Origin of the sequence: Brachybacterium rhamnosum, assembly GCF_039526185.1 — a bacterium.
Lineage (GTDB): Bacteria > Actinomycetota > Actinomycetes > Actinomycetales > Dermabacteraceae > Brachybacterium > Brachybacterium rhamnosum.
Window position 1 is genome coordinate 1,633,175 of sequence record NZ_BAAAIS010000002.1, and the last position, 53,572, is coordinate 1,686,746.

General features: G+C 72.9%; 60 protein-coding genes (2 of these 60 cut by a window edge). 27 read left to right on the forward strand and 33 right to left on the reverse strand.

Going from position 1 to position 53,572, the window contains the following annotated elements; translation table 11 throughout:
- A protein-coding gene (locus ABD080_RS09380; protein ID WP_343904463.1) for a hypothetical protein crosses the window boundary here: on the forward strand, nt 1-40 show its final stretch. The gene continues 320 nt to the left of window position 1, outside the view; only the last 40 of its 360 coding nucleotides appear in the window; its start codon lies off the left edge, out of view; its stop codon occupies nt 38-40.
- A gap of 36 nt (nt 41-76) precedes the next feature.
- Here the strand turns inward: ABD080_RS09380 and trhA are convergent, their stop codons facing one another.
- Nucleotides 77-1,054, reverse strand: a complete 978-nt coding sequence (trhA, locus tag ABD080_RS09385; RefSeq protein WP_370297260.1) for a PAQR family membrane homeostasis protein TrhA — start codon at nt 1,052-1,054, stop codon at nt 77-79.
- 174 nt (nt 1,055-1,228) lie between these two features.
- Between trhA and ABD080_RS09390 the strand changes: the two genes are divergently transcribed.
- Together ABD080_RS09390 and phoH2 are read left to right on the forward strand one after the other, a co-directional pair.
- A complete protein-coding gene (locus tag ABD080_RS09390) occupies nt 1,229-1,987 on the forward strand; it encodes an isoprenyl transferase (RefSeq protein ID WP_137770180.1) in 759 nt (252 codons plus the stop codon).
- 203 nt (nt 1,988-2,190) lie between these two features.
- Entirely contained in the window at nt 2,191-3,645 is a 1,455-nt protein-coding gene (phoH2, locus tag ABD080_RS09395; RefSeq protein ID WP_205750688.1) for an RNA 5'-3' helicase PhoH2, read from the forward strand.
- A gap of 38 nt (nt 3,646-3,683) precedes the next feature.
- On the opposite strand, the gene ABD080_RS09400 is transcribed toward phoH2, so the two are convergent.
- From ABD080_RS09400 to ABD080_RS09410, 3 genes are all read right to left on the reverse strand, one after another.
- The gene (locus ABD080_RS09400; protein ID WP_343904464.1) at nt 3,684-4,973 is read right to left on the reverse strand and encodes a hypothetical protein; all 1,290 of its coding nucleotides are present in this window, start codon (nt 4,971-4,973) and stop codon (nt 3,684-3,686) included.
- A gap of 50 nt (nt 4,974-5,023) precedes the next feature.
- Nucleotides 5,024-6,439, reverse strand: a complete 1,416-nt coding sequence (locus tag ABD080_RS09405; protein ID WP_343904465.1) for a class II fumarate hydratase — start codon at nt 6,437-6,439, stop codon at nt 5,024-5,026.
- A 63-nt stretch (nt 6,440-6,502) separates the two neighbouring features.
- Nucleotides 6,503-7,414 (reverse strand): carbohydrate kinase family protein, encoded by a 912-nt coding sequence (locus tag ABD080_RS09410; RefSeq protein WP_137770183.1) that lies wholly within the window; start codon nt 7,412-7,414, stop codon nt 6,503-6,505.
- 56 nt (nt 7,415-7,470) lie between these two features.
- Between ABD080_RS09410 and ABD080_RS09415 the strand changes: the two genes are divergently transcribed.
- Nucleotides 7,471-8,112, forward strand: coding sequence for a DUF4245 domain-containing protein (locus tag ABD080_RS09415; protein WP_343904466.1), 642 nt, complete (start codon nt 7,471-7,473; stop codon nt 8,110-8,112).
- 24 nt (nt 8,113-8,136) lie between these two features.
- Here the strand turns inward: ABD080_RS09415 and ABD080_RS09420 are convergent, their stop codons facing one another.
- Together ABD080_RS09420 and xseA are read right to left on the reverse strand one after the other, a co-directional pair.
- Nucleotides 8,137-8,418 (reverse strand): exodeoxyribonuclease VII small subunit, encoded by a 282-nt coding sequence (locus tag ABD080_RS09420; RefSeq protein WP_343904467.1) that lies wholly within the window; start codon nt 8,416-8,418, stop codon nt 8,137-8,139.
- Nucleotides 8,415-9,719: an exodeoxyribonuclease VII large subunit gene (gene xseA / locus ABD080_RS09425; protein ID WP_343904468.1), complete on the reverse strand. Its 1,305-nt coding sequence runs from the start codon at nt 9,717-9,719 to the stop codon at nt 8,415-8,417. Before xseA ends, ABD080_RS09420 begins: the two co-directional genes overlap by 4 nt.
- 177 nt (nt 9,720-9,896) lie before the next feature.
- Here xseA and ABD080_RS09430 point away from each other — a divergent pair, with 177 nt between their 5' ends.
- Nucleotides 9,897-10,901, forward strand: coding sequence for a 4-hydroxy-3-methylbut-2-enyl diphosphate reductase (locus ABD080_RS09430; protein WP_343904469.1), 1,005 nt, complete (start codon nt 9,897-9,899; stop codon nt 10,899-10,901).
- A gap of 70 nt (nt 10,902-10,971) precedes the next feature.
- Here ABD080_RS09430 and ABD080_RS09435 read toward each other — a convergent pair whose 3' ends face one another.
- Nucleotides 10,972-12,183: a DNA recombination protein RmuC gene (locus tag ABD080_RS09435; RefSeq protein ID WP_343904470.1), complete on the reverse strand. Its 1,212-nt coding sequence runs from the start codon at nt 12,181-12,183 to the stop codon at nt 10,972-10,974.
- A gap of 61 nt (nt 12,184-12,244) precedes the next feature.
- The gene (locus ABD080_RS09440) at nt 12,245-12,607 is read right to left on the reverse strand and encodes a winged helix-turn-helix transcriptional regulator (RefSeq protein ID WP_137770188.1); all 363 of its coding nucleotides are present in this window, start codon (nt 12,605-12,607) and stop codon (nt 12,245-12,247) included.
- 178 nt (nt 12,608-12,785) lie between these two features.
- Here ABD080_RS09440 and ABD080_RS09445 point away from each other — a divergent pair, with 178 nt between their 5' ends.
- The 7 genes from ABD080_RS09445 (at nt 12,786) to ABD080_RS09475 (ending at nt 18,497) form a co-directional block, all read left to right on the forward strand.
- On the forward strand, nt 12,786-13,436 hold the full coding sequence (locus tag ABD080_RS09445) for an NAD(P)-dependent oxidoreductase (RefSeq protein WP_343904471.1): 651 nt from the start codon (nt 12,786-12,788) through the stop codon (nt 13,434-13,436).
- Between the two features lie 90 nt (nt 13,437-13,526).
- Complete coding sequence (ychF, locus tag ABD080_RS09450; protein WP_343904472.1) at nt 13,527-14,612, forward strand: redox-regulated ATPase YchF; 1,086 nt, start codon at nt 13,527-13,529, stop codon at nt 14,610-14,612.
- Between the two features lie 49 nt (nt 14,613-14,661).
- A complete protein-coding gene (locus ABD080_RS09455) occupies nt 14,662-15,102 on the forward strand; it encodes a hypothetical protein (RefSeq protein WP_137770191.1) in 441 nt (146 codons plus the stop codon).
- 280 nt (nt 15,103-15,382) lie between these two features.
- The gene (locus ABD080_RS09460; protein ID WP_137770192.1) at nt 15,383-15,775 is read left to right on the forward strand and encodes a VOC family protein; all 393 of its coding nucleotides are present in this window, start codon (nt 15,383-15,385) and stop codon (nt 15,773-15,775) included.
- Nucleotides 15,776-16,384: 609 nt separating this feature from the next.
- The gene (locus ABD080_RS09465) at nt 16,385-17,176 is read left to right on the forward strand and encodes an alpha/beta hydrolase (RefSeq protein WP_343904473.1); all 792 of its coding nucleotides are present in this window, start codon (nt 16,385-16,387) and stop codon (nt 17,174-17,176) included.
- Nucleotides 17,177-17,353: 177 nt separating this feature from the next.
- The gene (locus tag ABD080_RS09470; protein WP_343904474.1) at nt 17,354-17,620 is read left to right on the forward strand and encodes a hypothetical protein; all 267 of its coding nucleotides are present in this window, start codon (nt 17,354-17,356) and stop codon (nt 17,618-17,620) included.
- Between the two features lie 4 nt (nt 17,621-17,624).
- Complete coding sequence (locus ABD080_RS09475; RefSeq protein WP_343904475.1) at nt 17,625-18,497, forward strand: carbohydrate kinase family protein; 873 nt, start codon at nt 17,625-17,627, stop codon at nt 18,495-18,497.
- A 508-nt stretch (nt 18,498-19,005) separates the two neighbouring features.
- Here ABD080_RS09475 and ABD080_RS09485 read toward each other — a convergent pair.
- Together ABD080_RS09485 and ABD080_RS09490 are read right to left on the reverse strand one after the other, a co-directional pair.
- The gene (locus ABD080_RS09485; protein ID WP_137770196.1) at nt 19,006-19,914 is read right to left on the reverse strand and encodes an alpha/beta hydrolase; all 909 of its coding nucleotides are present in this window, start codon (nt 19,912-19,914) and stop codon (nt 19,006-19,008) included.
- Nucleotides 19,915-20,042: 128 nt separating this feature from the next.
- Entirely contained in the window at nt 20,043-20,882 is an 840-nt protein-coding gene (locus tag ABD080_RS09490; protein ID WP_343904476.1) for an alpha/beta fold hydrolase, read from the reverse strand.
- An 82-nt stretch (nt 20,883-20,964) separates the two neighbouring features.
- Between ABD080_RS09490 and ABD080_RS09495 the strand changes: the two genes are divergently transcribed.
- Together ABD080_RS09495 and ABD080_RS09500 are read left to right on the forward strand one after the other, a co-directional pair.
- On the forward strand, nt 20,965-21,603 hold the full coding sequence (locus ABD080_RS09495; protein ID WP_343904477.1) for a winged helix-turn-helix transcriptional regulator: 639 nt from the start codon (nt 20,965-20,967) through the stop codon (nt 21,601-21,603).
- Between the two features lie 174 nt (nt 21,604-21,777).
- On the forward strand, nt 21,778-22,299 hold the full coding sequence (locus ABD080_RS09500) for a P-loop nucleotide/nucleoside kinase family protein (protein WP_137770198.1): 522 nt from the start codon (nt 21,778-21,780) through the stop codon (nt 22,297-22,299).
- A gap of 12 nt (nt 22,300-22,311) precedes the next feature.
- Here the strand turns inward: ABD080_RS09500 and ABD080_RS09505 are convergent, their stop codons facing one another.
- Nucleotides 22,312-22,611 (reverse strand): lipocalin-like domain-containing protein, encoded by a 300-nt coding sequence (locus ABD080_RS09505; RefSeq protein WP_343904674.1) that lies wholly within the window; start codon nt 22,609-22,611, stop codon nt 22,312-22,314.
- 55 nt (nt 22,612-22,666) lie between these two features.
- Here ABD080_RS09505 and ABD080_RS09510 point away from each other — a divergent pair, with 55 nt between their 5' ends.
- The gene (locus ABD080_RS09510) at nt 22,667-23,086 is read left to right on the forward strand and encodes a hypothetical protein (RefSeq protein ID WP_137770199.1); all 420 of its coding nucleotides are present in this window, start codon (nt 22,667-22,669) and stop codon (nt 23,084-23,086) included.
- A gap of 75 nt (nt 23,087-23,161) precedes the next feature.
- Here ABD080_RS09510 and ABD080_RS09515 read toward each other — a convergent pair whose 3' ends face one another.
- The 4 genes from ABD080_RS09515 to ABD080_RS09530 all read right to left on the reverse strand — a co-directional run bounded on the left by ABD080_RS09515 (nt 23,162) and on the right by ABD080_RS09530 (nt 26,641).
- On the reverse strand, nt 23,162-23,929 hold the full coding sequence (locus ABD080_RS09515; RefSeq protein ID WP_137770200.1) for an SCO1664 family protein: 768 nt from the start codon (nt 23,927-23,929) through the stop codon (nt 23,162-23,164).
- A complete protein-coding gene (locus ABD080_RS09520) occupies nt 23,929-24,477 on the reverse strand; it encodes a DUF3090 domain-containing protein (protein ID WP_137770201.1) in 549 nt (182 codons plus the stop codon). Before ABD080_RS09520 ends, ABD080_RS09515 begins: the two co-directional genes overlap by 1 nt.
- A 9-nt stretch (nt 24,478-24,486) precedes the next feature.
- Nucleotides 24,487-25,194 (reverse strand): MSMEG_4193 family putative phosphomutase, encoded by a 708-nt coding sequence (locus ABD080_RS09525; RefSeq protein WP_205750689.1) that lies wholly within the window; start codon nt 25,192-25,194, stop codon nt 24,487-24,489.
- Nucleotides 25,195-25,519: 325 nt separating this feature from the next.
- On the reverse strand, nt 25,520-26,641 hold the full coding sequence (locus ABD080_RS09530) for a GNAT family N-acetyltransferase (protein ID WP_343904478.1): 1,122 nt from the start codon (nt 26,639-26,641) through the stop codon (nt 25,520-25,522).
- 105 nt (nt 26,642-26,746) lie between these two features.
- On the opposite strand from ABD080_RS09530, the gene ABD080_RS09535 reads away from it, so the two are divergent.
- Both ABD080_RS09535 and ABD080_RS09540 read left to right on the forward strand, forming a co-directional pair.
- On the forward strand, nt 26,747-27,595 hold the full coding sequence (locus ABD080_RS09535; protein ID WP_343904479.1) for a helix-turn-helix transcriptional regulator: 849 nt from the start codon (nt 26,747-26,749) through the stop codon (nt 27,593-27,595).
- Between the two features lie 53 nt (nt 27,596-27,648).
- Nucleotides 27,649-28,626 carry an NAD-dependent epimerase/dehydratase family protein gene (locus tag ABD080_RS09540; protein ID WP_343904480.1) on the forward strand — a complete coding sequence of 326 codons (978 nt, stop codon included), beginning with the start codon at nt 27,649-27,651 and terminating at the stop codon, nt 28,624-28,626.
- Between the two features lie 20 nt (nt 28,627-28,646).
- On the opposite strand, the gene ABD080_RS09545 is transcribed toward ABD080_RS09540, so the two are convergent.
- The 7 genes from ABD080_RS09545 to ABD080_RS09575 form a co-directional block, all read right to left on the reverse strand.
- Nucleotides 28,647-29,282 carry an aspartate/glutamate racemase family protein gene (locus tag ABD080_RS09545; protein WP_343904481.1) on the reverse strand — a complete coding sequence of 212 codons (636 nt, stop codon included), beginning with the start codon at nt 29,280-29,282 and terminating at the stop codon, nt 28,647-28,649.
- A gap of 52 nt (nt 29,283-29,334) precedes the next feature.
- Nucleotides 29,335-29,709, reverse strand: coding sequence for a VOC family protein (locus ABD080_RS09550; protein ID WP_343904482.1), 375 nt, complete (start codon nt 29,707-29,709; stop codon nt 29,335-29,337).
- A gap of 178 nt (nt 29,710-29,887) precedes the next feature.
- Nucleotides 29,888-30,211, reverse strand: a complete 324-nt coding sequence (locus ABD080_RS09555) for a carboxymuconolactone decarboxylase family protein (RefSeq protein ID WP_343904483.1) — start codon at nt 30,209-30,211, stop codon at nt 29,888-29,890.
- A gap of 41 nt (nt 30,212-30,252) precedes the next feature.
- Nucleotides 30,253-30,678 carry a cupin domain-containing protein gene (locus ABD080_RS09560; protein ID WP_343904484.1) on the reverse strand — a complete coding sequence of 142 codons (426 nt, stop codon included), beginning with the start codon at nt 30,676-30,678 and terminating at the stop codon, nt 30,253-30,255.
- A 120-nt stretch (nt 30,679-30,798) separates the two neighbouring features.
- Complete coding sequence (locus tag ABD080_RS09565; RefSeq protein ID WP_343904485.1) at nt 30,799-31,758, reverse strand: arsenic resistance protein; 960 nt, start codon at nt 31,756-31,758, stop codon at nt 30,799-30,801.
- Nucleotides 31,759-31,898: 140 nt separating this feature from the next.
- Complete coding sequence (locus ABD080_RS09570; protein ID WP_343904486.1) at nt 31,899-32,144, reverse strand: PspC domain-containing protein; 246 nt, start codon at nt 32,142-32,144, stop codon at nt 31,899-31,901.
- A gap of 90 nt (nt 32,145-32,234) precedes the next feature.
- Nucleotides 32,235-32,717, reverse strand: coding sequence for a phage tail protein (locus tag ABD080_RS09575; protein ID WP_343904487.1), 483 nt, complete (start codon nt 32,715-32,717; stop codon nt 32,235-32,237).
- A gap of 80 nt (nt 32,718-32,797) precedes the next feature.
- Between ABD080_RS09575 and ABD080_RS09580 the strand changes: the two genes are divergently transcribed.
- The 3 genes from ABD080_RS09580 to ABD080_RS09590 all read left to right on the forward strand — a co-directional run bounded on the left by ABD080_RS09580 (nt 32,798) and on the right by ABD080_RS09590 (nt 35,025).
- Complete coding sequence (locus ABD080_RS09580; protein ID WP_343904488.1) at nt 32,798-34,198, forward strand: GNAT family N-acetyltransferase; 1,401 nt, start codon at nt 32,798-32,800, stop codon at nt 34,196-34,198.
- 23 nt (nt 34,199-34,221) lie between these two features.
- Nucleotides 34,222-34,719 (forward strand): MarR family winged helix-turn-helix transcriptional regulator, encoded by a 498-nt coding sequence (locus tag ABD080_RS09585; RefSeq protein WP_343904489.1) that lies wholly within the window; start codon nt 34,222-34,224, stop codon nt 34,717-34,719.
- A 126-nt stretch (nt 34,720-34,845) separates the two neighbouring features.
- The gene (locus tag ABD080_RS09590; protein WP_137770213.1) at nt 34,846-35,025 is read left to right on the forward strand and encodes a hypothetical protein; all 180 of its coding nucleotides are present in this window, start codon (nt 34,846-34,848) and stop codon (nt 35,023-35,025) included.
- 159 nt (nt 35,026-35,184) lie between these two features.
- Here ABD080_RS09590 and ABD080_RS09595 read toward each other — a convergent pair whose 3' ends face one another.
- Genes ABD080_RS09595 through ABD080_RS09605 form a run of 3 tightly spaced genes read right to left on the reverse strand, consistent with a single transcriptional unit; the run spans nt 35,185 to nt 36,886 of the window.
- Nucleotides 35,185-35,808 carry a DNA-3-methyladenine glycosylase I gene (locus ABD080_RS09595; protein ID WP_343904490.1) on the reverse strand — a complete coding sequence of 208 codons (624 nt, stop codon included), beginning with the start codon at nt 35,806-35,808 and terminating at the stop codon, nt 35,185-35,187.
- Nucleotides 35,805-36,407: a methylated-DNA--[protein]-cysteine S-methyltransferase gene (locus tag ABD080_RS09600; RefSeq protein ID WP_343904491.1), complete on the reverse strand. Its 603-nt coding sequence runs from the start codon at nt 36,405-36,407 to the stop codon at nt 35,805-35,807. The genes ABD080_RS09595 and ABD080_RS09600 overlap by 4 nt, the downstream gene beginning before the upstream one ends.
- Nucleotides 36,404-36,886, reverse strand: a complete 483-nt coding sequence (locus ABD080_RS09605; RefSeq protein WP_377827294.1) for an RNA polymerase sigma factor — start codon at nt 36,884-36,886, stop codon at nt 36,404-36,406. The genes ABD080_RS09600 and ABD080_RS09605 overlap by 4 nt, the downstream gene beginning before the upstream one ends.
- 152 nt (nt 36,887-37,038) lie before the next feature.
- Between ABD080_RS09605 and ABD080_RS09610 the strand changes: the two genes are divergently transcribed.
- The 5 genes from ABD080_RS09610 to ABD080_RS09630 all read left to right on the forward strand — a co-directional run bounded on the left by ABD080_RS09610 (nt 37,039) and on the right by ABD080_RS09630 (nt 44,041).
- Nucleotides 37,039-38,277, forward strand: coding sequence for a COG4705 family protein (locus tag ABD080_RS09610; protein ID WP_343904493.1), 1,239 nt, complete (start codon nt 37,039-37,041; stop codon nt 38,275-38,277).
- A 76-nt stretch (nt 38,278-38,353) separates the two neighbouring features.
- Nucleotides 38,354-39,019 (forward strand): response regulator transcription factor, encoded by a 666-nt coding sequence (locus tag ABD080_RS09615; RefSeq protein ID WP_343904494.1) that lies wholly within the window; start codon nt 38,354-38,356, stop codon nt 39,017-39,019.
- Nucleotides 39,016-40,296, forward strand: a complete 1,281-nt coding sequence (locus ABD080_RS09620) for an ATP-binding protein (protein WP_343904495.1) — start codon at nt 39,016-39,018, stop codon at nt 40,294-40,296. The genes ABD080_RS09615 and ABD080_RS09620 overlap by 4 nt, the downstream gene beginning before the upstream one ends.
- A 266-nt stretch (nt 40,297-40,562) precedes the next feature.
- A complete protein-coding gene (locus tag ABD080_RS09625; protein ID WP_343904496.1) occupies nt 40,563-43,598 on the forward strand; it encodes a LamG-like jellyroll fold domain-containing protein in 3,036 nt (1,011 codons plus the stop codon).
- Between the two features lie 83 nt (nt 43,599-43,681).
- Nucleotides 43,682-44,041 (forward strand): VOC family protein, encoded by a 360-nt coding sequence (locus ABD080_RS09630; protein WP_343904497.1) that lies wholly within the window; start codon nt 43,682-43,684, stop codon nt 44,039-44,041.
- A gap of 18 nt (nt 44,042-44,059) precedes the next feature.
- On the opposite strand, the gene ABD080_RS09635 is transcribed toward ABD080_RS09630, so the two are convergent.
- On the reverse strand, nt 44,060-44,503 hold the full coding sequence (locus ABD080_RS09635; protein ID WP_343904498.1) for a VOC family protein: 444 nt from the start codon (nt 44,501-44,503) through the stop codon (nt 44,060-44,062).
- Nucleotides 44,504-44,564: 61 nt separating this feature from the next.
- On the opposite strand from ABD080_RS09635, the gene ABD080_RS09640 reads away from it, so the two are divergent.
- Complete coding sequence (locus ABD080_RS09640) at nt 44,565-45,128, forward strand: hypothetical protein (protein ID WP_343904499.1); 564 nt, start codon at nt 44,565-44,567, stop codon at nt 45,126-45,128.
- A gap of 13 nt (nt 45,129-45,141) precedes the next feature.
- Here the strand turns inward: ABD080_RS09640 and arfB are convergent, their stop codons facing one another.
- The 5 genes from arfB to ABD080_RS09665 form a co-directional block, all read right to left on the reverse strand.
- On the reverse strand, nt 45,142-45,582 hold the full coding sequence (gene arfB, locus ABD080_RS09645; RefSeq protein ID WP_343904500.1) for an alternative ribosome rescue aminoacyl-tRNA hydrolase ArfB: 441 nt from the start codon (nt 45,580-45,582) through the stop codon (nt 45,142-45,144).
- Nucleotides 45,583-45,586: 4 nt separating this feature from the next.
- Nucleotides 45,587-46,504: a GNAT family N-acetyltransferase gene (locus ABD080_RS09650; RefSeq protein WP_343904501.1), complete on the reverse strand. Its 918-nt coding sequence runs from the start codon at nt 46,502-46,504 to the stop codon at nt 45,587-45,589.
- Between the two features lie 75 nt (nt 46,505-46,579).
- Nucleotides 46,580-47,176, reverse strand: coding sequence for a 1-acyl-sn-glycerol-3-phosphate acyltransferase (locus ABD080_RS09655; protein ID WP_343904502.1), 597 nt, complete (start codon nt 47,174-47,176; stop codon nt 46,580-46,582).
- A 73-nt stretch (nt 47,177-47,249) separates the two neighbouring features.
- Nucleotides 47,250-48,140, reverse strand: a complete 891-nt coding sequence (locus ABD080_RS09660; RefSeq protein ID WP_343904503.1) for a DUF3152 domain-containing protein — start codon at nt 48,138-48,140, stop codon at nt 47,250-47,252.
- A gap of 105 nt (nt 48,141-48,245) precedes the next feature.
- Entirely contained in the window at nt 48,246-48,908 is a 663-nt protein-coding gene (locus ABD080_RS09665; RefSeq protein WP_343904504.1) for a hypothetical protein, read from the reverse strand.
- Nucleotides 48,909-49,372: 464 nt separating this feature from the next.
- Between ABD080_RS09665 and ABD080_RS09670 the strand changes: the two genes are divergently transcribed.
- Entirely contained in the window at nt 49,373-51,037 is a 1,665-nt protein-coding gene (locus tag ABD080_RS09670; protein WP_343904505.1) for an ABC-F family ATP-binding cassette domain-containing protein, read from the forward strand.
- A 43-nt stretch (nt 51,038-51,080) separates the two neighbouring features.
- On the opposite strand, the gene ABD080_RS09675 is transcribed toward ABD080_RS09670, so the two are convergent.
- Together ABD080_RS09675 and ABD080_RS09680 are read right to left on the reverse strand one after the other, a co-directional pair.
- Nucleotides 51,081-51,923: a SurA N-terminal domain-containing protein gene (locus ABD080_RS09675; protein WP_343904506.1), complete on the reverse strand. Its 843-nt coding sequence runs from the start codon at nt 51,921-51,923 to the stop codon at nt 51,081-51,083.
- Between the two features lie 285 nt (nt 51,924-52,208).
- A protein-coding gene (locus ABD080_RS09680; RefSeq protein ID WP_343904507.1) for a GMC family oxidoreductase crosses the window boundary here: on the reverse strand, nt 52,209-53,572 show its 3' portion. The gene runs 229 nt beyond the window's last position; 1,364 of the gene's 1,593 nt are visible here — the last part of the coding sequence; the start codon falls outside the window, past its right edge; it ends in the stop codon at nt 52,209-52,211.

Consider the following 53,572-nt stretch of genomic DNA (forward strand, 5'->3'; position numbering starts at 1 on the left):
CGATGCCCCTGGCACCCCGGAGGACCCGAGCGGGCGCTGACCGCCTCCGGGCCCCCGGCGCGGGGCCGGTGCGGGATCAGACGACGGCGATCGCCACGGCCACGAAGTGGCAGGCGAAGCCCGCGAGCGTCGCCGCGTGGAAGATCTCGTGGAAGCCGAACCAGGCGGGGGAGGGGTTCGGCCGCTTGAGGCCGTAGACCACCGCTCCCGCGGTGTACGCGAGGCCGCCCGCGACGAGCAGCCACACCACGGCCCAGCCGCCGCCCGCGAGGAACTGCGGCATGTAGAAGACCGCGATCCAGCCGAGCGCCACGTAGGCGGGGACGTAGAGCCAGCGCGGCGCGTGGGTCCAGAACACGCGGAAGGCGACGCCGATCAGCGCGCCCGCCCAGGCGATCGTCAGCAGGATCGCCGCGGACCGGGGCTCGAGCAGGGCCACGGCGAGCGGCGTGTAGGTGCCCGCGATGATGAGGAAGATGTTCGCGTGGTCGAAGCGGCGCAGGATGATCGCGTGCTGCGGTGACCAGGTGCCGCGGTGGTAGGTGGCGGAGACGCCGAAGAGCAGGGACGCCGTCGTCACGAACACGACCATCGCGAGGCGGTTCGCGAGCGAGTCCCCGAGCGCGACGATCACGAGCCCCGCGATGAGCGCCGCGGGGAACGCGGCGAGGTGGGAGATGCCGCGCAGGCGGGGCTTGGGCAGCGTGATGCCGAGCTGCCGGGCACGGGCGGCCACCGCGCGGGTGAGGGTGCGGGGCGCCCAGGGGTGGTCCTCCGCGGAGGGGATGTCGGCGTCGACCGTCTCCGAGCCCGCTCCGGAGCCGGGCGCGCGGCCGGCGGGGGAGCCGGCGGCGCGGGCGTGCGCGGCGTCCGCCGTGTCGACGTCGGTCGCGGCGGCCTGCGGGGCGGGCTGCTCCGTGGCGCCCTCGAGGGCGTCCTCGACGTCGGTGCCTGAGGTGGGGGCGACGGTCGGGCCGACGGGGGTCCCGTCGGGGGTGTCGCCAGGGTTCACGGCGGGGTTGCTCGCGCTCCCGCGACGGATTCCGGTGCTCATGCTCGAAGCGTAACCTACGCAACCGTAGGTTCATGGGTGCCGCCTGTGGCGATCCGGTGTGGATCTGCGCCGGGTGCCCGGAGCTGCTCCTCGCGTCACGGATAATGGACGAGCGCGGGAGACCGGGGAGGTCCGCGCCGCCCGCCTGGACGCCCCGGAGGAACGGAGATCGCCATGGACGACGACTCCCTCCTCTACCGCGTCTACGAGCGCCGCCTCACCAAGGAGCTCGAGGACTTCTCGCTGCCCCAGCACCTCGGCGTCATCGTCGACGGCAACCGCCGCTGGGCGAAGGCCGCCGGCGCCACCACCGCCCAGGGCCACCGCGCCGGCGCGGAGAAGATCGTCGAGTTCCTCTCCTGGTGCCAGGACCTCGAGATCCCGCTCGTCACCGTCTGGATGCTCTCCACCGACAACCTCCACCGCCCCGCGGAGGAGCTCGGCGCGCTCTACGCGATCATCATCGAGACGATCGAGCAGATCGCGGGCGCCGGCCACCGGGTGCGCCTCACCGGCAACGGCGACCTGCTGCCCGCCGAGGTGCAGGACGCGATCGCCGGGATCCGCGAGGCCGCCGTCGTCGACTCCCCGCTCACCGTCAACGTGGCGATCGGCTACGGAGGGCGCGAGGAGATCGTCGACGCCGTCCGCGAGCTCGTGCGGGACCTCGGCGCCCAGGGGCTCGGCCCGGAGGAGATCGCCGCCGCGATCAGCACCGACTCGATCTCCGAGCACCTCTACACGCGCGGCCAGCCGGATCCGGACCTCATCATCCGCACCTCCGGCGAGCAGCGGCTCTCCGGCTTCCTGCTGTGGCAGTCCGTGCACTCCGAGTACTGGTTCTGCGAGACCTACTGGCCCGGGTTCCGCCGCGTGGACCTGCTGCGCGCGCTGCGCGAGTTCTGCCGCCGCGAGCGCCGCTTCGGCGCCTGATCCCCGCTCCCGAGTCACCGTCCGGACACGGCGGCCGCGGGGTCCCGGACCGGCGGCCGGGCAGTGGCAGGATGGCCGATGAGTGATCCGGACAACACCGGATGACGATCGGGTGAACGTCGGTCCCGTGCCCCGCGGGAAGCGCCCGAGCGCGGGCGCCGGGACGGCTAGGGTCCAGGCAACCGCACAGGACGGAGGCTCCCATGGACGAGACCACCACCACCCGCGAGACGCTCCCCGAGCAGGGCGCGACGAGGAACGGGTCGCTGTACGGGACGGGGGTCGGGTCATCGCCGGGCGGCGTCGCACCCGTGGTGCCCTCGCTGCGACCGGGCGGCGCGCAGGAGGTGCTGCAGGACCTCGAGACCGGCGTCATCACCTACGTGCTGGACACCTCGGTGCTGCTCGCGGACCCGCTCTCGCTGAACCGCTTCGCCGAGCACGACATCGTGCTGCCGATCGTCGTCATCACCGAGCTCGAGGCCAAGCGCCACCACCCTGACCTCGGCTACTTCGCCCGCCAGGCGCTGCGCATCCTCGACGACCTTCGCGACCAGCACGGCAACCTCTCCCGCCCGCTGCCGATCGGCAAGGACGGCGGGCACGTGCACGTCGAGCTCAACCACATGAGCACCGCCTCCCTGCCGGACGGCTTCCGCCTCGGGGACAACGACACCCGCATCCTCGCGGTCGCCAAGAACCTGCAGCTCGAGGGCAAGAACGTCGTGCTGGTCTCCAAGGACCTGCCGATGCGGATCAAGGCCTCCGCCTCCGGCATCCACGCCGAGGAGTACCGCGCCGAGCTCGCCCGCGACCGCGGCTACACGGGCATGGTCTCCGTCGCGACGGACGAGGCCACCGTCTCCCGGCTGTACGACGGCGAGGAGGTCGAGCTGCCCGAGGTCTCCCACCACCCCGTGCACACCGGCCTCACGATCACCTCCAACCGCGGCTCGGCGCTCGGCCGGCTCACCCGCGACAAGAAGGTGCGCCTCGTCCCGGGCGACCAGACCGTGTTCGGCGTCTCCGGCCGCTCCGCGGAGCAGCGCATCGCGATCGACCTCCTGCTCGACGACTCGATCGGCATCGTCTCCCTCGGCGGCCGCGCCGGCACCGGCAAGAGCGCCCTGGCCCTGTGCACCGGCCTCGAGGCGGTGCTCGAGCGCCGCACCCAGCGCAAGATCATGGTGTTCCGCCCGCTGTACGCCGTGGGCGGCCAGGAGCTCGGGTTCCTGCCCGGTGACCAGGGCGAGAAGATGGGCCCGTGGGGGCAGGCGGTGTTCGACACCCTCGGCTCGATGGTCTCCCAGAACGTCATCGACGAGGTCGCCTCGCGCGGCATGCTCGAGGTGCTCCCGCTGACCCACATCCGCGGCCGCTCCCTGCACGACGCCTTCGTGATCGTCGACGAGGCGCAGTCCCTCGAGCGCAACGTGCTGCTGACGATGCTCTCGAGGATCGGGCAGAACTCCCGGGTGGTCCTCACCCACGACATCGCGCAGCGGGACAACCTGCGCATCGGCCGCTACGACGGCATCGCCTCCGTCGTCGAGGCGCTCAAGTCCCACGAGCTGTTCGGGCACATCACGCTGCAGCGCTCGGAGCGCTCGAAGGTCGCCGAGCTCGTCACCCACGTGCTCGACGAACCGATCGACTAAGCGGCGGGCCGCCCGCCCCGGAAGCGTGGGACGGGCGGCTATCCGTTGAGCCAGCCGTGGATCTCCTGCAGGGCGGGGTGCAGGAGATCCGGGGTCCACACCGGGTCCGTCTCCGGATGCGCGCGGAGGAAGCGTGCGCGCCATTCCCTGGTCCGCCGGTGTTCGATCGCGCTCACCACGATCGCCAGAGCGGCCGTCGCCGCCCCGATGATCCCGAGGACGATCCCGAGCATGCCCGGCGCACTCCCGAGGATCGCCGTCGGGAGCCATCGGAAGGACAGGGATCCCCCGAGGGTGAGAGCCCCGATCACTGCGAGCGTCGACGCGAGGACCGTCCAGGGATGCCGCCGCCGGTAGTCGATGACGGTCGCCGTGCCGGTGCGTTCGAGGGACGTGGCCCAGTCCCATTGCTGCGCACGGCGAAACGCTCTCCTCGCGGCCCGCACGATCAGGATGCCGATCCCGGTGGAGAGCAGCACCATGAGCAGGACCGTGATCGCCCCGTTCTCCCCGGTCCGGTCCACGATCATCAAAGCCACCACGGCGAGCCCGATGAGGAGCACAGCCGGATGGACGGGCAGCCTCCGGCTCGCGGTGCCCGATGGGGCAGCGCGTCGCCGCCCTGCGGTGACCCTGCGGCCCTCGAGACCCCGTTCGGCGCGTTCGCGCGCCACGACGACGTCGATCGGTTCGGGCCGGGACGTGACGACGGGCCATCTCCGGCGGAGCGACTGCAGACGTGCAGAGGCGCGAGGTGCGACAGCGAGCCACAGGCCGACCGTGAGCGCCGTGATGAGCACGCCGGGGACGACCATGAGCAGCGCGGTCCAACGTCCGCCCAGATCCGGTTCGTCGGCGATGAAGCCGTACACGGCGATCACGACGCCGGCGCACAGCACCAGCAGGGACAGGGCGAGCAGCAGGACGGCCAGCCGCTGTGCGGCCGTCCGCTCGAAGCGACGACAGTCCTGGGCGGAGAGCGCCTGTTGCGCGGCCACGGACTCCGCCAGTCGTATCTCGACGGCAGGGAGCAGGAGCCAGAGCAGGACCGTGACCGTGAGGCCGATGCCGGAGACGAGTGCCATGCCCGCGAACACCGCGCTGATCGCGCCGTCGCCGAGGTCCGTCTCGGAGAAGTCGGTCCCACCGCCGAGGGTCTGGAGGGCCCCGATGAGGAAGACGACGGGGAGGAGCAGGAAGGTGAGCGGCGCTGCGGTGATCGACCATGCGGCGACGGTGAAGACAGCGCGCAGCAGTGCGAGAGGCGGCGGCACGGGCAGCGGCTGCACCGTGGGCGGAGGGGCCCCGCCCTCACGAGGACTCATCATGCGTGACGCCGCACCGCTGCAAGGCGGCGATGCGGCGTCGCGGGCACCGCTCAGGCCTTCGGCGCGGTCATGGAGAGCACGTCGAGGGCGGAGTCGAGCTGCTCCTCGGTGAGCTCGCCGCGCTCCACGAAGCCCAGCGCGATGACGGCCTCGCGCACGGAGATGCGCTCCGCGACGGCGTGCTTGGCGATCTTCGCGGCGGACTCGTACCCGATCAGCTTGTTCAGCGGCGTGACGATCGAGGGGGAGGCCTCCGCGTAGAAGCGGGCCTTCTCCTCGTTCGCGGTCAGACCGGAGACGGTCTTGTCGGCGAGCACCGTGGCGGCGTTGGCGAGCAGACGGATCGACTCGAGCAGGCTCGTGCCCATGAGCGGGATCTGCACGTTGAGCTCGAAGGCGCCCTGCGCGCCGCCCCAGGCGATCGCCGCGTCGTTGCCCACGACCTTCGCGCACACCATGAGCACGGCCTCCGGGATCACCGGGTTGACCTTGCCGGGCATGATCGAGGAGCCGGGCTGGAGGTCCGGGATCGCGATCTCGCCCAGGCCCGTGTTGGGGCCGGAGCCCATCCAGCGCAGGTCGTTGCAGATCTTCGTGACGGAGACGGCGATCGTTCGCAGCGCCCCGGACATCTCGACGAGGCCGTCGCGGGTGGACTGCGCCTCGAAGTGGTTGCGCGCCTCGGTCAGCGGCAGCGAGGTCTGCTCGGCGAGGTTCTCGATGACCTTCTGGGGGAAGCCGACGGGGGTGTTGATGCCGGTGCCGACGGCGGTGCCGCCCTGGGGGACCTCCGCGGTGCGGGGGAGGGCCGCCTCGACCCGCTCGATGCCGTAGCGCACGGCCGCCGCGTAGCCGCCGAACTCCTGGCCGAGCGTCACCGGGGTCGCGTCCATGAGGTGGGTGCGGCCGGACTTCACGACGCTCTTCCAGGCCTCGGCCTTCTCCTCGAGCGCCTCGGCGAGGTGCGCGAGGGAGGGGAGGAGGTGCTCGACGACGCCCTGCGTCACGGCGACGTGCACCGAGGTGGGGAACACGTCGTTGCTGGACTGCGAGCAGTTCACGTGATCGTTGGGGTGCACCTCGAGGTCGCCGCGCGAGGCGAGGGTCGCGAGCACCTCGTTCATGTTCATGTTCGAGCTGGTGCCGGAGCCGGTCTGGTACGTGTCCACCGGGAACTGGTCGTCGTGCTCGCCGGCGATGACGGAATCCGCGGCGGCGACGATCGCGTCGGCGAGGGTCCCGTCGAGGACGCCGAGCTCCTTGTTGGCGCGGGCGGCGGCCTTCTTCACCTGGGCCAGGGCGTGGATGTGCGCCGGCTCGAGGCCCTGGCCGGAGATCGGGAAGTTCTCCACCGCGCGCTGGGTCTGCGCACGGTAGAGCGCCGAGGCCGGCACCCGCACCTCTCCCATGGTGTCGTGCTCGATGCGGTACCCGTCCTGATCGGCGGCGCTGACGGTCTGGGACATGGAGGAACCTCCTGGTTGATGCTCGTTCGGGATGGTGGTCGGTGCCCCGCGGGGCGGGGTGGGTCAGGCCAGCTCGTGGGCCCAGGGCGGGTTCGCCCCGGCGCGGGACACGGTCACCGCGGCGAGACGGGCGGCGCGGCGCAGCACGCCGGCGAGCTCGTCGGAGGGCAGCTCGCGCAGCTGCTCGCGGTGCTCGGGACCCAGCAGGGTGCGGTGGGCGAGGGCGTCGAGCAGGCCGGCGGAGAACGTGTCCCCGGCGCCCACGGTGTCGACGACCTCGACGCGCTCCGGGGCGACCTGCACGCGGCCGGCGTCGGTGAAGCCCACCGCGCCCTCGCCGCCGCGGGTGAGCACGGTGACGGCCGGGCCGAGGGGGCGCCAGGACGCGACGACGTCCTCGACGTCGTCGGTGCCGTAGAGCCACTCGACGTCCTCGTCGGAGGTCTTGACGATGTCGCTCAGCGCGATGTTCGCCTCGACGATCGGCCTCACCCGCGCGGGATCGCCCATGAGGGTGGGGCGCGCGTTGGGGTCGTAGCTGATGAGGGAGGTCGCACGGTGGCGGCGCAGCACCTCGGCGACGGTCGCGGCGCCGGGCGCGAGCACGGCGGCGATCGAGGAGGTGTGCACGGCGTCGATCCGCTCGGGCAGGCCGGAGGGGTCCGGGTCCCACACGAGGTCGAAGGTGTAGGTGGCCGCGCCGGTCGCGTCGAGCACCGCCTCCGCCGTGGAGGTGGGGGCGTCGACGATCGCACCGCCGGTGAGCAGCACGTGGGACTGCTCGACGTGCGCCCGGATCGCCGCGCCGCGCTCGTCGGAGCCGATGCGGGTGAGCAGGTGCGCGTCGTGTCCCAGGCGGCCCAGGGCCACGGCGACGTTCAGGGGGGAGCCGCCGGGGTGCTCCTGACGGTCACCGTCGGACTGGACGACGATGTCGGTGAGGGCTTCTCCGGCGATGAGGAATCTCGCTGTCACCGGGTGATCATCGCAGGTTTCGCGGGGAGGGGCGAACACGGGTGACAATGGGGGACATGCATGCCCAGCCCGAGGACTCCCCTGACCGCTCCGTCGCGACGGCGGCGGCCCCGGACGGCGACCCGGAGCAGGCACCGCGCACCTCGAACTACGAGCTCCCCTCGCGCAAGAACACGTCCCTGCGCAACATGACGTGGGCGCTCGGCATCATGATGGCCGTGGTCGCGCTGTTCGCGGTCGCGTTCTTCGGCGTCGGCAACGATCTCCAGCGGGAGGTCCCCGAGAACTCGCGGCTCGACGTGGCCGCGAGCGCGGAGCGCGCCCAGGCCGAGGTGGACTTCCCGGTCGCTCACCCTGCGCTCGACGAGGGCTGGACCGCCCGTAGCGCCCGCCTCGACGGCGCGGACCCGGCCGCCTGGACGATCGGCTACACGTCCCCCGCCGGGCACCTCGTCTCCCTCGAGGAGCAGGGCGAGGTCACCCCGCAGCTGCTCTCCGCGCAGATCCCCGGCTCCACCGTCCAGGAGGAGACGACGATCTCCGGCGCCGCGTGCCAGGTCCTCACCGGGGAGGGGGAGGGCGGCACCCAGAACGGCATCGCCTGCCAAGGGGAGGACTTCGGGATCCTCGTGCACGGCACGGCCGATCCCGAGGAGCTGCGCACCGTGATGGAGGCGGCGCTCACCTCGATCGGCTGAGCGGGGTCGAAGGACCGGCCGCGATCAGCGCTCCTGCTCGCGCCCGCGGCGTGCGGCGACGGCGTCGTCCAGGCGCTCGCGGGCGCCGTCGAGCCACTGCTGGCAGCGGCGGGCGAGCATCTCGCCCCGCTCCCACAGCGCGATCGAGTCCTCGAGCCCGCCCTGCCCGGACTCGAGGCGGCGCACCACGTCGACCAGCTGGTCGCGGGCGGCCTCGTAGCTGAGCGTGGCGACGTCCTCCGGCAGCGGGGCCTGGTCCTCGCCGCTCGGCTCGACGGGCTCCACGGATGCATCGGGGCTGGTCATGAGGTCTCCTCGTGGGTCGGGGGGATGTAGGGGTCCTGCGCGGTGCGCTCCACGCCGAAGCGGCCGCCGGCCACCCGCACGGACAGCGCGTCGCCGGGGGCGGAGTCGTCGGGGGAGCGGAGGATGCCGCCGTCGGGCGTCTGCACCACGGCGTAGCCGCGCTCGAGGGTCGCGAGCGGGCTCAGCGCGCGCACCTGGCGTCCCAGGTGCACCACCTCGTCCCGGGCGCGGTCCAGCCGCGAGCCCATGAGCGTGCGGGCGAGCGCGATGCGGGAGCGGATCTCCTCCTCGCGGCCCGAGAGGATCGAGCTCGGGTCCTCGAGCACGGGACGCGAGCGCATCGCCTCGAGCGCGCTCTGCTCCCGGTCGATGCGGGTGCGGATCGCGGCGCGCAGCCGCGTGCGTCCCAGCGTCAGCTGGTCCCGCTCGGCCTGGATGTCCGGCACGACGCGCTTCGCGGCGTCGGTGGGGGTGGAGGCGCGGACGTCCGCCGCGAGGTCGATCAGCGGGGTGTCCACCTCGTGCCCGATCGCGGAGACGATCGGGGTGCGGGCGCCGGCGACGAGGCGCACGAGCTGCTCGTCGGAGAACGGCAGCAGGTCCTCGAGGGAGCCGCCGCCGCGGGAGATGACGATGACGTCGACCTCCGGGGCGGCGTCGAGCTCGGTGAGCGCCGCGGAGACCTCCTTCACGGCGCGCGCACCCTGCACGGCGACCTCGCGGATCGCGAAGCGCACGGCGGGCCAGCGCCGTTCCGCGTTGACGACGACGTCCCGCTCCGCGGCGGACTCGCGGCCGCAGATGAGCCCCACGGTGCGGGGCAGGAAGGGGAGGGGCTGCTTGCGGGAGGCCTCGAAGAGCCCCTCCGCGGCGAGGCTGCGGCGCAGCTGCTCGAGCCGGGCGAGCAGCTCGCCGAGGCCCACGGGGCGGATGTCGTCCGCCTCGAGCTGGAGGCTGCCGCGCTTGGTCCAGAAGGTGGGCTTCGCGTGCACGACCACGCGCGCGCCGGGCACGGGCTCCACGGGGAGGGAGCGCAGCACGTTCTCGCGCACCGGGACGGAGAAGGACATGTCGACGTCGACGTCCCGCAGGGTCATGAAGGAGAGCCCGGCGCCGGGCCGCCGGTTGAGCTGGACGATCTGCCCCTCGACCCAGATCGGGGACATGCGCGAGACGTACTCGCCGACCTTCACCGACAGCTGCCGCAGCGGCCACGGGTTCTCCGGTGTGGTCTCCGCCGCGGTCGCGGCGGGCGCGGGCCGCGGGGCGGCCGCGGTCTGCTCGGGGAGGGGCACGGTCATGGGTCCACTCTGGCACGCGCGGCGGACACCCCGGGCCCGGCACCGCCGACGGGGGACGCGCGGGCGCTGGGGAGGAACGATCGGCGCGAGGCGCCGGGACGGCGCGTGATGTGGAGGTGTGGTGAGGCATGGCGCACCCCCGTGCCACGGGGCCTGCAGGTTTCCTACGATGGAGCGGTGAGCACCGGAACCGTCCTCCTTGCCGAGCCCCGCGGGTACTGCGCGGGCGTCGATCGCGCCGTCGTCGCCGTCGAGCGTGCCCTCGAGCACTACGACGAGACCGTGTACGTGCGCCACGAGATCGTGCACAACAAGTTCGTCGTGGACCGCCTGAAGGAGAAGGGCGCCGTATTCGTCGAGGAGGTCGACGAGGTGCCGGAGGGCGCCCTGGTCATCTTCTCCGCGCACGGCATCTCCCCGAAGGTCCGCGAGATGGCGGAGGCGCGCCACCTCCGCACGATCGACGCGACCTGCCCGCTCGTGACGAAGGTGCACAAGGAGGCCGTGCGCTTCGCCCGCGAGGACTACGACATCCTGCTCGTGGGCCACACCGGCCACGAGGAGGTCGAGGGCACCGCCGGCGAGGCGCCCGATCACGTGCAGATCGTCAACTCCCCGGACGACGTCGAGCACGTCACCGTGCGCGACCCGGAGAAGGTCGTGTGGCTCTCGCAGACCACGCTCTCGGTCGACGAGACCATGGAGACCGTGGACCGACTGCGCGAGCGGTTCCCGACCCTGCAGGCGCCGCCGAGCGACGACATCTGCTACGCCACCCAGAACCGCCAGGTCGCGATCAAGAAGATCGCGCCGGGCGCGGATCTCGTGCTCGTGGTCGGCTCCCCGAACTCCTCGAACTCGGTGCGGCTCATGGAGGTCGCGCTCGAGGCCGGGGCGAAGGCCTCCCATCGCATCGACGACGTCTCCGAGCTGCGCGAGGAGTGGTTCGAGGGCGTCGGCTCCGTGGGCGTCACCTCCGGCGCCTCGGTGCCGGACGTGCTGGTCCAGCAGCTGCTCGCCGAGCTCGCCGTGCGCGGCTACGGCGACGTGCAGCCCGTGCGCACCGCGACCGAGGACCTCATGTTCTCCCTGCCGCGGGAGCTGCGCCAGGAGATGAAGGCGGCCGGCGAGACGGACCGCCGCACCCGCCCTTCGGGCGACCGCGCGACCGCGGAGTCCTGAGCGAAAGGCCCTGGGCGCAGAGCCCAGGGTTCTGATCCCGGAGCGGCCCCTGGCGTCGGATCCTGGCGCCTCAGCCCGCGCGGTTCTCCCGCCCGGGGTCGCGACCGTCGGCCCCCTCCCCGCGGGCGAGGTCCGCGATCTCGTCCTCGCCGAGGCTGCGGGAGCGGCGCGTGAGCTGGTCGACCTCGTCGATCGAGGAGGCGGTGAGGCCCAGGTCCTCGAAGCGGCGCGCCGTGACCATGACCCGGGACTGCAGCGAGCCGACGGCGTCGTTGAACGCGGCGACGGAGGAGTCCAGGGAGCGGCCCACCTTGCCGAGGTGACCGCTCAGCGTCGCGAGCCGGTGGTGCAGCTCGCGGCCCGCCTCGAGCACCTCGCGGGCGTCCTTGTTCAGCGCGTCGGTGCGCCAGGTGTGCGCGACGGTGCGAAGCAGCGCGACGAGCGTCGCGGGGGAGGCGATGACGACGTCCTTGGCGAAGGCGTGCTCGAGCAGGCCGGGATCCGATTCGAGCGCCGCGGCGAGCACGCCGTCGCTCGGCACGAACATCACCGTGAACTCGGGGGTGTCCCCGAGGGAGGCCCAGTAGGACTTCTTCGCGAGCGCGTCGACGTGGCCGCGCAGGGCCTTCGCGTGGGCGCGGCGGCGACCTGCGGCGTGGTCCGGGTCGGTCTGCTCGATCGCGTCGAGGTAGGCGTCCATCGGGGCCTTCGCGTCGACGACGACGTGCCGGTCCCCCGCGAGATGAACGACGAGGTCCGGTCGCTGCCCGCGCTCGCCGCCGGCGCTCGTGCCCGCGTGCTGCTCGGTGAAGTCGACGTGCTCGAGCATCCCGGCGGCCTCGACGATCCGGCGCAGCTGCACCTCGCCCCAGCGGCCGCGGGAGGTGGGGGCGCGCAGGGCCGTCGTCAGCGCATGGGTGCCCGCGTCGAGCCGCTCGGTGCGCTCGGCGAGCTCGCCGAGGTGGCGGCGCAGGGCACCGTCGGACTGCGAGCGCAGCTGCTCGGTGCGGGCGAGCGCCCGCTCCACCTGGGCGAGGGACTCGGAGATCGGGGCGAGGGTGCGGGTGAGCTGCGCGTCCCGCGCGTGCTCGGTGGCCTCGCGCCGGGCGCTGTCCCGCTCGAAGCGCTCCCCGGCGAGGTCCAGCAGGGCGGTGGACTCCGCCTGCCGGTGGCCGTGGCCGGCCTCCGCGGCGCGCACCCGCTCGCGCAGCAGCAGCCAGGTCACGGCGGCGCCGAGCGCGGCGCCGGCCAGGAGGATGAGGATCACGGTGAGGGCGTCCATCCGCCCAGCACACCATGGGGGCCCGACGAACGACGCCTGCCGCGCCGTTCGCGTGGGGCGCTCAGGAGGCGGCCACGCGCTCCCGGGAGCTCTGGACGGCGCCGAGGTTCTCGACGGCCCAGGTGATGAGCGCGCCGAGCGGCTCGAGCAGGGAGCGGCCGAGCGCCGAGAGCTCGTACTCCACGTGCGGCGGGATCTCGGGGTAGACGGTGCGCTCGACGAGACCGTCGGCCTCGAGGGCGCGGAGGGTCTGCGTGAGCATCTTCTGGGAGATGCCGTCCACGCGCCGCGCGATCTGCGAGAAGCGCTGCGGCCCGTCCTCGAGGGCGTTGATGACGAGCACGGTCCAGCGGTCGCCGATGCGGTCCAGGAGCTGCCGGGACGGGCAGGCGCGCGCGTAGGGGTCGACGTCGAGGACGGTCATCGGGGTCTCCTCCGAGGGGAGTGGCGGAGCCGGCGGGGCGGCGGCGCGGGGACGGTTACCGGAAAGTGCCTACTTCCCAATGGAGACTAGGTTACCTACAGTGAGCATCGAGGTCCACGGCGTGTGCTGTGGACGATCGTCACCAGCAGCGCCCCCAGGGCGCCCGGAAGGAGAGCACATGGCTCGCATCGTCGTCCTCGGAGGGACCGGCTACGCCGGTACCGGCATCGTCACGGAGGCCGCATCGCGCGGCCACGACGTCCTCTCCGTCTCCCGCACCGCCCCGGCCTCGCTCCCGGAGGGCGCCGCGCACCGCGCCGGCGACCTGCGCGACGAGACCCTCCTCCAGGAGGTCACCAGGGGGGCCGACGTCGTCATCGCCGCCTCCGCGCCCCGCGGCGACCTCGCCGAGCCCGGCACGCTCCGCGCCGCCTACGCCGCCGCGGCACGCATCGCGGGTGAGCAGGGCGCACGCTTCGGCGTCGTCGGCGGCGCCGGCTCCACCTTCGTCGCCGAGGGCGGCCCGCGGGTCCAGGACACCCCCGACTTCCCCGAGGCCTTCAAGCCCGAGGCGAAGGAGCTCACCGACGTCCTCGCCGATCTCCGCGAGGACACGACCGGCCTCGACTGGTTCTTCGTGAGCCCCGCAGGCGGCTTCGGCGCCTACGCGCCGGGCGAGCGCACCGGCACCTACCGCGTGAGCGACGATCTCCTGCTCGTGGACGAGGCCGGCAACTCCGCGCTCTCCGCGGAGGATCTCGGCGTCGCCATCGTCGACGAGGTCGAGAAGCCCGCGCACCACCGCGCCCGCTTCCACGTCGCCTACTGAGCGATCAGCAGGACCCGGCCCGGGAGTGAGACCGGTGGCTCACCGGTTCCGCTCCCGGGCCCCGCGGCCCGCCCCGTAGAATCACCTCCCGTGGCTCTCTCTATCGGAATCGTCGGACTGCCCAACGTCGGCAAGTCCACCCTCTTCAACGCCCTGACCCGCGCGGAGGTCCTCGCGGCGAACTACCCGTTCGCCACGATCGACCCGAACGTCGGCGTGGTCCCGCTCCCGGACCCGCGGCTCGCGCAGCTCGCCGGCGTCTTCGGCAGCGAGAAGATCGTGCCCGCGACCGTCTCCTTCGTGGACATCGCCGGCATCGTCAAGGGCGCCAGCGAGGGCGAGGGCCTCGGCAACAAGTTCCTCGCCAACATCCGCGAGGCTGACGCGATCTGCCAGGTCACCCGCGCCTTCTCCGATCCCGACGTGACCCGCGTGGACGGCTCCACCGACCCGTCCGGCGACATGGAGATCATCACCACCGAGCTGATCCTCGCGGACCTCCAGACCATCGAGAACGCGCTGCCGCGGCTCGAGAAGGAGACCAAGCGCGGCGTCATCGAGGCGAGCGTCCTCGAGAACGTGACGAAGGCGCAGACGCTGCTGGAGACCGGCGTGACCCTCTTCCAGGGCGCCGAGAAGGCCGGCATCGAGGTCGCCGAGCTGCGCGAGCTGCAGCTCATGACCGCCAAGCCCTTCATCTACGTCTTCAACACCGACGAGGAGGGCCTCGCCGACACCGCCTCCCAGGACGCGCTGCGCAAGCTCGTCGCCCCTGCCGAGGCGATCTTCCTCGACGCCAAGTTCGAGGCGGAGCTCATCGAGCTCGACGAGGACGAGGCCAAGGAGATGCTCGAGTCCACCGGCCAGGAGGAGTCCGGCCTGGACCAGCTCGCCCGCGTGGGCTTCCAGACCCTGGGCCTGCAGACCTACCTCACGGCCGGCCCCAAGGAGTCCCGCGCCTGGACCATCCCGCAGGGCGCGACCGCCCCGCAGGCCGCCGGCGTCATCCACACCGACTTCGAGCGCGGCTTCATCAAGGCGGAGATCGTCTCATTCGACCACCTCCTCGAGGCCGGCTCCATGGCCGAGGCCAAGGCCAAGGGCTGGGTCCGCATGGAGGGCAAGGAGTACGTCATGAAGGACGGCGACGTGGTGGAGTTCCGTTTCAACGTCTGACATCTTGACGGACGGCGGTGCGTGAGTGATCCCCGGGCGATCGAGGCGGATGCAGCTGCGTCTCGCCAGGAAGCACTGGGCGATCGTCGCTGCCACGGCGGCGCTGGCGGTCGGCGGGTGCGCGATGGCCTGGTCCTGGGGCATCTGGGGCGTGTTCGTCGCCTGTGCTGCTCTGACGTCGGTGGGTTCGACGGCGCCTGCTCTGCTGCTTCTGCCGCGGTCCGCGGTGACGCCGATGCTGGTCGCGCAGGTGGCGTCGTGTGCGGTGTGGTTCATGCTCATCGGATGGGGGCTGGTCCTGCTGCTGGACCCGGCGTACACCGTCGGTTGGGTGTTCCCGGGGAAAAGCGGCGTCGGCGCGCGTGTGGTGGACGAGGATGATGCATGGAGGATCGGCTGGCTGATACTCGGTCTGGGGCTCTTCTGCACGGTGACGGTCATCGCCGTCGAGATCATTCCTCGCCTCCGCCGTGCGCGGCGGGAGTCGTGACCTCGAGAACGTCGCGGTCCGGGGTGGGCTGTCCGCGGTGCCCGCGGGCCGCCCACCCGACGCGGTGGTTTCTCTCCAGAGGCTGCTCCGTGCCGGAACTTGGTGGAATTTCGTTTTGCCGTATATCCTCCGGTTGCGCGTGGTGTGATGCGCTTCCTCTGCGTTTGGTCACCGCGTTGCTGCCCTTGTCCATGTCCTCCCGGGTCCGCTCGTGTCGGTGGACAGCTGGATGACGGCCCTGCGAGCCGATCCGCGAGACGCGTTGCCATACGATTGAGCGGTGACGACTCCTATACGCCGCGAGATCGGCCAAGTCTTCATCCCGGTGCGGGACATCCACCGCTCTGCCGACTGGTACGGCAGGCTGCTCGGTGCGGAGGTGTCCCAGCCTTCGCATGACGACACGATCGTCGACGTCCCGATGGAACCGGGCCCCGGCCTTGCTCTGGACGCGAACGCGCCGTTCACGCCGGACGGTCCGCCACGCTTCTTCTGGTGGGCCGATGACCTCGGCGCAGTCGTGGCGCATGTGCGCGATCTCGGGGCCGAACTCGCCTCGGACGTCGTCGACATCGGGAGCGTGGCCTTCGTCCAGTTCCGGGATCCTGACGGGAACCTGCTCATGGTGTGCGCTCGAACGGAGGGCGACGAGTCCGCTCACACCGTTGTCTGACCGCCGGTGAGCGAAGACGCGGCTCATCAGTGCTGGCCCGCACAACGACAGTGGCGGAAGAGATCGCTCGGTGTCGGAATGGGGTGGAGTTCCGCCTCTCGAACTAAACCTTTGGTGCGCTCGCACTCACGGATCGGAGCCGACGCGCACAGCTTCGCTCGCTGTCAGTAATCAGTACCGTGTCGAAGTCGGCGTAAGCCCTCTGTGTCAGCCTTGAGTGAGATCCCCGGTGACCCTCTGTGGATCTGTACCCCGGAGTTGCACCCTTACTGCACAGTGACAGGTTGGTATGTACCGGAACTCGGTTGAATTCAGGTTCAATGTCTAATACAGGCTTCTGACCCACCTACCTGCGCATCAGTCCCTGACACCGGGCACTCCCGTAACATTGCGGGTATGAATGGGGCGCTTTCGAAGGGTCGAGCGAAGGTGCCACCGGCGCGGACTGGCCGACTCGACTCCACGGACCGCCGGTACGAGCCTTTCGTACGCCTCGTCCCAGCACCAGTGCGGCGGGTGGCCTCATCGTGGAGGTGGGAAGCGCCGGACGGGGGTGGTTCGTGGGACCTGCACATCGAGCACGTGGGTGCCCCGACGGCTCCGGTCCGAATGCTGCTGGTCCATGGAGCGGGAGGGAACGCGGCGGCGATGTGGCCCTATGCTGCACACCTGAGTCGCCTGGGCGCTCGGGTTACGGTGGTCGATCTGCCCGGTTACGGGCGAACGATCCGGGTGCGGCGTGGACGCCGCAGCGTCAGTTATGGCGACTGGCAGCAGCTGCTCGTCGATCTCGTGGGTCGCGAGCATGACGAGCGGCCACTGGTCCTCGTCGGAGCGAGCATGGGTGGTGCCCTCGCGGTCGACACCGCTGCAGTGACCGGACTGGCCGACCGGGTCATCGCGACCTGCCTGCTCGACCCGACTCGGCCGGGCATCGCTGCCGCCATCGTGCGAGCCCCGTGGATAGCGCGGCTGGGATTGCCACTGCTGCAGTTCGCCCGGGGGGCAGTGGCGAAACCACGGATCCCGGTCCGCGTGCTGACCCCTATGTCTGCGATCTCGAACGACCCTGGCCTCAGTCATGCAGTGCTCACCGACCCGTGCGGCGGCGGTGGCCCGATGCCGGTGGGCTGGTACCGCTCCTTCCTCGAGGCGGGTCCGGCTATTCCACCCGAGCAATACCAAGGACCACCGGTCGTGCTGTTGCATCCGGCCGAGGATCGTTGGACTATGCCGGAGCTCAGCCTCGACTACCTTGGTCGGCTTCGCGGCAAGACCCGGGTCGTGATGCTTCCGGGCTGCGGCCACTTCCCCCTCGAGGAGCCCGGCTTCCAGGTCCTCCTGGACGAGGTTTCGGATGAGATCGAACAGTTGCTGGATGACCAGCGGAGAGGCAGCTGAGTCGGCCGTGCGCGGTGAGGGACCGTAGCCCGGAGGCCGGTCTGGCCTGGTGAGGCGTGCATGCGTTCCCCCTCGTGGCGACGTCCTGGAGTTCGAGCGCCCGCGCTATGGTGGATCGCAGGAGCTCGCGACGATCATCCCCGGGGCCGGGGCCGCGGGCAGTGCAGCGACCTGGTCATGCCCCGCCATGAGGCGATCGGTCCGCGCGAGATCGCTCGGGTCCTGGCCCCCGGAGGTCATTTGCTCACCCAGCAGGTCGACGGCGCCGACGCCGAGGAGATCCACGAGTGGTTCGGCACCGATCCCCAGTATCCGGAGGTCTCCTCGGGGCGCATCGTGCGCGATCTCGACGCCGAGCGCCTGCTCGCGCTCGACGCGGACCGTCCGATCCGTGTCACGCAGAGACGCTTCCGCATCCTCGCCTCCCGCGATGGGGTTCAATAGTCCGATGAGCACCCCTGACCCGGTCTCGCATGTCGTCGTCTGCGGTCCCGCCTCCTGGAACCACCTGATCTCCCTGGACCGCCTTCCCGAACCGGTCCCGCACATGCAGTTCGCCGAGAGCGCCTGGCACACCGTCGGCGGCACGTCGGCCGGCAAGGCGGCGCATCTCGTCGCTCTCGGCGTCCCCACGGTGCTCCATGCGCCGCTCGGCACCGACGAGGACGGCGGGCGGATCGCCGCGCTGCTGACCGGTGCCGGTGTCGATCTGCGTGCGGTCGGGAGCGAGCGCACCGAGAGGCATGTGAACCTCATGGCGCGGGACGGGCGGGTCTCCCTGTACGTCGCGACCCCGTCGGCCCCGTCGGCCGACGACGTCTCCTCCGCCACCGCGTCGGCGCTCGCGGCCGACGTCGCCGTGCTGGACCTCTCGGAGCTGGGGCTCGCCGTGCTCCGGGATCTCGAGCGCTCCCCGCGCCGCCCCAGCATCTGGACCGACCTGCACGACTACGACGGCACCGCGGCATTCCATGAGCCCTTCCTAGGGGCCGCCGAGGTCGTGCTGATGAACGCCGATGCGACCGACGACGCCTGGGCGCTGCTCGCCTCCTGCGTCGCACGCGGTCCTCGACTCGCGGTCTGCACCCTCGGCGCGCAGGGCGCGATCGCCCTGGAGGCCGACGGGACGCGGCACGAGGTCGCAGCGGTGCCGGCCGAGGTCGTGGACACCAACGGCGCCGGCGATGCCTTCATGGCCGGACTGCTGGCGGCGACGCTGCGCGGACAGAGCATCCCCTCCGCGCTCTCCGCCGCGGCCGCGCAGGCGCGGGTCGCGATCGAGGGCGAGCATCTGCATCCCGCGCTCCGAGCCGAGGGCTGAGCTCTCGACCCTCAGAACGTGCTGGTCACAGACGTAGTTCGGCATATTCTGCCATTCGTGGCGTATACCTCTGGGGCTGTGGGGCGCCCTCTCCGCGCACCTCGAGTGGTCTGGGTCAAGTCCCTTTGAGTGGTGGCTTTTGGGTCAGGCGGTCATGAGGAGCCGGCTGTTGTTCTCGGGGGTTTCGGTGGTGAGCATGTCGGCGCGGCAGCGCATCGATCCTCGCCTGCGGTCTACCGCGAGGCTGAGAGGTCGGGGTCGCTGCGTACGAAGCGGCTCGCGCGATAGCCGAACAGAACCTCCGCCTCGGACACGATGTCGTCGTCGATGCGGTGAACGACAGCGAGGATGCTCGGCAGACCTGGCGGACCGCGGCGTCGCGCACGGGCGCACGGCTCGACGTCGTGCACCTCGAGCTCACGGACGAGAGAGCGGGAGCTGCGACTCCGCACCAGGGATCGGGGTGGAGCCCCGGCGTGCGGTCGGCGTCTCGCAGGAGCAGGTCGCCTCAGGCGGACGTCGCCCCAGAACGCTCGAGCAGGCCGTGCATCCGCATCCAGCTGGCGAAGGACTCGAACCAGCCGGTGCTGGTCGTCTCCTTCGGGTACATGCCGAATCCGTGCCCGCCCCGCTCATAGAAGTGGAGCTCCACGGGCCGCCCGGCGGCGCGCCAGTTTTCCACCAGGGGGAACCCGCTCGGGTCCATCAGGCCATCGTCCGCGGCGAGCGCGATGAACAGCGGCGGCGCGTCGTCGGGCACCTCGAACGCGGTGAGCGGCCCGTAGATGTCGCCGATGAAGGCCGGCTTCGCCTCCTCGCCGACAAGAGCGGTGGCGACGGTGAGCATGGCGCCGGCGGAGAAGCCGACCATGCCGACGCGCTCGGGATCGATCGACCACTCGGCCGCTCGGCTGCGCACGAGCGCGAACGCTGCGTGGGCGTCGGCGATCTGCGGGTCCAGGGCGCCGAGCGCGGTGGCGGGGTCGTGCCGGTGAGAGGGAATCGGTCCGGCCAGCATCTCCCTGATCGCTGCAGCGAAGTCGTCGAGGTGCGCCGGGGTCGGCTTGAGCCGGTACTTCAGCACGAAAGCGGCGACACCACGGGCCGCGAGCGCGCGGGCAACGTCCCACCCCTCGTTCTCCATGGACAAGGACATGAACCCTCCGCCCGGAGCCACGATCACGGCGGTGCCCGTCGCCGTGGCCGGATCCGGCAGGAACGGCGTGAGCGTGGCGATGCCGACATTGCGGGCGAACACGCTGCCGTACTCGCTGTGCCAGGACTCCAGTACCGATGCGCCCGGCAACGGCTCGGTTCCGAGCTCGATGGCGTCCGGCTGTGCGGGGACCGCGATCGGCGTCATCCCGTGCTTCTCGGGCACTGCGGGGTCACTGCTGGGGGTCGAGGCCATGGTCATGAGCTCTCCATTCGGAAGATGCGCCGGGGGAACGCGGTTTCCACGCTCGGCGCCGAGGATAACGCCGCCCGACGGATCGAGGAAGACTGGCGCGCGCCGAGGGTCGCGACACGTCGAGCGGGGGCTCGTCACAGGCTCAGCATCGCCGCCGCGACCTCGGCCGTGGCCGCGTCGGGGATCGCCCTCGACGCGTCCTCGAGCACCAGGAGGCGTGCGCCGGGGATCTCTCGCGCAAGGGCTTCACCGTTGCCGACGGGGAAGAACGGATCGCGACGGCCGTGCACCACGAGCGCAGGCAGGGCGAGGTCGGCGAGACGCTCCCGCCAGCGGGGTCGGCAGTCGAGCCTGGAGAACGTCATCCCCAGCTGATTCGCCATGTGCACAGCGGGCTGCGCGCCCGGAGTGCGGTCCCATACGCGTGCGGCGAGCGACGGGGCGGCCGCAGGGTCGTCGCCGAGGATGTCGGCGGTGCCCGCCGCGTACTCCGCCACCGCGCTGCGATCGGACCAGTCGGGCTTGCGGCGGGAGAACAGCCGAGCCATCGTCGCCTTGTCGTGGTCGGGCAGATCTGCGTCGACGGGCCCAGGGGCGACCGGTCGTGTCCCGACGAGGGTCAGTGCCGAGAAGGCGTCCGGATGATCGAGGGCGGCAACCTGGGCGACCAGGCCTCCGACCCCGATGCCCGCCAGGTGGGCGGGCCGATCGTCGAGCGCGCGGGCGAGACCCACGGCATCTGCGGCGAGATCCCGCAGCGTGTATGCCGGATTCTGGGGGTCGATGGTGGTCGAGGTGCCGGAATCTCGCAGGTCGTAGCGCACGACGTGCCGGCCGCCCCGCGCGAGGGCTGTGCAGAGCTCGTCGGGCCAGGACAGCATGGTGGTGCCTCCTGCGCACAGGAGCAGCGGTGCGGCGGGATCCCCGAAGTGCTCGACCCCGAGCCTCACGCCGTTCGTCTCGTACGTGGTCATCGCGCCCTCTCGTCGTCGACTGGGAAGTTCAGAAAAACAACTACACTTGCGATAGTGAACTTTCGATCCTAGACTGTCAACCATGAAGACCTATGGTCAGTACTGTGGCCTGGCCAGAGCCGCCGAGGTCCTCGGCGAGCGGTGGACGCTGGTGATCCTGCGCGATCTGCTCGTCGGCCCGAAACGCTTCAACGAGCTCAGGACGGGGATCCCGGGCATCCCCTCCAACATCCTGACCACGCGACTCGGCGTCCTCGAGCGGGCCGAGGTGGTCGAGCGCGCCGTCGCGGGCCGCGGCGTCGTCTATCGGCTCAGTGATTACGGGCGGGAACTCGAGCCGATCCTCCTCGCGATCGGCCGGTGGGCGGCGCGGCGGATGGATGCCCCGCGGGAGGGCGAGCGACCCACGGACAGCTCTTTGGCCGCTGCCCTGCTGGCAGCTCGCACCGACACGACGGTCGAGCCGTTCAGCGTCGAGGTGGCGGTCGGACCCGCCGTGGCGACCGCGAGAGTGGGGGAGACCGGTGTCAGCGTCGCCGAGGGGACGTCGCCCGATCCGGATCTCCGCCTCGGCGGCCCGGGGATGCGTCGCCTGCTCGCCGATGGTGACGTCGACGCGGCGCTGAGCTCCGGCGGCATCGACTGCGAGGGGCCGACGTCGTTGGTCGAGGAGTTCGTCCGCGCATTTCATGTCCCACTCGATGCGTCGGTAAGAGAATGAGGGGAGGAGCGGATCCGCGGAGGCGTTGTGGTCCTCCGCGTCCCGCGGCGCCGCAGGGGGGAGGGGCGGATCGGTGACCACCACTGACCCGATCGCACCGACCCGCTTGAGGGCGGTCCTCATCGAGGGCGTCCCGGGGGAGCGGGTCGCGACGATCACGTCACGGGCGCTCGGATGAGCGGGCGCCTGGTCGTGCTCTCCGGCCTCCCAGGGGTCGGGAAGACGAGCGTCGCCGAGATCCTCGCGGCGCGGACGGCGTCGGTCCACCTGTCCATCGACGCGGTCGAGGACGCGCTCCTCGCCTGCGGTCTGCCGCGTGGCTGGGAGGTCGGGGTCGCTGCCTACGAGGCAACGCGAGCGATGGCCGAGCTGAACCTCCGGCTCGGCCACGACGTCGTCGTCGATGCGGTGAACGACAGCGACGAGGCCCGGCAGACCTGGCGCACCGCCGCACAGCGGACAGGCGCTGACCTCCAGTTCGTGCACCTCGTGCTCGCGGAGGAGCAGGAGCATCGGCGGAGACTCCGGGGCAGAGAACGAGGCCTCGAGCATGTCGGTGAGCCGACCTGGGCGGACGTGCAGCAGCGCCGCGCGGACTATGCCGTGTGGTCCGATGCCGTGGTGGAGATCGACACGGGCGGGCGGACTGCCGATGACGTCGCGGATCTTCTCGCCACGCGGCTCGGCTCTGGATGACGTGCCGCGCCCCTACGGCGCCAGGGGGACCGGCGTCCTGTCGGCGCTGGAGGGCCGGACCCACGCGGTGGTCGTCACCTTGAGGGCGCGGCCGCCGTCGCTGATCTGCACCGACATGTATCCGTCCGCGGCGTGCATGATCGGGCCGGTCGCGCTGCGAACGAGCGGGTGGGCCACATCGCCGCACGCCACGTCCTCGGTCTCGTACGCACCGAGCGTCCATGTGCCGACGAGGCTGTCCTGGATCGAGTTCCTGGCTTGAATGAAGCAAGCCTGCGAGTGACGCCTCGTCGGCCGGTGTCGTGGGATCAGCCAATCGGGTGCGGCGCCTCGATGCCCGGCTCTTCGTCCTCGCTAGGCTGAGCCGGTGACCACTCCCTCTTTCGCGGAACAGTCAGCGTGGATGCAGTCGATGCGACCGAGGACGGCGCGCATCGAGTTCGTCTTCAACAATGGCGACGACCAGCACTCGCTGCTCGAGCTCCTGTCCCACCTTCAGTCGGTCAGGACGGTCGGTGTCGGGCCCGGTAACGGGTACTACGTGCGGTCTCGCCCTGACGTGGTGAAGCGCAGCTATGCGTATGACAGGGACATCATCCGTGCGATCGAGAGCCTCGGCTGCTTCTTCCCCGACCCGGAGAGCGGCGAGCAGTGGACGGGGCTGGGGGACGTCGACGTCATCTTCCTCGACCGGCGCGGCGCGATGCTCGGGGCGACCGTGACACACGAGGGCATGCTCCTCTCCCCGGAGGAGGAGGAAGAGAACACCCGGTACTTCCGGTCATGAGGTCCTGCGGTGCAGGGACTCGCTGGAGTTCCGGTCCTACGACTGGCCTGCTCCCGGTCGTCGCAGCGCAGGCCGTCAGAACAGCGGCCACGGCACCGCCGGCATGTCGCCGCTCGGGGCGAGGAAGTGCCCGTCGGCCCGCAGCCGTGCGCACCGCTCTGTGAGCGCCTCGAGCTCCTGTGCGCTGAGCAGCTCTCCGAGGCGCTGGCCGAGCTCACCGTCGAGCGCGTCCAGGACGCGGCCGATGCCGTCCAGTTCCTCGTCGTCCAGAGCCTCGCCGAGCCACCCCCAGAGGATCGTGCGCAGCTTGTCCTCGTGATGGAAGGTGAGCCCGTGGTCGACGCCGAAGCGGTGTCCGCCCGGCATGGCGAGGATGTGGTCGCCCTTGCGGTCGGCGTTGTTGACGATCGCGTCGAACACCGTCATGCGGCGCAGCGCGGGAGTGTCCTCGTGGACCAGGGTGATCCGCTGCTCGTCCTGGTCGAGCCCCTCGAGGACGCTCCGCCAGCCCATGGCCGGCACATGGTCCGTCGGGACCAGGTCCACGGGATGCTGGCTGCGATCCTGCTCCTGCCAGAGCTGCACCATCCCCTCGCCGAATGGGCCGTCGCGCAGCCAGGTGCGCGGCACGACGTCCCAGCCGAGCGTCTCGGAGACCAGGTAGGCGGCGACCTCCCGACGGGCCAGGGTGGCGCCCGGGAAGTCCCAGAGCGGGGCCTCGCCCGCCACCGGCTTGTAGACGACGACCGTCTCGCCGATGGCGGCGAGGAACGTCGCGTTCGACGCCGTCGTGAGGCGACCGGTGAGCACCAGCTCGTCGGTCACCAGGTCCGGCGCGGACATCAGGACTCGGGGATGATGCAGGTGTGGCCGTCGGGGTCGATGGGATGGCCGCAGAGCGTGCACAGGGGACGCCCGGCGTCCACGACCTCGCGGGTGCGCTGGGTGAATGCCCGGGCGGCGCCGACCGGGATCCGCACCCGAAGCATCTCGGACTCCGCCGTTCCGGCCTCGTCGGGCTCGACGTCGTCGGCGGGGAGCGGCTGCGCCTCGATGATCAGCTGGGCCGTGGTGGGGTCCCAGCCGATGCCGATGGTCGCGGCCCGGAACTGCTCCTGGACGGCGTCGAGCGGATCGTTGTCGACGAGCTCGACGGGCGTGCCGGTGGGCACGCTGTAGGGGTTGCCCTCGACGGCGCGGAGCTGGTCGAGGACCTCGTCGACCTTCATCGCGAGCAGTGCGGACTGCTCCTTCTCGAGGGCGATGCTCATGATCTGCGCCCCGGTGCGCACCTGGAGGTAGAACGTCCGGGCACCGGGACGCCCGAGGGTCCCGATGACGACCCGGTCCGGCCAGTCGAACGCATGGAGATGTGCGGGCACGTCGGTCATGTGAGAATCCTAGGCCCGGGGGCCATCGGCGGTGGGAGCGCCTGCACCGCCGCCCACCGGTGCATCGCCGGAGGGGACGCTCGTCGCGAGCCAGGAGAGATCCCCGGAGTCGGTGCTGGTCGCCCAGACCCTCGGCCTGCTCGTCCCGTAGGTCACGATCGACACCGAGGCGGGCCCCACTTCGAGTCGCTGGAACATGTCCAGGTGCATGCCGAGCGCATCGGCCAGGACCGACTTGATGATGTCGCCGTGGCTCACCGCCACCCACACCGCCCCCGGACCGTGCTCGGCCTGGACGGCTGCATCGTGGCGACGGATCGCGGCCACCGCCCTGCTCTGCATCCCTGCCAGGGATTCACCGCCGGGGAAGATGACGGCGGAGGGCTGCGCCTGCACGGTCTGCCACAGATCCTGCGTCGCGAGATCCGCGAGTCGGCGCCCCTGCCACCGGCCGTAGTCGCACTCCGTGAGATCGACGTCGACCGAGGTGAGCGGGGCGCCCGCCTGTCGATCCACGATGGCCCGGGCGGTCTCCGCACAGCGATCCAGGGGGCTCGACACCACCGCGGACACGGGCACGGCCGCGATCCTGTCCCCGGTCCGCACCACCTGGTCGCGTCCCAGATCGTCCAGACCGACACCGGCCATCCGACCCGCCAGCAGTCCCGTCGCATTGGCCGTGGTGCGACCGTGTCGCACGAGGAGAACCGTCGCCATGCCTCCAGCCTAGCGATGCGGTCGAGGTCCGCGTCACCGTCTGCTCGTCAGCTCGGGGAGACGGCCCCGTCCGCGTCGCCCGGCCGGGACGTTGCGTGGATCGAGCACTTCTCCCTCGACCCGGCCGGCGCCGCACGCCGCGGCATGGTCGATGACGAGAGGCCGTGCCCCCCCGCGCGATGGATCGGTGCGCCCCCGGCACCCCCAGGGTCATGCCGTGCGCGCCCCGGGTCGTCGCCCGCCCTGAGCCAGGCGAGGATCTCTACGGCCTCGGTGCCGGACGGGGGTCCGCTGCCGCGCACGGGGCGCCGACGGCGCGGGGTGCTCATCCGGCCCCGCGCACCATCCGCAGCTCCGTGCCCACCGGATCCTCCTTGCGGGCGCCGTCGAGGCGGAAGCCCTGCCGCTCGTAGAAGCGGATCGCCCGCGCGTTCCCCTCGAGCACCCACAGGGAGGCGGGGCCGTCGCCGATCGCGGCGCGCAGCAGCGCATGGCCCAGTCCGGTGCCGTACACCTCCGCACGCACGTAGAGCGCCATCAGCTCCCGCTCCGGGAGACCGCCGGCGGGCTCGTCCCGACCCGCGCCGGCGATGGCGAAGCCGAGCAGACGCTCGCCCGTCCCCTCCGCGACGAGCACGGTGTTGGGGGTGGTCGCGATGCTCTCGCGCCAGCGCTGTGCCCGGGCCTCCCGGTCCGCGCGCCGCGCGGCGAGCACCTCGGAAGCGATGAGCCCTGTGTACGCCTCCTCCCAGGCGTCGAGGTGGAGGGCCGTCAGGGCGGCGGCGTCCTCGGGGCGCGCGGGCCGGATCGGCGGGAGCGCCGTGGTGGCCGATGTGGTTGCGGCCGGCGCGGAACCGGCCGACGGGGAGTCGGCAGCGAGGGACTGATCGCCGACGGCGGGCGAGCGGCGCAGGCACAGCAGCCGCGGCCGCTCGTCCCATGCCGGCACCACGGCGAAGCCGCGGGAGCGGTACAGACCGATCGCGCGCTCGCGCCAGTCCCAGACCGTGAGCGTGACGAGGAGCGGCCCGGCGGCCTCGACCGCGGCGTCGAGCAGGGCGGATCCCACGCCGCGGCCCCGCACGGCGGGGGAGGCCCACAGGCGCTTGATCTCGAGCGACCCCTCCCGCGGGGCGAGCACGGCGATCCCCGCGAGCGCCCCGGGAAGCGCCTCGCCCCCGTCGGCCGTCGTCGTCCCACCGTGATCCTCCACCGGCGCGAGCTCGGCGACGAGGATCCGGCAGCCGGCGAGCGCCCGCGCCGGGTCCTCGACCTCGGCGCGGTACCGCTCGGGCAGCGCGTCATCCGTCCCCGTCGTGGGGCTCACGCCGTGCGCGCGCTTCTCCTCCTCGGTGCCGGAGAGGTACGCCCGCAGCGCCTCCCCGATCGCGGGGAGATCGGCGGGGAGCGCCTCGCGGATCCGGGCTCGGCCGGGCAGGATCGTCATCGCCCCATCCTCCCGCGCGGGCCGGTGCCCGGCGAGCAGGCGCGCTCGCCGGGTGCACCCCGCAGGGACTCCCACCAAGCGGGACGCGGCCCCTACGGTGGGCGCATGACCTCGAAGGAGACCGCCCGGGAGTTCCTCATCTCCCGCCGTGCGCAGATCTCCCCGTCGCAGGCCGGGCTCCCGGACCGCGACGAGGAGCGGCGGGTCCCGGGCCTCCGCCGCGAGGAGGTCGCCGAGCTCGCCGGGGTGAGCACGTGCTACTACACCCGGCTCGAGCGCGGGGAGATCGGCGGTGCCTCTCCGGGCGTGCTCGACGCGATCGCCCGTGCACTCCGACTGACGGAGGTCGAGCGGGAGCATCTCGAGGATCTCGCCCGTCGGCCGTCGGGCAGCAGCCCCCGCGCGGTCGACGACGGGGCCGGGGAGGCGCCGGAGCGGCTGCGGCGACTCGTCGAGCGGATCGCCGTCCCCGCGATCGTGCAGACCCCGCGGCTCGACCTCGTCGCCGCGAACGGTCCCGCCCGCCGGCTCTTCGCGCCTGTGCTCGAGGACCACCGCGGGGCGAACTTCGCCCGCTTCAACTACCTCGATCCTCGGGCACGCGACTTCTACGCGGACTGGCCGCTCGCCCGCCGCACCGGAGCCGCGATCGTCCGCTGTGAGGCGGGCCTCGACCCGCTGGACGAGGAGTTCACGGCGCTGATCAGTGAGCTCTCGACCCGCAGCCCGCTGTTCCGCGAGGACTGGGCCCGACGGGATGTGCACGAGCACCGCACCGGCACCAAGCGCTTCGTGCACCCGCAGCTGGGCCCGCTCACCCTGGACTTCGAGGTCCTCGAGACCCCCGGCGACCCGACCCGCCGGCTCGTCACCTACAGCCCCCGGCCCGGCGCCGCGGACGAGGAGCGCCTCCTCGGCCCCGGCCCCTCGGGCACGGCGCCCCACCAGGCCTGACCCCATCCCGGTCCGGACGGGATCCGCGACCACCATCCTGATCGGAGAGCAGCATGAAGATCGTCGTCATCGGCGGATCCGGCCACATCGGCACCTATCTCGTCCCCCGGCTCGTGCGCGCGGGCCACGAGGTCGTCAGCATCACCCGCTCCGGCGGCACCGGGTACCGGGACTCCCCGGAGTGGGAGCAGGTGACGCACCTCGCCGCGGACCGCGAGCAGCAGGACGCCGACGGCAGCTTCGGCCGGACCGTCCTCGCGCAGGCCCCCGACGTCGTCATCGACCTGGTCTGCTTCATCCTCGACTCCGCGACCGCGCTCGTGGAGGCGCTGCGCGGGGAGGTCGCCCACCTGATCCACTGCGGCTCCATCTGGCGCCACGGGGCCAGCCGCACGCTCCCCATCACCGAGGACTCCGACGCCGCGGGCGCCCCGTTCGACGAGTACGGCCGGCAGAAAGCCGCCATCGCACGGATGCTAGAGGAGGAGACGGCCCGCGGTGGCCTCGTGACGACCTCGATCCATCCCGGGCACATCGTCGGCCCCGGCTGGCACCCCACCGGGCCGCTCGGGAACCGGGACCCGGAGTCCTGGCGGATCCTCTCGGGGGGAGGTGTGCTGCGTGTCCCGGGCAGCGGCGCGGAGACGATGCACCACGTGCACGCGGACGACGTCGCCCAGGTCTTCGAGCGCGCACTCGACCGCCGCGACGCGGCCGCGGGGGAGTCCTTCACCGCGGTCGCGCCGACCGCGCTCTCGGTGCGGGGCTACGTCGAGATCGCCTCCGGCTGGTTCGGTGCCGAGGCGAGCATCGAGCCCGTCACCTGGGAGGAGTTCCGCGCGACCACGGATGAGCACCACGCCCTCGAGAGCTGGGGCCACCTGCACCGCAGCCAGGTCTTCAGCATCGAGAAGGCGAGGACCCTGCTCGGCTACGCCCCCGCCTTCGAGCCGGACGCGGCGATCCTCGAGTCGGTGCGCCTGCTCATCGAGCGCGGGGAGCTCCCGGTCGAAGCGCCGCTCCAGGCCTGACGGGACCGGCGGCGGGCACCTCAGCCCCGCAGGTGCTCCGCCGCGATGCGGGGTGAGCTGAGCACGGGCAGGCCGAGATCGGCGAGCAGCGGCTCCGCCCCGGCCATGCTCGCCTGCGCGAGCACGAGCACGTCGGCCCCCGAGGCGAGGCCGCGCGCGGCGGTGGCGATCGCGGCGAGGTAGCTCTCCTGGTCGCCCTGCTCGAAGAGCGGCCAGGCGCCCTCGGCGAGCACCAGCTCCACCTCGACCTCCGCCCCGGAGCGGGCCGCCTCCTCGAGCAGCAGCGCTCGCGTGGGCGCGAGGGTCGAGGCGAGCGCGGCGACGACGCCGATCCGTCGGCCGGCACCGACGGCGCGCGCGGCCATCGGCCGGTCCACGCGGAACACGGGCACGCCCAGGGAATCGCCGACGCTCTCGGCCACGTCGCCGATGCTCGAGCAGGTGCAGCAGATCGTCCCCGCACCCTGGTCGCGCAGCTCCGCGATCCGCGCGGCGACCCGATCCGTGACCGACTCCGCGCCGAGAGCACGGGCGTCGGCGAGCAGGCTCTCGTCGACGAGGTGGACCGCGCCCGTCGCCGGGTCGAGCTCGGCCAGGAGCGTGTCGAAGGTCGGCACGTGGACGGGGGAGGTGTGCAGGAATCCGGGGCGCGTCACCCGCGGATCATGGCACGCCCTCACCCCGGCCCACCGCGTCGTCCGCCGGCCCTCAGACGTACGGCCGGGTGACCAGCTCGAGGTAGTGGCCCGACGGGTCGAGCAGGTAGACACCCCGCCCGTCGTGCTCGTGGTTGATCTCGCCCGGCCGGGAGCGCTGCGGATCCGCCCAGCGCTCCCGGCCGTTCGCGCGCAGCGCGGCGAGCGCCCGGTCGAAGTGGGCATCGTCGAGCAGGAGGGCGTAGTGCTGCGGCGGGAACTCAATCGGCGGGGTCGCGAACTGCAGCAGGACGCCGCCGCCGATCGTGAGGTTCCGGAACGGGCCCCAGGACGGGGCCTCCTCGGCCTCGAGCAGGTCGCGGTAGAGCCGCGAGGACCCTTCGGGGTCGGTGGACGCGATGATCGTGTGGTTGAAGTGCGCTGTCATGTCTCTCCTGGTGGTGGCTGCGGGCGGTGGGGCACACGCGGCGCAGGAGGAGCGCGGATCAGGGAGCGACCAAGTCGCCGTCCCGGGAGCGGCCGCAGGGGGTCTGGCTGGTCATCACGATCGGAGACTTCAGGCGCCGGGCGACCCGGGTGTAAGACCCGGGCCGCCCGGCACGGGATCAGCCCTCGTAGACCGTCTTCGCGAGGCGGAACGCCGCCCACGCCTTGGGCCAGCCGGCGTAGAAGGCGGCGTGGGTGAGCACCTCCGCCATCTCCTGCGCGGTGACGCCGTTGGCCTTCGCCCGCTGGATGTGGTGCTCGAGGGAGCCGTCCAGCACCCCGCTCGCCATGAGCGCGGTGACGGTGACGATGCTGCGCTCGCGCAGGGGCAGCTGCTCCTCGCGCGCCCAGACCTGTCCGAACAGGACGTCGTCGTTGAGCTCCGCGAACGTGGGGGCGAACTCCCCGAGTGCGTCCCGGCCTGCGGTGACCTTCTCCGTCATGGGTCTCTCCTTCGTGTGGTGGTGGTAGTTCCGAAGCGCCGTCAGGCGGTGGGCAGGGCGCCGTAGATCTCGTCGGTGACGGGCTCGAGCCACTCGTTGCTCGCGTCCGTCCCCGGGGTGAGGAAGGCGAGGTGGCTGAACCACGAGCCGGCCTTCGCTCCGTGCCAGTGCTTCGTCCCCTCGGGGACGCGCACCACGGAGCCGGGCTCGAGGCTCACGGGCTCCTCGCCCTCGGCCTGGTACCAGCCGCTGCCCGCGGTGCAGATGAGGATCTGGTCGCCGCCGCCCCCGGAGGCGTGGTGGATGTGCCAGTTGTTGCGGCAGCCGGGCTCGAAGGTCACGTTGCTGACGGCGACGCTCCCCTCGGTGACGAGCGGGGCGAGGAAGCTCTGCCCGGTGAAGAACTCGGCGAAGGCGTCGTTCGGCGCGCCCGTCGGGAAGATCTGCTCGAAGTCCTGATCCGTCATCGAAGCCTCCTGAGGTGGGATGGTGCGGTGGTCCGGATCCGACGGTAGGCGCGGGCCCGTCCCCGTGGGAGTCCCCGACAGCACCCCCATCGCTCCAGGGCCGCGCGGTTCAGGGGGACGTCAGGCGGGCACCAGGCGGGGGACGAGCCGCACGAGTACGATCATCGCGAGCAGCTCGACGAGGGTCTGCGTGACGACGACCAGCGGGGCGAGGTCGTAGGCCGCCGGCAGCGCGAGCACGAGCGGCAGCACCACGAGCGAGTTGCGGGTGACGCCGCTGAACACGACCGCCCGCCGCCCCGGCACGTCGAGTCCCGCCGCCCGGCCCGCGACCATCCCGATCGGCACCATCACCACGACGAACGCCACGAGCACGGGCACGGCGAGCAGCAGCGCGCCGATCCGCCCCGCGACCCCGGCGATCTGCGAGGCGACGACCACGGCGAGCGTCGCCATCATGAGCGGCACCATCGACGCGCTCACGGCCGCCTCGACCCGCGCGCCGACCCGGGTCCTCGCCGCGGCGAGCTGGGTCAGGCCCGCCGCGAGCAGCGGCGCGACGACGAGCAGGGCGAAGGCCTCGAGGAACGGCCCGGGCTCGATCGAGCGGGCGAGCTCGCCGCCCGCGAACAGCCACAGCAGCGGCGGGAGCAGGAGCATCTGCGCGACCATGAGCACCGGGGACACGGCGAGCAGCCGCTCCCGGTCCCCGCCCGCGAGGCCCGCGAAGACGATCACGTAGTCGATGCACGGGGTGAGCAGCACGAACAGCACTCCCACCAGCAGCGCGGGATCGTCCGCGACGACCCTCGAGAGCGCCCACACCACCACCGGCACGAGCAGCACGTTCACGCCGAGCGCCGCCGCGAGGAAGCGCACGTCCCGCACCGCGGCGCCGATCCGCGCGAAGGGCACGCCGAGGAAGGTCGCGTACAGCAGCAGCGCGAGCACCGGCTGGATCGCGAGCTCCGCGGGGTGCGCGAGGGCGGGGGCCAACAGTCCGACGGCGGCGCCGATCGCGAGCGCCGCGAGGTACAGCGGCACCTGCTGCCGCTCGTGCCAGGGCATCGGGGTCGGCATCGCCCCTCCTCGGTCCGTCCCTCGCGCACGAACGGTGGTCGTGACGTCCCTCCGACGGTAGCGGACCCCTGCGGCCCCCGCGCGCCCCGACCTGCACCCGGACGGCGCACGGGGGCGACCTCCGCCCGGTGCCGGGCAGGTCAGCTGCGGCCGGCGAGCACCCGCTCGAGCGGGATCCGGTCGTCCTGCCACGGGGTGAGCAGCCAGACCGCGAGGTAGGCGCCCGGTCCCAGCACGGGCAGGAGGAAGGACGCGAGCACGAGCAGGCGCACGAGCCACACGTCCAACCCGGTCCTCTGTGCAATGCCCCCGGCGATGCCGCCCACGAGTCGGCGCGGACCGCGCCGGACGTCGAGGCGGCGGATGGAGTCGAAGATCCCGTTCATGCGGTCGACGCTACGCGCGCCGCGCGTCCCGCGCACCGGGGTCGGCCCCCGAGGGTGGGTGGGGGAGAGCCACAGGGTCTGCCGACCCGGTCAGAGGCCCTCGGGCAGCGGGTGCTCGCCCTTGATGACGAAGAACGAGCCGCGGATCGTGCCCGCGAGCTTCGACTTCTGCCGGGCGAACCTGAAGGCGCCGAGCTCCTCGGGGACCTCCATGCCCTCGGAGAGCTTGAGGCCCACGGCGCGCTTGCCGCCCTCCTCGCGCGTCCACAGCACGTTCAGCGCGAGGCCGGACTCGTGGAAGACATGCACCCAGAGGATCCCCTCGACGTCGTTGACACTGACCTCGAGCGCGGGGGAGACGATCACCATGTCCCGCTCGCTGCGCAGGATCTCCTGGACCCAGGCGAGGGTCTCCGGCGCCTCCGCGGCGGGCACGACGGTGAACGTGTGCTTGTACTTCGTGTGGAAGTAGCGGGCCTCGTTGGCGCGCAGGCCGGCGAGGGCCTCGGTGACGGGGGAGGACTCGAGGCCCTCGGTGGAGACATCGGTGAACGAGACGGCCTGACCAGGCATGTGGCCTCCTTGGGACGGTGGGGGAAGCGTACGCTGAGCGCCGCCCGTCCGTCTGACAGTCCCCGAGGAGCCCCGCCGCGATGACCGATCCCGTGCCGCACGTCGTCCGCCGCGGGCAGGGGGCGCCGCTGCTGCTCGTGCACGGCAACGAGGTGGACCACCGCTTCCTGCTCGACCTCGAGGACCTCTTCGACGAGAGCTCCCCGTGGGAGCGGCTGCACCTCGACCTCGCGGGCTTCGGCCGGACCCCGGCGCTGCCCGCGCCCGGCGGGCTGCCGCAGCTCGCCGACTGGCTGGACCGCGTGGCCGGCGAGCTCCTCGACGGGCGACCCTTCGCGGTGATCGGCTCCTCGCTCGGCGGACTGCTCGCCCGGGACCTCGTCGCGCGCCGACCGGAGCGCTGCCTCGGCATCGCCCTGCTCGCGCCCGTGGTGGACCCGGTGCACGCCCACCGCACCCTGCCGCCGGGCGAGGTGCTCGAGCCGGATGACGGGCTGCTCGCCTCCCTCGCCCCCGAGGAAGCCGCCCTCTACGCCGAGCTCGCCGTCGTGCCGTCGCAGGAGAACTGGGACCGGTTCCGGGCCACGGCCCTGCCGGGGCTGCGCGCCGCGGATCGTGGAGCCGTCGCGCGCCTCGCCGCGGACTACACGCTCCCGCGCCTTCCCGACGCCGCGCTCGAGGAGCTCGATGCCCCGGTGCTCCTGGCCTTGGGGCGCCAGGACGCCGTCGCCGGCTACGAGGACCAGCTCGCCCTCGCACGACGCCTCCCGCGCGCCACGACCGCGGTGCTCGACCGTGCCGGGCACAATCTCCACCTCGATCAGCCGGTCGCGGTGCGGGACCTGCTGCGGCACTGGCTCGCGGCCGTCGGCGAGCCGCCCCGGCCTGCGGCGACCGTCGGCACGGCGTCCGTCCGCGCAGCGACCTCGGCGCCCGCGACGCTCCGCCGCCTGCGCCGCGGCGACGCCCCGGACGTCCTCGCCGCCTTCGCCTCGCACCCCGACATGGCCCGGCAGGGCACGGTGCGCAGCCCGGAGGAGGCGGAGCGGTACGTGGCCCGGTTCCTCGACACCGGGGCCGACGGGCGCCCCTCCCCGCACGAGGCGTGGGTGATCGACGAGGAGGGGAGGGCCGTCGGCCTCGTCGGCCTCACGGTCGACGAGGCCGAGCGCAGCGGATGGTTCTGGTACTGGCTGCATGCGGAGGTCCGCGGCCGCGGGCTCATGGCCCGCGCGGCAGCAACGGTCGCGCAGTGGGCGCTCACCGCGCGGGATCTCGAGCGGCTCGAGCTCGGGCATCGCGTGAACAACCCGGCCTCGGGGGCGGTGGCCCGTGCCGCGGGCTTCGTCCCGGAGGGGACCGAGCGCGGGAAGTTCCTCGTCGACGGCGTGCGGGTCGACGTGCGCACCTACGGCCGTCTGCGCACCGACCCCGCCCCGGTCGTCGAGCCGCTGCCCCTGGACCCCGGGCCCGAGCGGTGACTCGTAGGATCGAGGGACGGAGCATGGCGACGGGAGCGGAGGGCGTGATGGCGGTGGATGCGGAGGGTGAGGCCGTGAAGGACCCGCTGGCCCTCGAGAGCCAGGTGTGCTTCGCGCTGTCCCTCGCCTCGCGCAGCGTGATCGCCGCCTACCGGCCCGCGCTCGAGCCGCTGCACCTCACGCACCCGCAGTACCTCGTGATGCTCGCGCTGTGGGAGCGGGCGCCGCTCTCGGTCAAGGGGCTGAGCGGCCTCCTGCACCTCGAGCCCGCGACGCTCTCGCCGCTCATCAAGCGGCTCGAGGCCCTCGGCTACGTGCTGCGCACCCGTGACAGCGCGGACGAGCGCTCCCTCGCGATCGTGCTGACCGACGAGGGCGCCGCGCTGCGGGCGGAGGCGGAGAAGATCCCCGCCGCGATGATGCGGCGACTGCGCATGGACGAGCAGGAGCTCACGGCCCTGCACGCGAGCATGATGAAGCTGATCACCGTCGCGCTCGAGGACGAGGTGCCCGGGGGCTGACCGACGTCGCCGACGGGACGGGGATCACTCCGAGGCAACTAGTTAGTGCACTAATCGTTCGCGTACAGTTCTTGAGGTCGGCCGACGGCCGCCACCACGAGTCCCGCCGACCCAGGAGAACGCACCGTGAGCATCCCCGGCCTCGTCATGACCATCGTCTCCGGGATCCTGCTGTTCCTGGGCTCTGTGTGGATCTACTCCACCACCATGACCTTCGGCCGCAGCCGCGCCTCGAGGGCCGCGATCGCCATGGTCTCCGTCGGCGTCGTGCTCGGGACCGTCGGCGTCTTCCTCCTGCTGGGCTGACCGGCGCGGCCCGGGCGAGCGCGGCTCAGCCCCGTCACCGCCAGGCGCCGACCCGGCACCGGCCGTCCTCGTCCGAGCCGGCGGCGAGCACCGTGCCGTCCTCGCGACACGCGACCGAATGCTGGAGCCCTGCGTCGATCACGGCCCGGTGCACGTCGATCAGTCGTCCCAAACGCCCGAGCTGCCCCGGCGGTGCGAGCCCAGCAGGTGCGTGTCCACGATGCCCACGGCCTCCATGAGCGCGAACATCGTCGTGGGGCCGACGAAGGCGAAGCCCTCCTTCCGCAGCCGCTTCGACAGCGCCACGGACTCCGGGGAGCGGGTCGGGACCTCCGCCGCGGTGCGCGGTCGCGGCGTGACCTCCGGCCGGTAGGACCACACGAGCTCCACGAGGCCGCCCCGCTCCCGCAGGTCCAGCGTGGCGCGGGCGTTCGTGATCGTCGCCGCGATCTTCGCGCGGTTGCGCACGATCCCGGCGTCGGCCAGCAGGCGCTGCTCGTCGGCCTCGTCGAAGCGCGCGACGATCTCGGGATCGAAGCCGGCGAAGGCCTCGCGGAAGGCGGGGCGCTTGCGCAGGATCGTCGCCCACGAGAGCCCCGCCTGGAACGCCTCGAGGCTGATCCGCTCGTACATGCCCTGCTCGTCGCGCACGGGCATGCCCCACTCGGTGTCGTAGTACGCCTGCAGCAGGGGATCGGTCGCGGCCCAGGCGGGGCGCGCCAGGCCGTCCTCGCCGAGGACCGTCCCGGCGTCGGGGGCGGTGTCGGTATCGGGGGTGCTCATGCGGTCCTCTCGAGGGTGAGCAGGGTGGTCTTCGCGTCGGGGCCGCCCACGTAGCCGCCGGGGGAGCCGTCGCCGCGCAGCACACGATGGCACGGGACGACGATCGGCAGCGGGTTCGTCGCACAGGCGGTGCCCACCGCGCGCGAGGCCCGCGGGTTCCCCACCTGCGCGGCGACCTGCCCGTAGGAGAGCGTGCTGCCGTAGCCGATCCGGGGCAGGAACTCCTGCACCCGGAGGCGGAACCCGCGGGAGAGCGCATGGTCCAGCGGCAGGTCGAAGCGCTGCCGGGTCCCCGCGAAGTACTCCTCGAGCTCACGCGCGGCAGGATCGAGCCGGCCGCGGTCCCGCAGGATCCGGGGGCTCACGGTGCTCGCGACCGTGTCGAGCACCCCGTCGAAGTCCTCACGCTCGTAGGCGACGCGCAGCAGGCCCTGCGCGGTCGCGGCGAGCAGCAGCGGGCCGACGGGCGAGTCGACGGTGCGGGTGGCGACGTCCAGCAGCCGCTCCGCCCGCGCGGCCGCGGCGAGACGGTTCTGCAGACGATCCAGCTGCGCGGGGTCGACGGGGAGGTGGGCGGCGAGGTCGGGGGCGGGGATCATCGGTCGGCTCCTTCGGGGGCGAGGGTGCGGCGCAGCGTGGCGACCCCGTCGGCCGCGGCGCGGCGGACGGCGGCGGGCGTGCTGCCGGTGAGCTCGGCGGTCTCAGCGTGGGGGAGTCCGCCCAGGTAGTGGTAGGCGACGGCGAGGCGCTGCTTCTCGGGCAGCGCCGCGACCTCCGCCCACAGCCCCACGTCGGCGCCCGGCCCGCCCGCGGTCGAGGCCCATTCGGGCAGGGACTCCACGGGCAGCGGAGCGCGGGATCGCCGACGGATCACGTCGATCGCCCGCCGCTGGGCGACCCGCACCAGCCACGCCTCCACGTTCGTCGACGCCGGCAGTTCCGGCCAGGCGCGCAGGGCGGAGAGGAAGGTCTCGGACCAGGCGTCCTCCGCGTCCGCGGCGTCCAGGAGCACCGCACGGCACACCCGCATCACGGCGGGGCCGTGCCGGGCGACGGCCTGCTCGAAGGGCTCACGCATGCTCATGTGCCGCAGTCGCCGGGGCGCGGCGGGATGTGAGGCGGTGATCGGGGACGCTCATCCGCCGCACGCTACCGGGGTCGCTCATTCTGCGCTCACTCTCGCCCCCGAGGCTCTCTCCCGCAGGCCACCGATCCCCGAAGGAGATTCCCGTGAGCAGTCCCGTCCCGCAGCACCGACCCCGGGTCGACACCCTCCCGTTCCGCGCCCTGACGCCCGAGCGGATGATGAAGGTCCCGATCATCACGGCGACCTTCTGGACCATCAGGATCCTCTCCACCACCGTCGGCGAGACCTTCGCCGACTACCTCGCGGTGAACGTGGGCCTCGGGCCGATGGTCACCACCGGCATGATGCTCGTGCTGCTCGCCGCCGCGCTCGTGCTGCAGTTCCGCTCCCGCGCCTACACGCCGTGGATCTACTGGACCACCGTGGTGCTCGTGAGCATCGTCGGCACGCAGATCACCGACTTCTTCACCGACACCCTCGGCGTGAGCCTCTACGTCTCGACCGCCGTGTTCACGGTGCTGCTCGCGATCGTGTTCTCCGCCTGGTACGCGCAGGAGCGGACCCTCGCGATCACGTCGATCGACACCGTGCGCCGCGAGGCGTTCTACTGGGCCGCGATCCTCACCGCCTTCGCCCTCGGCACCGCCGCCGGTGATCTCGCCACCGAGGCCCTGGGGCTCGGGTTCCTGCTCGGCGCGATCATCTTCGGCGCGCTGATCCTCGCCTGCGCGGTCGCCGCCCGCGCCGGGGTCTCGGTCGTCGCGACGTTCTGGATCGCCTACGTCCTCACCCGCCCGCTCGGCGCCTCGATCGGTGACCTGCTCACCCAGGACCGCGCCTACGGCGGCATGGGCCTCGGCGCGAGCCTGACGAGCCTGCTGTTCCTCGCCATCATCGTGGTCCTCGTGATCCGCGAGCAGCTCCTCGTGCACCGTCACGGCGTCCAGGTCAAGGGCCAGGGCGTGCCCGGTGGGCGACTCCGCGACGTGGTCTGGGCCGGCGCCGGCGCGCTCGCCATCGTGGCCGCCGCCGGCACCGCCACGGCCTTCCACCCGGCGCAGCCCGCACCGGCCGCGTCGTCGGCCGCCGCCTCCCAGGGCCCGCTCGGCGACCTCTCGAGCTTCCAGATGATCGTCGACGACGTGAACACGAAGATCGAGGCCGGGGACCTCTCCGGCGCCCGCACCCGGGTGAAGGACCTCGAGACGGCGTGGGACTCCGCGGAGGCCGGTCTCAAGCCGCAGTCGCCGCAGGACTGGAGCACGATGGACCAGGCGATCGACGCGGAGCTCACCGCCCTGCGCGCCGACCACCCGGACCAGGCGACCAGCCTGCAGGCCTCCCACGACCTGCAGAAGGTCATCACCTCCCTGCAGGGCTGACCGACACCGCGCATGATGGGCCTGCCCCGTCCCGGCTCCCCGGGACGGGGCAGGCCCGCGAGAAGGAGGAGCCGCCATGAGGATCCTGCTGGCGGAGGACGACCCGATGATCGCGGGCGTCCTCGTCCAGCGCCTCGTCGAGGACGCCCACGTCGTCGAGCACGTGGACGACGGCCCGACCGCAGCCGCCTTCGCCCCGCTCGGCGACTTCGACGTGGTCCTGCTGGACCTCGGCCTGCCGGGTCTCGACGGGATGGACGTGCTGCGGTCGCTGCGAGCGGAGGAGGCCGGCCCCGCCGTCATCGTCATGACGGCCCGCGGCCGGCTCGAGGAGAAGGTCGCGGGCCTCGACGCCGGGGCCGACGACTACCTCACGAAGCCCTTCGCCTACGAGGAGCTGCGGGCCCGGCTGCGGGCCGTCGGCCGACGCGGGACCGCGCACACGAGCGCCGTGCTCCGCGCGGGCGGCATCACGCTGGACGAGTCCGCCGCCACGGCCACGGGCCCGGGCGGGGAGGTGGTCCCGCTGACCCGTCGCGAGCTCGCCCTGCTGCGGGCGCTCATGATGCATCCGGGCATGGTCCTCTCCCGCGGCCAGCTCGAGGCGCAGGTCTACGAGGGGGAGGTGGAGATCGAGTCCAACGCGATCGACTTCCTCATCCGTCGCCTGCGCGGGAAGCTCGGGCCCGAGTCGATCCGCAACGTGCGGGGCCTGGGCTGGACGATCCCGAGGCTGCCGTGAGGGCGCCCCGCGGTGCCGGCGCCTCCCTGCGCACCCGGCTGGTCACCGCGCTGACCCTGCTGGTGCTCGTCGTCGCCGCGCTCGCCGCGGTCGGGTCGACGCTCCGCGCGCGGCAGGAGGCCGCGGAGACCCAGGACGAGCTGCTCACGCGCATCTCCGAGCTCGCCGCCGTCCCGGACCCCTCCGCATCGGCCGACGTCGCGAGCACCGGGGCGGGCGCGGGGATCGTCGTCGAGGAGATCTCCGCCGGCTCCGGCCACGACCTCCCCTCCTCGCTCCCGGACTGCCTGTCCACGACGACCACGGACGACGGGCCGCAGCGGGTCGCCGTGCGGACGCTGCCCGACAGTCGCCGGCTCGCGGCGGCGCAGCCGATCGCCGTGCGAGACGACGCCGTGCGCGAGACCGTGACCTCCACCCTCGTGCCGATCGTGGTCGCGGTGCCGCTGCTCGTGCTCGGCTCCGTGCTCGTGGTCTCCTGGGCGCTGCGCCCGGTCGAGTCGCTGCGTCGCGAGCTCGCCTCCCGCGGCGGTGACCAGCTCGAGCCCCTACCCCGGGACGGCGTGCCCGACGAGCTCACGGGCTTCCTCGACGCCGTCGACACCCATCACGCCCGCGCCGCGGGTGTGCTCGAGGGCCGGCGCCGCTTCGCCGCGGAGGCCGCCCACGAGCTGCGCACCCCGATCGCCGCCGTGTCCTTCCAGGCCGAGCACCTGCTCGCCGCCCGGGACGAGGAGGAGCGGGAGAGGCGCGGGCGCACCCTCGAGGGTGGGCTGGCCCGGCTGCGGACCCTCGCCGACCAGCTCCTCGTGCTCGGCGACGAGTCGGCCCCCGAGGACCACGGCCAGAGCGTGGAGGACGTGGTGCGCGCGCTCGCCGGGGACCTGCTGGGCACCCCCGAGGGAGCCCGGGCCGATCTGCGCTTCGACCTCGAGGCGGCCGACGGGGCGCTCGTTCCCGCGACGGCCGCGACCACGGTGCTGCGGAACCTGGTCGGCAACGCCCTGCGGCACGCCGCGGGGGCCGGACCGATCGAGGTGCGGGCGATGGCGGTGGGGGAGGCGGTGCGGCTCGAGGTGCTGGACCGCGGTCCCGGGATCCAGGACCCGGAGCAGGTCCTCGCGCCCTTCCACCGGGAGGCGGGGCAGGAGGTGCCCGGGCACGGCCTCGGGCTCGCGATCACGGTGCGCACCCTCGAGCGTCAGGGCGGCACCCTCGCGCTGCTGCCCCGCCCGGGCGGCGGCACGATCGCCCGCGCCACCCTGCCCCGCGCCTGACCTCCGCCTGGCCCGGCCCTGCCGCCCCGCCGCGTTCATCCCGCGGCCATCCTGCCGGGAGCGCACCCACCACGTCGTGGGAGCGCGCCCACCCTGCGCTGACCTGCGGCCCCTCCGGTGATCAGGCATTCCGGGCATGTGAGGCGCGGGTCACCTTCCGTCCACCTGTCCCACCCCGAAGCTTCGCCTGCGCGGCACGCCCCCGTCCTCCTCGCTCCCTAGCGTCGAGCCCGGCCCTGTCCTCCTCCTCGACCCCTGGAGCCCCCATGTTGCCCCGTCCCCGGCGCTTCTCCCCGCTCGCCCTCGCCGTCACCGTCGCACTCGGACTCACCCCCGCCCTCGCCCTCGGCCCCACACCGGCGCAGGCCGCCCCGGTCACCGCCCCGGCGTCCCCGTCGACCCCGGCCGCCCCCGCCCAGCGCGACCCGCTGCCCACCCCCGCCGTCGAGGCGCCCACCCCGGACGTCCTCGACGTCGACATCGACGCGACCGGCCTCGACGAGCAGGCCCAGCAGCGCACGCAGACTCCCTTCGGCACCGCCCCGACCGTCGGCGAGGACGCCGCGCTCGGCCGCCAGGTCGCCTCCTACGATGGCACCGGCGCCACCCGCTACGACTTCGCGGACGGCTTCGAGAAGACCGCGAAGGCCCTCACGCTCGAGTGCACCGTCCGCTTCGACGACGGCCTCTCCGACGGCGACGACGAGTCCCGCGGCAACTTCTGCGGCGCCAAGGAGGGCGGCGGCTACTCGCTCACCGTCTACGGCTCGACCCTGAAGATGATGGTCAACGTCGACGGGAAGTACTACGGCGCCGGCGTGCCGATCGAGCAGGGCGTCTGGTACCACGCGACCGGCGTCTGGGACGGGAAGTCCGTCTCCCTCTACCTCGACGGCACGAAGGTCGCCGAGACCCCCACCAGCGGCTCCGCCATCAGCGCCCCGCCGAAGACCGCCGCCCACCAGTTCTTCCTCGGCGCGGACACCAACGGCTCCGGCAACCCGCAGTTCCACGGCACCGTCTCCCTCGCCGGCGCCGGCATCTACTCCCGCGCCCTCAGCGGCGAGGAGATCACCGCCCGCTACGCGAGCACCTTCGCCGGCCGCACCGAGGACCAGGCCTCCTTCACCCTCACGAGCCCTGCCCCCGGCTCCCGCCTCACCGCGCCGACCACCCTCGAGGGGACCCACGAGCACGAGAAGCTGCTCGCCCGGCCCCTCGCCTACACCCTCGACGGGGAGCCCGTCTCCCTCGGCGACGAGGTGGGCCCCGGCCTCGCCGCCGGCGAGCACACCCTCGCCTGGACCGGTCTCGACCAGTTCGGCGAGGGCGTCTCCGGACAGGAGACCTTCACCTCCACCAGCATCCCCACGGCGGGCGGCGTCGAGCAGTCCAGCGGCAGGGGCAGCGCCCAGCTCACCGCGCGCGCCACGAGCCCCACCGGCGAGGACCTCCGCACCACCTTCCTCGCCGGGGAGATCTCCTCCGCGACGGGCACCCGGCAGGGTGTCATCGAGGCGGCCGACGTCGCCGAGGACGGCTCGGTCGCCGGTGACGTCACCCTCCAGGACGCGAAGAAGACCGGCGAGAAGCTCGCCCCGGGCGACGGCAAGGACCTCGACTCCCCGGTCACCGCGAAGGTGCCCGCCCTGCGCACCGAGATCCCCTTCACCGAGGCCGGCCAGCAGGTCGCCTGGAGCGGCCAGGTGGACCCGGCGCGCTCCGTGAGCCTGCTGCTGCTGAACCCGGAGACCGGCCGCTACGAGGTGACCGACACCGCCCGCGGCAGCTCCGAGGGCGACACCGAGCTGCTCGCCTCGGCCACCGCCGCCCAGGGCGCCGGCGGCACGCTGCGCGCCCTGGTCATCGGCACCGACCCCTTCGCCGACGACCTCGACGAGCCCGTCAAGGACGGCTTCGAGGACCCCGACGACTACGACTTCTCCCTCATGCACATCACCGACACCCAGTACCTCAGCCAGGGCGCCACCCAGAAGGCGACCGCGGCGGAGCGCGAGGAGTGGGCGAGCGCCTACGAGGACTCCTACCGCTGGGTCGCCGAGCACGGCGAGGAGCACAAGCTCGCCTACGTCGCCCACACCGGGGACATCATCGAGGACTGGAACACCGGCGCCACGGACCGCGGCAAGGCGGAGGAGGAGATGCAGTTCGCCTCCGAGACCCAGAAGATCCTCGAGGACACGGGCGTGCCCCACTCCGTGCTCCCCGGCAACCACGACAACCTCGGCGGCGGGGACACCGGCACCGACAGCCTCTACAACCAGTACTTCGGCGCGGAGCGCTACGAGGCCCTCGCCCAGCAGGACTCCTGGAAGGAGGCGGGCGCCGAGTACCACCCGTGGAAGGAGGGGGACAACGACAACAGCTACAACCTCTTCAGCGCCGGCGGCCAGGACTTCATCGCCCTGAGCCTCGGCTACATCGTCACCGACGAGGAGGCCGCCTGGGCGAGCGATGTGCTCGACCAGTACGCGGGCCGCGACGCCATCCTGCTCACCCATGCGTACAACAAGCCGAGCTCCGAGCCCGACGGCCGCGGCGGGACCTTCTCCCAGGACGGCCAGATCATCCGCGAGCAGATCCTCGAGAAGCACCCGAACGTCGCGCTCGTGCTCTCCGGGCACGAGCACGGCGTCTCGATCGGCGTGCGCACCGACGTGGGAGAGGCGGGCAACGATGTCGTCGAGCTGCTCGCCGACTACCAGTTCTACGAGGTGGGCTCGGACCAGCTGGGCCTGACCGAGGAGGGCGGCTACGGGAAGGACACGGGCCTGCGCTTCGGTGCGGCGTTCTTCCGCCTGCTCCAGTTCGACCTGGACCGCGGCGAGGTCTCCGTGGACACCTACTCGCCGTACATGGACGAGTTCGGCGCCACCGAGTACGACACGAAGGACCGCTACGACGGCCGTGAGGACGACTTCCGCCTCCCCGTGCAGTTCCAGGGCCGCACGACCGCGTTCACGACCGACGCGCTCGTCGGCATCACGCCGACGGACGAGGTGATCGGCGAGGTCAACCACGCCTCGGGAGAGGACGCGAGCGTCACCTGGAAGGGCCTGAAGAACAAGAAGGTCTACGGCTGGTTCGCGGTGAGCCGTGACGCCGCCGAGGTCTCGGGCGACGAGGAGGCCGTGGGCGAGGAGGCCCGCTCCCTCGCCCTGGATCCCACGAAGGACGGCGGCATCGTGCAGGTCAGCGCGTTCACGGCCTTCAAGAAGCCGCTCAAGGACAGGGCCTCCGGCGTGACGTCGTCGGAGGAGGGGTCGGCCGGGACCGAGTGAGCCGGCGCGTCTCCTCCGTCGGCCCCCTCTGCGAGACTGCCCGTGTCCGGCACCCGCAGCAGTCATCCGACGGAGGAGACGCCATGGCCGCACCGGTCCATCACGCGATCAGCTACATCGAGCTCCCGGCGAGGGATCTCGCCGCGACGAAGGCCTTCTACGAGGCGGCCTTCGCCTGGCGCTTCACCGACTACGGCCCGGAGTACAGCGGCATCGTCACCCCGGACGGCGAGGGCGAGATCGGCGGCCTGGACCCGGGCGCCGAGCCCACCGGCGGCGGCCCGCTCGTGCTGCTGTTCTCCGAGGATCTCGACGCGACCGTCGAGGCGGTGCGGGCCGCGGGCGGCGAGGTCGTCGCCGGCCCCTACGTATTCCCCGGTGGGCGGCGCTTCGAGTTCACGGACCCGAGCGGCAACCGTGTGGGCGTCTTCGCGGACTCCTGAGCGCCGCGCGCCGCGGCCTCAGGAGCGGACGGACTCCGCGAGCGCGACGATGATCCCCTCGGGCCCGCGCAGGTAGCACATGCGGTAGGAGTCCTCGTAGGTCGCGGCCTCGCCGATGAGGGTCGCGCCGTGTGCGGCGAGCCGCTCGGTCGTCGCGTCGACGTCGTCCACCTCGAACATGAGCGAGCGGTAGCCGAGGGCGTGGGGCTCGTCCCGGGGACGGTCACGGCCGACGGCGGCGGGGGAGTCGAAGGCGCCCACCTCGATGCGTCCGCTGCCGTCCGGTGCGGCGAGCATGGCGATGCGCGTGCGCATCCCGGGCAGGCCGGTGACGCGCTCGGCCCACTCAACGCTCACCTCGGCGCGGCCCTCGACCTGCAGACCGAGCGTCTCGAAGAAGGAGATCGCCGCCTCGAGGTCCTCGACGATGAGTCCCACATGGTCCATCCGCAGCATGCTCATGGCGGCCAGACTAGGGTCGTCCTGCCGTGGGGGACAGGCCCGCAGCACCCGTTCCCGAGCCGTGCTGCGCGGCCTGGACCCGCGCCGCGAGCACCGCCTCGAGGACGTCGCGGGGGAGGAGCCGTGGCCGCTCACCGAGGACGGGCGGATCTCCTACCTGCCCGACGGCACGCGCCTCGCGATCGGTGAGGAGACGGCGCTCGTGCTCGGCGGCGCCGGCTCGATCGACCGCGGGTCCCGGCTGCTCGGCGCCGAGTGGTGGCCGGACGAGCGGATCGACGAGGCCCTCGTCGAGGAGATCCGGGAGGAGGGCGTCGGGTCCCGCGGGGCGGACGTCCTGCTCTGCCACGACGCCCCCGCAGGCGTCGAGCTCGACCTCGATCCGTCCTTCGGTGCGTGGTTCGCCGTCCGCGACGAGGGGGTGCTCGCGTGGTGCGAGGAGCATCGCGAGCGCCTGGGCCGCGTCGCGGACGCCCTCTCCCCACGGCTGATCCTCCACGGGCACCACCACCGGCTCGTCACGGCGACCCGGACGGGGCGGGAGCGGGACGCGCTGAGCCTCGGGCTCGGCCTGGACGGGAAGACGATGGAGGAGAACCTGCTGGCCTTCCCGGTCCCCGACTGAGACCCGGGCGGGCTCAGTCCCCGCCGGGCCGACGGCGCTGCTGCTTGGTGAGGGAGCGCTGCCGCTTTCCTTCGAGACGCCGCCGCTGGGAGCCGCGCGTGGGCTTCGTGGCGCGGCGCGGCACCGGGGGAGCGATCGCCTCGCGCAGCAGGCCCGCGAGCCGCTCGCGGGCCGCCGTGCGGTTGCGGCGCTGGCTGCGGTGCTCCGCGGCGGCCACGGTGAGCACGGTGCCCACGAGCCGCGGGCCGAGCGCGGCGAGGGCCCGCTCCCGCTGCGCCGGGGTCAGCGCGGCCGAGGCACCGAGGTCCCAGCGCAGCTGGACGCGCGAATCGGCCGTGTTGACGCCCTGCCCGCCCGGGCCGGAGGCATGGGAGAACTGCTCGGTGAGCTCCGCCGCGGGGATCCGCAGGCCGCGCGGGGCACCGGGCCCCGGGGGCACGTGCAGGTCGTCCATGGATTCAGGATGCCTCAGGATGCGATGGACGGGGCCGGACGAGGTCCCGCACGGGACCCCCGGTGACGAATCCCGCGGCCCGGTAGGTGCGGACGGCTCCGGGCTGGGTGCTCGGCGTCGCGACCATGGCGCTCGAGGCGCCGAGCTCCTCGAGGGCGGCGACGGCGGCGAGGCTAATCGCCCGGCCGTACCCGCGCCGGCGATGCGCGGCGGAGACCGCGATCGGCTCGAGCAAGCCCGGCCGGCCGGGCCCGTCGGACCACACGACCGCGGCGGCCGCCGCCGTCCCCTCGCGGTCGCGGCCCAGCAGGGTGCGGCCGTACCGGGCGTACAGCGAGTGCGCGGCGAAACCCTGCCAGTGCTCACCGGTCAGGGTCGAGCCCGGGAAGCCCGAGCGGATCACGGCCGCCCACTCCTCTGCGCCGGGCCGATCGGGGTCGACGGTGCTCACGGCGAGGTCGGTGTCGGCGATGGCCTCGTCGCCCGAGCCGGACCCGGCGGGCGCGGTCGGCCGTCGCAGCGGGGTCCATGGCTCGCCCTCCGTCCATCCGGCGGCGCGCATCACCTGGTCCAGGGCCAGCCCGTGGCGCAGCTCGACGGCGAGCTGCTCCGCGGGGAACAGTGCGCCAGGGCCGGCGGCGAGGTCGTCGCGGAGGCGGGCGGCGAGCTCCTCGTCCTCTGCGGCGGCGGGATCGATGCCCAGGCGCAGGACGTCCGGCCCGTCGAGGAAGCCGACCGCGAGCACCTCCCGGTCCCGGGACCAGGTGCGCAGTGCGGCGGTGAGCTGCTGCTCGCCCCGACGGAGCGCCCAGGCGAGGTCCCTCGGGTGCAGGGGGACGGGCAGCTCCTCGCGCTGCCAGGCGGCGAGGCGGGCGAGGACGTCGTCGAGCGCCGCGGGGGCGACCGGATCGAGGGTGAGCACGGCGACAGTCTGCGTCGGCGTGTCGAGCACCGCGAGGTGTTTTCCCGGCGGGTACGGTCGCCGGTTCGGCCCGGCTCAGGCGCCGGCGGCTCCCTCGCTGCGGGGCTCGTCCTCCTCGCGCAGGCGCGGCTCGACCCGCTGCTCGGGATGCCAGCCGGCCTTGTCCGCGTAGAAAGCGCGGATCGTGTGCATGTCGCCGCGCAGGTCCTCCGTCATCGCGAGGGTCGGGCCGAGGCCCGTCGTCATCGTCGTGCGGTCCACGTAGCCGAGCGTGACGGGCAGGCCCGTGCGGCGGGCGATCCGATGGAAGCCCGACTTCCACAGGTCGTGGTCCCCGCGGGTGCCGTCGGGCGTGACGACGAGGCTGAAGACCTCGCCGGAGTCCACGCGAGCGACGACCTCCTCCACGACCCGGCCCGGGTCCGAGCGGTCCACGGGGATCCCGCCCAGGCGCCGCATGATCGGCCCCTTCCATCCCGTGAACAGGCTGTTCTTACCCAGCCAGTGGATGCGGATCCCGAGCTCCCACGCGATCGCGAGCATGAGCACGAAGTCCCAGTTGGAGGTGTGGGGCGCGCCCACGAGCACCGTGGGCCGCGGGGAGGCGGGCTCGGTGACGAGGCGCCACCGGCTCAGACGCCAGAACGCTCCGGCGATCAGGCGTCGGATCATGGGTGAACCGTAGAGCACGGCGGGCCGGGGCACTCCCAGGTGCCGGATCCCGGTCCGCCGGCCCGGGGCGGGATCAGGCCTCGCCGTCCGCGGAGGGCCAGGGGTTCGCCCGGCAGCCGCCCAGGTCCATCGACTGCTGGAGCATCACCGGTGCGGCCTCGCCCTCGCCGCCGCAGGTCTCGTGGCCGTGCCCCAGGAAGTGGCCCACCTCGTGGTTGACCATGTAGGCGCGGTACTCGCCGAGGTCGTCGAAGACTGGCGTCATGAGCGTCCAGCGGTCCGCGTTGAGCACCACCTCCTCCCCGATCCGGCAGCTCCACAGGCCGTTGGTCCGGGCCGGCGCGCAGAGCTCGTCCACGGTGGGCGGGGAGGCGAGGGAGATCGTGAAGTCCGCCTCCGCGGGCTCCGTGACCTGACGGAAGGCGACGTGCTCGAGGGGCTCCCAGCCGCGCTCGTCGGCGAGGACCTCGGCGACGACGCCGGCGACCTCGCCGGCCTCCAGGTCGATGCCGTCCTCGACGCGCAGGAGGTAGGAGCGCACGTTCCCGTCCGACGCACTGCCCTCCGACGCGGCGCCGTCGGTCGCCGGCTCGGCCACGGTCCAGGTGCCCTCGCCGGTCATGCCCGAGCGGGGGATCTCCGTGCTCGCCGCCGTGATCTCGGCCGTGACCCCGCCCGTCGCCGCCGCGGCGACCGGGCTGCCGTCGGAGGCGCCGCCGCCGTCCGACCCACCACCGTCGGACGCCCCGCCGCCGTCGCTCGGCACCGGGGCGGGAGACGGGGTCGTGGGGGAGGAGGGATCGCCCGGGGGCTCCGCGGGGCTCGCGAGGGCGCGCACCCCGAGCACCACGACGAGGATCAGCAGCACGGAGAGCAGGGCCACCACGATCGTGCGGGCGAGGCGTCCCCGGCGCGTGAGGACGAGACGCGGGCGGTCAGGGGGCGGCGGAGTGGCGTCGGTCACCAGGACACCGTAGGAGGTCCGAGGCCTGCCCGCTCGGCGCCACGCTCGACGTCACCGGGCTCGGGCGGAATGGCGCCGCGCCGCCGTCGCTCCGGGGCCGCCGCCTCAGCTCACCCGCAGGCGGTGCTCCCCGGGTCCGGCCGGGACGAGCACGCGCGCGCCCTCACGGGTGAGGGAGGTGCGGGCGCCGTCGACGACGACCTCGACGTCGAGCTCCTCGGGCACCCAGAACTCGCTCGGCGCGGAGGCCTCCGCGCCGTCCCAGGCGGCCTTCCAGCTGCCGCCCGCGGACCGACCGCTGCGCAGGGAGGTCCCGGCGACCGCGACGGGCCGGGGCCGGCGCAGGGTCCGGGCGACCTCCGAGGTCGCGAAGCCCGGCTCCCACCGGTGGTAGATCCATCCGGTGACGCCCTGGTCCAGGGCGTCCAGGAGCTCCTCGTCCAGGGGCTCCTCGCCGCTCAGCTCGCGCAGGGCGAGACCGGAGACGTCGAGCAGCGCCGGGTGGCCCGCTCCCGCCTCGGGGGCGTCGGCGAGGATCACGGAGAGTCCCTCGGCCCCGGCGAGGTCGAGCAGCTCGCGCGCCTGCTCCGCCGAGCCCGCGCCGACGATTCGCACGGCGTCGAGGCCGAGCTCCGCCAGCTGTCGCAGGTCCTGGGCGGTCACGGGGGCCGTGCCGTCGGCGCCCCCCGCCTCGATGTCCACGCCGTGGACCACGCGCAGGCGGCCCTCGGCGTCGGTGTGCTCGGCCGTATCGATCATCCGGGTCATGACTGCCACCTTCCGCGGACTCCGCTGTCCGCTGCTGCCGCGAACCTAGCAGGAGAAGCACGATGGCGCGCCGGTGGGTCGGCGTCGTCTCGTGCCCAGGCGAGGGCGCCCGCCCGCGCGCCGGCTCCTGCCCTTGCTCCCGCCCACGGAGAGGGCGCTGCGGCACGGGTCTCGCGCGACCGCCCCTCGGCGGGGCCGAGCGGGGCGTCACGCACCGCCTCGATCTGCCGGTCGGCGCAGCCGGCGGGTGCCGGAACCGGTGTCGACAGCGGGGAGGAGCAAGGGTTTCCCGTCTCGCTCGCAAGGGCCGGGGCGTGCCGTGAGCTGGTGTGGAGGTCCCGGCCCGGGTGCCGGCTCCGATCACCGCACAGGCGCACGCTGTCCCGCCGGGCGGGCGCGACCGATCCGCGGCGAGTCGATGCCGCATGACGGGCGGGCGTCCGTGCGGTGGGAGGATGCTCCCCATGACCGCCACCCTCGTCGCCCATGGCCTCTCCGGCGGCCACGGCCACCGGGTCCTGTTCGAGGACCTGGACCTCACCGTCGCCCCGGGCGACGTGATCGGGGTGGTCGGCGCGAACGGGGCCGGCAAGTCCACCCTGCTGCGCCTGCTCGCCGGCGAGACCGCGCCGATGGCCGGCCGCGTGACCCTGAATCCCGGCGACGCCTTCGTCGGCCACCTCCCGCAGGAGCACGAGCGCGTCGAGGGCGAGAGCATCGCCGCCTACATCGCGCGCCGCACCGGCTGCGCCGAGGCGACCGCCCGCCACGACGCGGCCGCCGCCGCGCTCGCCGCGCCCGCCCCCGCCCGGGGCGGCCCGGACCCGGCCGACGTGTACGCCGCGGCCCTGGACCACTGGCTCGCGACGGGCGCCGCGGACCTCGAGGAGCGCATCCCGCCGATGCTCGCGGACCTCGGCCTCGCGCTCGGCCCCGAGGACGCCCGGCGCACGATGATGACCTCCCTCTCCGGCGGGCAGGCCGCCCGGGTGGGCCTCGCGGCGCTGCTGCTCTCCCGCTTCGACCTCGTGCTGCTCGACGAGCCCACGAACGACCTCGACCTCGACGGACTCGCCCGGCTCGAGACCTTCGTCCAGGGCCTGCGCGGCGGCGCCGTGCTCGTGAGCCACGACCGCGAGTTCCTCTCCCGCTGCGTCACCACCGTGCTCGAGCTCGACCTCGCCCAGCACAGCAACCGCGTCTACGGCGGCGGCTACGACGCCTTCCTCGAGGAGCGCGCGACCGTGCGCCGCCACGCCCGCGAGAGGTACGAGGAGTACGCCGCGACCAAGGCGGATCTCGTCTCCCGCGCCCGCACCCAGCGCGAATGGTCCAGCCAGGGCGTGCGCAACGCGATGCGGAAGTCCCCGGACAACGACAAGGTGCGCCGCCGCGCGCAGTCCGAGTCGAGCGAGAAGCAGGCCCAGAAGGTGCGCCAGATGGAGAGCCGCATCAGCCGCCTCGAGGAGGTCGAGGAGCCGCGCAAGGAATGGCGGCTCGAGATGAGCATAGGCGCGGCGCCCCGCTCGAGCACCGTCGTCGCGACGCTCTCCGGGGCCGTGGTGCGCCAGGGCGAGTTCACCCTGGGACCCGTCTCCCTGCAGGTGAACGCGGGGGAGCGGATCGGGATCACCGGCCCCAACGGCGCTGGGAAGTCGACCCTGCTGCGCGTGCTGCTGGGCCGCCGCACCCCCGACGAGGGCAGCGCGAGCCTCGGCACGAGCGTGCAGATCGGCGAGATCGACCAGGCCCGCTCGCTGCTCGCGGGCGCCGTGCCGCTCGCGGAGGCCTTCGGCGCGCAGGTCCCCGAGATGACCCCGGCGGAGGTGCGCACCCTGCTCGCGAAGTTCGGCCTGCGCGCGGACCACGTGGGCCGCGGCATGGACGAGCTCTCCCCGGGGGAGCGCACCCGCGCGGGCCTCGCCCTGCTGCAGGCGCGCGGCGTGAACCTGCTCGTGCTCGACGAGCCGACGAACCACCTGGACCTCCCGGCCATCGAGCAGCTCGAGCAGGCGATCGACGCCTACGACGGCACGCTCGTGCTCGTCACCCATGACCGCCGGATGATCGAGGCGGTCCGGATCGACCGCCGCTGGCAGGTCGATGGCGGGCGGGTCACCGAGCGCTGAGCCGCCCGCGCCCTCCTGTCCCAGCCTCCGGCGGGAGGCCCCGTCAGAGGTTGATCGTCACGTCCCCGCTCTTCTCGAGCTCGTCGGCGATGCTCTGCGCGGCCTCGCCCTCCTCCTGGGCCTTCACCTGCTGGGCGAGCTGGTCCTTGACGTCCTCGAACGCCGGGGTCTGCGCCTGCTCGCCGCCGGACTCGCCCGTCTGGGCGGCCGCCTGCTCCTGCTGCTGCACCATCTGGTCGTAGGCGGTCTTCAGCTCCTCGTCCGTCGGATCGCCGATCCCGGCCTTCTTGTCGATGAAGGTCGTGATCGTGAACTGCTTCGCGGCCTCGCTGCGGATCTGCTCCTCGTCCATGCCCTGCTGCTCGAGCGCCTTCACGACCTCGTCGGCGGAGGTCATGCCGTTCTGCGCGCCGATCTGCTCCAGCGTCGCATCGATGTCGTCGTCGCTCGCCTCGATGCCGGCGCCCTCCGCACCCTGCTGGAGCAGGAGGTTGTCCACGAGCCGCTGGGCGACCTGCTGCTTCAGCTGGTCCTCGTCCACGGACTGGCCGGTGCTCTGCTGCTGCATCGCGGCCTGCTCGTACTGCTGCTCGAAGGAGGTGGAGAAGTCCTCCTTCGAGATCGTCTCCCCGTTGACCTCCGCGACCGGGTCGGGGACGTCGGAGAGGTCCGGCGCGGCGCCCTGGGCGCCGCCGCCGTCGGACGCCTGCTGCTGGCTCTGCTGCTGGCCGCCGGCGTCGCTCGCTCCGCCGGCGTCGGAGGCGCCGGAGGAGTCGGACTGCTGGGTGCAGCCGGTGATCGCCACCGCGGCGGCGAGGGAGACGGCGGCGAGGGTCCGTCGCAGGGCGACGGTCCGGGGGAGCCTCGGGGTGGTGCGGGACGTCATGGTGCTGGCCTCCTGGGAGGGGAGTCGGCGGGATGCGGCGGGCGACGCTACCGCAGGCGTCTCACCACGGCGGTGAGGAAGCGTCCAGGCTCCGGTCAGGCCGGGCATTCCGGTGTGCGACGGCCGATGACGGACACCTGTCCGGATATCCCGGGGAGCCGCTGCGGTGCTGGGCAGGGGAGTGCCGAGCGGATGGATGCCGGCTGGAGTGAATCACGTCTCCTCGCCCGGACGCGAGACGCCCGGCACCCCTCGCGGGGGTGCCGGGCGTCCTCGTCGGTCGGCTCAGGCGTCGAGGTCGGCGCGCAGCAGGTCCGCCGCGCGCTCGCCGATCAGCATCGTCGTGATGTTGGGGTTCACTGCGACCAGCTGCGGCATGACCGAGCCGTCCACCACGCGCAGCCCCTGCACGCCCTTGACGCGAAGCTGCGGGTCCAGCGGCGAGTCCGGGTCGTCGACCGCGCCCATCCGGACGGTGCCCGCGGGGTGGTAGACGGTGTTGTGGGTCCGGGAGACGTAGTCGGCGATCTCCTCGTCCGTCTGCACGTCCTCCCCGGGGAACAGCTCCCGGCCGCGGAAGCCGTCCATGGCGCTCTGCGCGACGATCTCCCGTGCCCGGCGGATGCCGGCGACGGCGACCCGCATGTCGTGGCCGTCCTCGTCGGTGAAGTAGCGCGGGTCCACCTTCGGCTTGTCGCGGTAGTCGATCGTGCGCAGCCGCACCGTGCCCCGCGAGCGGGCGTGGGTGATGTTCGGGGTCAGCGCGAAGGACTCCGGCGAGGTGGGGTAGCCCTGGCGGCGGGTGTGCATGTCGAAGGGCACCGAGCCGTAGTGCATCATCAGGTCCGGCAGGTCCAGGCCCTCCTCGGTGGCGGCGAAGATGCCGATCTCCCACCACTGGGTGGTGTCGCGGGTCATCTTCTGCGTCGACTCCCACGAGATGACGGCCTCGGGGTGGTCCTGGAGGTGGGAGCCGACGCCGGGGGAGTCGACGCGCACGTCGATCCCGACCTCGCGGAGGTGACCGGCGGGGCCGATGCCGGAGAGCATGAGCAGCTTCGGCGAGTCGATCGCGCCGGCGGAGAGGATCACCTCGCGGCGGGCCCGCAGCACCGAGGAGCGGTCGAAGGCGTTGTCGATGTACTCCACGCCCGTCGCGCGCTGCTCCTCGTCGAAGAGCACCCGCATGACCTGGTGGCCGGTGAGCACGTGGAGGTTCTCGCGCTCGAGCACGGGGTGCAGGTAGGAGACCGAGGAGGAGGACCGGGTCCCGTCCTCGCGGCGGTTCACCTGGAACCAGTTCGCGCCGTCGACGACCGTCTCGAAGTCGTTGAACCGCGCCCGGGGGATGCCCGCCTGCTCGCACGCCTCGAGCAGGGCGATCCCGACCGGGTCCTCCGCCGGGGCGTCCATGAGGTGCACGGGGCCGTCGGTGCCGTGGCCGGGACCGGTGCGGTCCTTGTTCGTCTCGAGCCGCTCGATGAGGGGATGGATCGTCGCGGCGTTCCACCCCTCCGCGCCCAGGCTCTCCCAGAGGTCCATGTCCTCCGCCGGCGGGTGGAAGGCGATGCACGAGTTGTGGGAGGAGCAGCCGCCGAGGACCTTCGCGCGGGCGTGGCGCATGAAGGAGTTGCCGTTCTCCTGCGGCT

Bases quoted from the DNA above. Each gene is read 5' to 3' on its own strand.
- trhA (WP_370297260.1), bottom strand. From the start codon at position 1,054: ATGAGCACCGGAATCCGTCGCGGGAGCGCGAGCAACCCCGCCGTGAAC.
- ABD080_RS09390 (WP_137770180.1), top strand. From the start codon at position 1,229: ATGGACGACGACTCCCTCCTCTACCGCGTCTACGAGCGCCGCCTCACC.
- phoH2 (WP_205750688.1), top strand. From the start codon at position 2,191: ATGGACGAGACCACCACCACCCGCGAGACGCTCCCCGAGCAGGGCGCG.
- ABD080_RS09400 (WP_343904464.1), bottom strand. From the start codon at position 4,973: ATGATGAGTCCTCGTGAGGGCGGGGCCCCTCCGCCCACGGTGCAGCCG.
- ABD080_RS09405 (WP_343904465.1), bottom strand. From the start codon at position 6,439: ATGTCCCAGACCGTCAGCGCCGCCGATCAGGACGGGTACCGCATCGAG.
- ABD080_RS09415 (WP_343904466.1), top strand. From the start codon at position 7,471: ATGCATGCCCAGCCCGAGGACTCCCCTGACCGCTCCGTCGCGACGGCG.
- ABD080_RS09420 (WP_343904467.1), bottom strand. From the start codon at position 8,418: ATGACCAGCCCCGATGCATCCGTGGAGCCCGTCGAGCCGAGCGGCGAG.
- xseA (WP_343904468.1), bottom strand. From the start codon at position 9,719: ATGACCGTGCCCCTCCCCGAGCAGACCGCGGCCGCCCCGCGGCCCGCG.
- ABD080_RS09435 (WP_343904470.1), bottom strand. From the start codon at position 12,183: ATGGACGCCCTCACCGTGATCCTCATCCTCCTGGCCGGCGCCGCGCTC.
- ABD080_RS09440 (WP_137770188.1), bottom strand. From the start codon at position 12,607: ATGACCGTCCTCGACGTCGACCCCTACGCGCGCGCCTGCCCGTCCCGG.
- ABD080_RS09445 (WP_343904471.1), top strand. From the start codon at position 12,786: ATGGCTCGCATCGTCGTCCTCGGAGGGACCGGCTACGCCGGTACCGGC.
- ABD080_RS09455 (WP_137770191.1), top strand. From the start codon at position 14,662: ATGCAGCTGCGTCTCGCCAGGAAGCACTGGGCGATCGTCGCTGCCACG.
- ABD080_RS09465 (WP_343904473.1), top strand. From the start codon at position 16,385: ATGCTGCTGGTCCATGGAGCGGGAGGGAACGCGGCGGCGATGTGGCCC.
- ABD080_RS09470 (WP_343904474.1), top strand. From the start codon at position 17,354: ATGCCCCGCCATGAGGCGATCGGTCCGCGCGAGATCGCTCGGGTCCTG.
- ABD080_RS09475 (WP_343904475.1), top strand. From the start codon at position 17,625: ATGAGCACCCCTGACCCGGTCTCGCATGTCGTCGTCTGCGGTCCCGCC.
- ABD080_RS09485 (WP_137770196.1), bottom strand. From the start codon at position 19,914: ATGACCATGGCCTCGACCCCCAGCAGTGACCCCGCAGTGCCCGAGAAG.
- ABD080_RS09490 (WP_343904476.1), bottom strand. From the start codon at position 20,882: ATGACCACGTACGAGACGAACGGCGTGAGGCTCGGGGTCGAGCACTTC.
- ABD080_RS09495 (WP_343904477.1), top strand. From the start codon at position 20,965: ATGAAGACCTATGGTCAGTACTGTGGCCTGGCCAGAGCCGCCGAGGTC.
- ABD080_RS09500 (WP_137770198.1), top strand. From the start codon at position 21,778: ATGAGCGGGCGCCTGGTCGTGCTCTCCGGCCTCCCAGGGGTCGGGAAG.
- ABD080_RS09515 (WP_137770200.1), bottom strand. From the start codon at position 23,929: ATGTCCGCGCCGGACCTGGTGACCGACGAGCTGGTGCTCACCGGTCGC.
- ABD080_RS09520 (WP_137770201.1), bottom strand. From the start codon at position 24,477: ATGACCGACGTGCCCGCACATCTCCATGCGTTCGACTGGCCGGACCGG.
- ABD080_RS09525 (WP_205750689.1), bottom strand. From the start codon at position 25,194: ATGGCGACGGTTCTCCTCGTGCGACACGGTCGCACCACGGCCAATGCG.
- ABD080_RS09530 (WP_343904478.1), bottom strand. From the start codon at position 26,641: ATGACGATCCTGCCCGGCCGAGCCCGGATCCGCGAGGCGCTCCCCGCC.
- ABD080_RS09535 (WP_343904479.1), top strand. From the start codon at position 26,747: ATGACCTCGAAGGAGACCGCCCGGGAGTTCCTCATCTCCCGCCGTGCG.
- ABD080_RS09540 (WP_343904480.1), top strand. From the start codon at position 27,649: ATGAAGATCGTCGTCATCGGCGGATCCGGCCACATCGGCACCTATCTC.
- ABD080_RS09550 (WP_343904482.1), bottom strand. From the start codon at position 29,709: ATGACAGCGCACTTCAACCACACGATCATCGCGTCCACCGACCCCGAA.
- ABD080_RS09555 (WP_343904483.1), bottom strand. From the start codon at position 30,211: ATGACGGAGAAGGTCACCGCAGGCCGGGACGCACTCGGGGAGTTCGCC.
- ABD080_RS09560 (WP_343904484.1), bottom strand. From the start codon at position 30,678: ATGACGGATCAGGACTTCGAGCAGATCTTCCCGACGGGCGCGCCGAAC.
- ABD080_RS09565 (WP_343904485.1), bottom strand. From the start codon at position 31,758: ATGCCGACCCCGATGCCCTGGCACGAGCGGCAGCAGGTGCCGCTGTAC.
- ABD080_RS09570 (WP_343904486.1), bottom strand. From the start codon at position 32,144: ATGAACGGGATCTTCGACTCCATCCGCCGCCTCGACGTCCGGCGCGGT.
- ABD080_RS09575 (WP_343904487.1), bottom strand. From the start codon at position 32,717: ATGCCTGGTCAGGCCGTCTCGTTCACCGATGTCTCCACCGAGGGCCTC.
- ABD080_RS09580 (WP_343904488.1), top strand. From the start codon at position 32,798: ATGACCGATCCCGTGCCGCACGTCGTCCGCCGCGGGCAGGGGGCGCCG.
- ABD080_RS09585 (WP_343904489.1), top strand. From the start codon at position 34,222: ATGGCGACGGGAGCGGAGGGCGTGATGGCGGTGGATGCGGAGGGTGAG.
- ABD080_RS09595 (WP_343904490.1), bottom strand. From the start codon at position 35,808: ATGAGCACCCCCGATACCGACACCGCCCCCGACGCCGGGACGGTCCTC.
- ABD080_RS09600 (WP_343904491.1), bottom strand. From the start codon at position 36,407: ATGATCCCCGCCCCCGACCTCGCCGCCCACCTCCCCGTCGACCCCGCG.
- ABD080_RS09605 (WP_377827294.1), bottom strand. From the start codon at position 36,886: ATGCGTGAGCCCTTCGAGCAGGCCGTCGCCCGGCACGGCCCCGCCGTG.
- ABD080_RS09615 (WP_343904494.1), top strand. From the start codon at position 38,354: ATGAGGATCCTGCTGGCGGAGGACGACCCGATGATCGCGGGCGTCCTC.
- ABD080_RS09625 (WP_343904496.1), top strand. From the start codon at position 40,563: ATGTTGCCCCGTCCCCGGCGCTTCTCCCCGCTCGCCCTCGCCGTCACC.
- ABD080_RS09630 (WP_343904497.1), top strand. From the start codon at position 43,682: ATGGCCGCACCGGTCCATCACGCGATCAGCTACATCGAGCTCCCGGCG.
- ABD080_RS09635 (WP_343904498.1), bottom strand. From the start codon at position 44,503: ATGAGCATGCTGCGGATGGACCATGTGGGACTCATCGTCGAGGACCTC.
- arfB (WP_343904500.1), bottom strand. From the start codon at position 45,582: ATGGACGACCTGCACGTGCCCCCGGGGCCCGGTGCCCCGCGCGGCCTG.
- ABD080_RS09655 (WP_343904502.1), bottom strand. From the start codon at position 47,176: ATGATCCGACGCCTGATCGCCGGAGCGTTCTGGCGTCTGAGCCGGTGG.
- ABD080_RS09665 (WP_343904504.1), bottom strand. From the start codon at position 48,908: ATGACCCGGATGATCGATACGGCCGAGCACACCGACGCCGAGGGCCGC.
- ABD080_RS09670 (WP_343904505.1), top strand. From the start codon at position 49,373: ATGACCGCCACCCTCGTCGCCCATGGCCTCTCCGGCGGCCACGGCCAC.
- ABD080_RS09675 (WP_343904506.1), bottom strand. From the start codon at position 51,923: ATGACGTCCCGCACCACCCCGAGGCTCCCCCGGACCGTCGCCCTGCGA.